Source organism: Hymenobacter metallilatus, assembly GCF_003944705.1.
GTDB classification, from domain to species: Bacteria; Bacteroidota; Bacteroidia; order Cytophagales; family Hymenobacteraceae; genus Hymenobacter; species Hymenobacter metallilatus.
Map to the genome: position 1 here is coordinate 115,343 of NZ_RWIS01000001.1, position 57,671 is coordinate 173,013.

Annotated in this window: 39 protein-coding genes (2 of these 39 running past the window's edge); 26 read left to right on the forward strand and 13 right to left on the reverse strand. The window is 60.1% G+C overall.

Annotated features, from left to right (window positions below):
• From EI290_RS00430 to EI290_RS00445, 4 genes are all read left to right on the forward strand, one after another.
• Positions 1-180, forward strand: the final stretch of a protein-coding gene (locus tag EI290_RS00430) for a ribosome maturation factor RimP (protein WP_185816774.1). It extends 294 nt beyond the left edge of the window; 180 of the gene's 474 nt are visible here — the last part of the coding sequence; its start codon lies off the left edge, out of view; its stop codon occupies positions 178-180.
• A gap of 128 nt (positions 181-308) precedes the next feature.
• Entirely contained in the window at positions 309-1,595 is a 1,287-nt protein-coding gene (gene nusA, locus EI290_RS00435; RefSeq protein ID WP_125425543.1) for a transcription termination factor NusA, read from the forward strand.
• Between the two features lie 124 nt (positions 1,596-1,719).
• Complete coding sequence (infB, locus tag EI290_RS00440) at positions 1,720-4,776, forward strand: translation initiation factor IF-2 (protein WP_125425545.1); 3,057 nt, start codon at positions 1,720-1,722, stop codon at positions 4,774-4,776.
• A 190-nt stretch (positions 4,777-4,966) separates the two neighbouring features.
• Positions 4,967-5,785: a hypothetical protein gene (locus EI290_RS00445; RefSeq protein ID WP_125425547.1), complete on the forward strand. Its 819-nt coding sequence runs from the start codon at positions 4,967-4,969 to the stop codon at positions 5,783-5,785.
• 444 nt (positions 5,786-6,229) lie between these two features.
• Here EI290_RS00445 and EI290_RS00450 read toward each other — a convergent pair whose 3' ends face one another.
• From EI290_RS00450 to mscL, 3 genes are all read right to left on the reverse strand, one after another.
• Positions 6,230-6,688: a hypothetical protein gene (locus EI290_RS00450; protein WP_125425549.1), complete on the reverse strand. Its 459-nt coding sequence runs from the start codon at positions 6,686-6,688 to the stop codon at positions 6,230-6,232.
• Between the two features lie 109 nt (positions 6,689-6,797).
• A complete protein-coding gene (locus EI290_RS00455; protein ID WP_125425551.1) occupies positions 6,798-7,790 on the reverse strand; it encodes a DUF3078 domain-containing protein in 993 nt (330 codons plus the stop codon).
• 80 nt (positions 7,791-7,870) lie between these two features.
• Complete coding sequence (gene mscL / locus EI290_RS00460; protein WP_125425553.1) at positions 7,871-8,296, reverse strand: large conductance mechanosensitive channel protein MscL; 426 nt, start codon at positions 8,294-8,296, stop codon at positions 7,871-7,873.
• Between the two features lie 242 nt (positions 8,297-8,538).
• On the opposite strand from mscL, the gene EI290_RS00465 reads away from it, so the two are divergent.
• The 7 genes from EI290_RS00465 (at position 8,539) to EI290_RS00495 (ending at position 16,664) form a co-directional block, all read left to right on the forward strand.
• Positions 8,539-9,324: an enoyl-CoA hydratase/isomerase family protein gene (locus EI290_RS00465; RefSeq protein ID WP_125425555.1), complete on the forward strand. Its 786-nt coding sequence runs from the start codon at positions 8,539-8,541 to the stop codon at positions 9,322-9,324.
• Between the two features lie 123 nt (positions 9,325-9,447).
• Positions 9,448-10,947, forward strand: a complete 1,500-nt coding sequence (locus EI290_RS00470) for a polysaccharide biosynthesis C-terminal domain-containing protein (RefSeq protein WP_125425556.1) — start codon at positions 9,448-9,450, stop codon at positions 10,945-10,947.
• Positions 10,948-11,074: 127 nt separating this feature from the next.
• Positions 11,075-11,509 carry a dUTP diphosphatase gene (dut, locus tag EI290_RS00475; RefSeq protein WP_125425558.1) on the forward strand — a complete coding sequence of 145 codons (435 nt, stop codon included), beginning with the start codon at positions 11,075-11,077 and terminating at the stop codon, positions 11,507-11,509.
• Between the two features lie 145 nt (positions 11,510-11,654).
• On the forward strand, positions 11,655-12,665 hold the full coding sequence (locus EI290_RS00480) for a sugar phosphate nucleotidyltransferase (protein WP_125425560.1): 1,011 nt from the start codon (positions 11,655-11,657) through the stop codon (positions 12,663-12,665).
• Between the two features lie 103 nt (positions 12,666-12,768).
• Entirely contained in the window at positions 12,769-14,583 is a 1,815-nt protein-coding gene (locus EI290_RS00485) for a tetratricopeptide repeat protein (protein WP_125425562.1), read from the forward strand.
• Positions 14,576-15,334, forward strand: coding sequence for a DUF4292 domain-containing protein (locus EI290_RS00490; protein ID WP_125425564.1), 759 nt, complete (start codon positions 14,576-14,578; stop codon positions 15,332-15,334). The genes EI290_RS00485 and EI290_RS00490 overlap by 8 nt, the downstream gene beginning before the upstream one ends.
• 16 nt (positions 15,335-15,350) lie before the next feature.
• Complete coding sequence (locus tag EI290_RS00495; RefSeq protein WP_394343518.1) at positions 15,351-16,664, forward strand: murein hydrolase activator EnvC family protein; 1,314 nt, start codon at positions 15,351-15,353, stop codon at positions 16,662-16,664.
• Between the two features lie 296 nt (positions 16,665-16,960).
• On the opposite strand, the gene EI290_RS00500 is transcribed toward EI290_RS00495, so the two are convergent.
• Positions 16,961-17,818, reverse strand: coding sequence for a GAF domain-containing DNA-binding protein (locus EI290_RS00500; protein ID WP_221766218.1), 858 nt, complete (start codon positions 17,816-17,818; stop codon positions 16,961-16,963).
• Positions 17,819-18,238: 420 nt separating this feature from the next.
• Between EI290_RS00500 and EI290_RS00505 the strand changes: the two genes are divergently transcribed.
• From EI290_RS00505 to EI290_RS00560, 12 genes are all read left to right on the forward strand, one after another.
• Positions 18,239-18,463 carry a Sec-independent protein translocase subunit TatA/TatB gene (locus EI290_RS00505; RefSeq protein WP_185816775.1) on the forward strand — a complete coding sequence of 75 codons (225 nt, stop codon included), beginning with the start codon at positions 18,239-18,241 and terminating at the stop codon, positions 18,461-18,463.
• Positions 18,464-18,475: 12 nt separating this feature from the next.
• Positions 18,476-18,844: a Sec-independent protein translocase subunit TatA/TatB gene (locus tag EI290_RS22920; protein WP_125425570.1), complete on the forward strand. Its 369-nt coding sequence runs from the start codon at positions 18,476-18,478 to the stop codon at positions 18,842-18,844.
• Positions 18,845-18,857: 13 nt separating this feature from the next.
• Complete coding sequence (gatA, locus tag EI290_RS00515) at positions 18,858-20,297, forward strand: Asp-tRNA(Asn)/Glu-tRNA(Gln) amidotransferase subunit GatA (RefSeq protein WP_125425572.1); 1,440 nt, start codon at positions 18,858-18,860, stop codon at positions 20,295-20,297.
• Between the two features lie 179 nt (positions 20,298-20,476).
• Positions 20,477-22,429 carry a LysM peptidoglycan-binding domain-containing protein gene (locus EI290_RS00520; protein ID WP_125425574.1) on the forward strand — a complete coding sequence of 651 codons (1,953 nt, stop codon included), beginning with the start codon at positions 20,477-20,479 and terminating at the stop codon, positions 22,427-22,429.
• A 263-nt stretch (positions 22,430-22,692) separates the two neighbouring features.
• Positions 22,693-24,969 carry an NADP-dependent malic enzyme gene (locus EI290_RS00525; protein ID WP_185816776.1) on the forward strand — a complete coding sequence of 759 codons (2,277 nt, stop codon included), beginning with the start codon at positions 22,693-22,695 and terminating at the stop codon, positions 24,967-24,969.
• Between the two features lie 422 nt (positions 24,970-25,391).
• Positions 25,392-25,952: a hypothetical protein gene (locus EI290_RS00530; RefSeq protein ID WP_125425576.1), complete on the forward strand. Its 561-nt coding sequence runs from the start codon at positions 25,392-25,394 to the stop codon at positions 25,950-25,952.
• Between the two features lie 88 nt (positions 25,953-26,040).
• The gene (locus tag EI290_RS00535) at positions 26,041-29,205 is read left to right on the forward strand and encodes a T9SS type A sorting domain-containing protein (RefSeq protein ID WP_125425578.1); all 3,165 of its coding nucleotides are present in this window, start codon (positions 26,041-26,043) and stop codon (positions 29,203-29,205) included.
• Positions 29,206-29,414: 209 nt separating this feature from the next.
• Positions 29,415-30,020, forward strand: a complete 606-nt coding sequence (gene ruvA, locus EI290_RS00540; RefSeq protein WP_125425580.1) for a Holliday junction branch migration protein RuvA — start codon at positions 29,415-29,417, stop codon at positions 30,018-30,020.
• 158 nt (positions 30,021-30,178) lie between these two features.
• Positions 30,179-37,738, forward strand: coding sequence for a T9SS outer membrane translocon Sov/SprA (gene sov, locus EI290_RS00545; protein WP_246008806.1), 7,560 nt, complete (start codon positions 30,179-30,181; stop codon positions 37,736-37,738).
• Between the two features lie 227 nt (positions 37,739-37,965).
• The gene (gcvH, locus tag EI290_RS00550) at positions 37,966-38,346 is read left to right on the forward strand and encodes a glycine cleavage system protein GcvH (protein ID WP_125425582.1); all 381 of its coding nucleotides are present in this window, start codon (positions 37,966-37,968) and stop codon (positions 38,344-38,346) included.
• Positions 38,347-38,369: 23 nt separating this feature from the next.
• A complete protein-coding gene (locus EI290_RS00555; protein WP_125425584.1) occupies positions 38,370-38,777 on the forward strand; it encodes a VanZ family protein in 408 nt (135 codons plus the stop codon).
• A gap of 23 nt (positions 38,778-38,800) precedes the next feature.
• Positions 38,801-40,135: a M28 family metallopeptidase gene (locus EI290_RS00560; RefSeq protein WP_221766219.1), complete on the forward strand. Its 1,335-nt coding sequence runs from the start codon at positions 38,801-38,803 to the stop codon at positions 40,133-40,135.
• Between the two features lie 356 nt (positions 40,136-40,491).
• On the opposite strand, the gene EI290_RS00565 is transcribed toward EI290_RS00560, so the two are convergent.
• Complete coding sequence (locus tag EI290_RS00565) at positions 40,492-41,037, reverse strand: hypothetical protein (protein ID WP_125417525.1); 546 nt, start codon at positions 41,035-41,037, stop codon at positions 40,492-40,494.
• 335 nt (positions 41,038-41,372) lie between these two features.
• A complete protein-coding gene (locus EI290_RS00570; protein ID WP_125425588.1) occupies positions 41,373-42,269 on the reverse strand; it encodes a YicC/YloC family endoribonuclease in 897 nt (298 codons plus the stop codon).
• A gap of 148 nt (positions 42,270-42,417) precedes the next feature.
• On the opposite strand from EI290_RS00570, the gene EI290_RS00575 reads away from it, so the two are divergent.
• Positions 42,418-45,243, forward strand: coding sequence for a TonB-dependent receptor (locus EI290_RS00575; protein ID WP_125425590.1), 2,826 nt, complete (start codon positions 42,418-42,420; stop codon positions 45,241-45,243).
• A 171-nt stretch (positions 45,244-45,414) separates the two neighbouring features.
• Positions 45,415-47,064, forward strand: coding sequence for a T9SS type A sorting domain-containing protein (locus EI290_RS00580; RefSeq protein WP_125425592.1), 1,650 nt, complete (start codon positions 45,415-45,417; stop codon positions 47,062-47,064).
• A gap of 67 nt (positions 47,065-47,131) precedes the next feature.
• On the opposite strand, the gene EI290_RS00585 is transcribed toward EI290_RS00580, so the two are convergent.
• The 3 genes from EI290_RS00585 to EI290_RS00595 all read right to left on the reverse strand — a co-directional run bounded on the left by EI290_RS00585 (position 47,132) and on the right by EI290_RS00595 (position 50,177).
• The gene (locus tag EI290_RS00585) at positions 47,132-48,541 is read right to left on the reverse strand and encodes a hypothetical protein (protein WP_148103614.1); all 1,410 of its coding nucleotides are present in this window, start codon (positions 48,539-48,541) and stop codon (positions 47,132-47,134) included.
• Positions 48,495-49,028, reverse strand: coding sequence for an acyltransferase (locus EI290_RS00590; protein ID WP_125425596.1), 534 nt, complete (start codon positions 49,026-49,028; stop codon positions 48,495-48,497). Before EI290_RS00590 ends, EI290_RS00585 begins: the two co-directional genes overlap by 47 nt.
• Positions 49,029-49,193: 165 nt before the next feature.
• A complete protein-coding gene (locus EI290_RS00595; protein WP_246008807.1) occupies positions 49,194-50,177 on the reverse strand; it encodes an AAA family ATPase in 984 nt (327 codons plus the stop codon).
• 343 nt (positions 50,178-50,520) lie between these two features.
• Here EI290_RS00595 and EI290_RS00600 point away from each other — a divergent pair, with 343 nt between their 5' ends.
• Entirely contained in the window at positions 50,521-52,179 is a 1,659-nt protein-coding gene (locus EI290_RS00600) for an SBBP repeat-containing protein (RefSeq protein WP_125425598.1), read from the forward strand.
• 11 nt (positions 52,180-52,190) lie between these two features.
• On the opposite strand, the gene EI290_RS00605 is transcribed toward EI290_RS00600, so the two are convergent.
• From EI290_RS00605 to EI290_RS00620, 4 genes are all read right to left on the reverse strand, one after another.
• The gene (locus tag EI290_RS00605; RefSeq protein ID WP_125425600.1) at positions 52,191-55,514 is read right to left on the reverse strand and encodes an efflux RND transporter permease subunit; all 3,324 of its coding nucleotides are present in this window, start codon (positions 55,512-55,514) and stop codon (positions 52,191-52,193) included.
• A gap of 101 nt (positions 55,515-55,615) precedes the next feature.
• On the reverse strand, positions 55,616-56,140 hold the full coding sequence (locus EI290_RS00610; RefSeq protein ID WP_125425602.1) for a YybH family protein: 525 nt from the start codon (positions 56,138-56,140) through the stop codon (positions 55,616-55,618).
• A gap of 15 nt (positions 56,141-56,155) precedes the next feature.
• A complete protein-coding gene (locus tag EI290_RS00615) occupies positions 56,156-57,301 on the reverse strand; it encodes an efflux RND transporter periplasmic adaptor subunit (protein ID WP_125425604.1) in 1,146 nt (381 codons plus the stop codon).
• Positions 57,285-57,671: the 3' portion of a hypothetical protein gene (locus tag EI290_RS00620; protein WP_125425606.1), read on the reverse strand. Its footprint extends 225 nt past the window's final position; the window shows 387 of its 612 coding nt (coding positions 226-612); the start codon falls outside the window, past its right edge; its stop codon occupies positions 57,285-57,287. The genes EI290_RS00615 and EI290_RS00620 overlap by 17 nt, the downstream gene beginning before the upstream one ends.

A 57,671-nucleotide genomic window follows, 5' to 3' on the forward strand; every position in this document is an offset into this window, starting at 1 on the left:
ACCCTCAGCCTGAAAATGGCCGACGGCACCGAGAAAACCGGCACCCTGGAAGCTGCTGAGCCCACCGGCATTCAGCTGGCCGAAGTGGTGAAGGAAAAAAGCAAGAAAAAGACTTTACCCGCCGTGCTGATTCCCTTTACTGATATCAGCGAGGCCAAAGTGGTTATTTCGTTTAAGTAAGTACAGTACGCTGGTAGCTGATGGCTGTTGGCCGTTAGCTTGATTTCGAATCCTCACCTTTTAGCTGTTGTCGTCTGTTGGAAACCATGCCACCAGCTAACAGCTAGTAGCTAAAAGCTTTAAAAACAATGAACAGCAACGTCCTGATTGAATCGTTTGCCGAATTCGCCCGGTCGAAGAACATCGACCGGCCTACCATGATGAGCATCCTGGAGGAAGTATTTCGCACGATGATCCGCAAGAAGTACGACGACGACTCGAACTTCGACGTGATTCTGAACGTGGACAAGGGCGACCTGGAAATCTGGCGCAACCGCGAAATCGTGGACGACAACTCCGAGGATATCTGGGACTTCGACAAGATTCCGCTGACCGAGGCCCAGAAGATTGAGCCCGACTTCGAAATCGGCGAGCAGGTAGCCGAAGAAGTGAAGCTGGAAGATTTCGGCCGCCGCGCCGTGCTCATGGCCCGCCAGACGCTGATTCAGCGGGTGAAGGACCTGGAGCGCGACAACCTGTACCAGCAGTACAAGGACCAGGTGGGCGAAATTGTAGTGGGCGAGGTGTACCAGGTGTGGGGCCGCGAAGCGCTCATTCTCGACAAAGACGAGAACGAGCTGGTATTGCCGAAAGGCGAGCAGATTCCGAAGGACCGTTACCGTAAAGGGGACAGCATCCGGGCTGTGGTCCACCGCGTAGATGTACTTAACGGTACGCCCAAAATCATTCTCTCGCGGGCTGCACCGGCTTTCCTGGAGCGCCTGATGGAACAGGAAGTACCCGAAATCTTCGATGGCCTTATCACCATCAAGAACATCGTGCGGGAGCCGGGCGAGCGGGCCAAAGTGGCCGTGGAAAGCTTCGACGACCGGATTGACCCCGTGGGGGCCTGCGTGGGCATGAAAGGCTCCCGTATCCACGCCGTGGTGCGCGAGCTGGAGAATGAGAACATCGACATTATCAACTACACCGACAACCTGGAGCTGTACATTGCCCGGGCCCTGTCGCCGGCCAAGCTCACGTCGATGAAAATCAACGAACAAACTGGGCGGGTTTCGGTGTTCTTGAAGCCCGACCAGGTGTCGTTGGCCATTGGCCGCGGCGGTGCCAACATCAAGCTGGCCTCGCGCCTGGTAGGCATGGAAATCGACGTGTTCCGGGATGCCGGCGACTTCGAGGAAGACATTGCCCTGGACGAGTTCCAGGACGAAATTGAAGGCTGGATCCTCGATGAGCTGAAGAAAATCGGCCTCGATACCGGCCGCGCCGTACTGGCTGTGAGCAAGGAGGACATCGTGCGCCGCACGGAACTGGAGGAAGAAACCGTGGAAGAATTGTTCCGCGTGATTCGCCAGGAGTTCGAAGACAGCGACGACCAGGACGACGAAACCCCAAATTCCGGCGACGCGCAATGAGTGCGCGGCGGCCGGTACGGCAAGGGCGCTAACATCAGACCGGGTGGTTTGATTTTAGCGCCGCCCGGCAAGATTTAAGTTAGTACCTTTGCACCAAGATAAGAGTATCGTCCCCGAGCATAGAATGGCGGAAGCAGCAACCAAACGGCTGAATCAGGCGGCCAAAGACCTGAACGTTGGGCTTTCCACGATTGTGGATTTCCTGGCGGGAAAAGGGCATTCCATCGAAAACAAACCCACGACCAAGCTATCCTCGGAGCAAGTGGCTCTGCTGGAGAAGGCCTTCGCGTCGTCGGCCCAGGACAAGATGGACGCCGCCAAAGTAAGCCAGGCCAAGCGCCAGAGTGAGTTGGAAGCTGCGGCTGTCCAGGCAGCCCAGGCGCGGGCTGCTGCGCCCGTTGCGAAACCAGCCGCCCCGGCTCCGCAACCCACTCCCCAGCCGGCTCCGGCCGCTGAAACCCCTCCGCCAGCACCGGCTCCCACCGAAGAGCCCGCCCGCGTGCCGGGCCTGAAAGTGCTGGGCAAAATTGAGCTGGATGCTAAAGGCCGCCCCGTGCCGCCCAAGCCGGCGCCTCAACCTTCCGCTGAAGCCCCCAAAGCACCAGAAGCACCTAAAGCGGTAGAGGCCCCTAAGGCTCCTGCCGCTCCTCCAAAGGTGGAGGCTCCCGCTGCTCCAGCACCTGCTCCCAAGCCGGAGGTTGCTCCAGTAGCGGAAACGCCGCGCCCGGCACCGGTAGTAGAAGCTCCCGTAGTTGCTCCCGCCGCACCAGCGCCGGTAGTAGCTCCAGAAGCACCTGTTGCGGTTTCGGCCGAGGCTTCGGCCTCAACCGATGCCTCGGCTGCAGCCGAAGCCGGCACGGCGGAAGAAGGCACTATCGTTGCCAAGGCCGATCAACTGAAAGGCCTCACCGTACTGGGCAAAATCGAGCTACCCCTTGACTCTTCACGCCGCGGAGGCGGGGGAGGCCGGGGTGCCCGTCCTGTTGCCTCCTCCGATGTGCGCAAGAGCGGCCTTAACGCCAACGATAAGAAAAAGCGGCAGCGGATTCCCATGACTGGTCCTGGCCAGCCGGGAGGCCAAACCGGCCCTGGCCAACAGGGCGGCGGTAATCGTGACAACCGTGGCCCCGGCCAGCAGGGCGGTGGCAACCGTCCCGGCGGGCCCGGCCAGCAGGGCGGCGGCCGTCCCGGTGGCCCCGGCCAGCAGGGTGGCAACCGTGACAACCGGAGCGGTGGCAACCGCCAGCCGGCACCGGCCCTCACGCCCGAACAGAACGACAAGCAGATTCAGGAACAGATCAAGGCCACACTGGCTAAGCTCAGCGGTGGCCGTGGTGGTCAGCAGCAAAACCGGGCCAAATACCGCCGCGACAAGCGCAACATGGCCGCCGAAGACCGGGAGGCGCTGCGTGCTCAAAACGAGCTGGACGCCAAAACCCTGAAGGTAACCGAGTTCATTTCAGCCAACGACCTAGCCTCGCTCATCGACGTGTCGGTGAATGAAATCATCAAGGTTTGCCTGAACATGGGCATGTTCGTATCCATCAACCAGCGCCTCGACGCCGAAGCCATTACGGTTATTGCCGATGAGTTTGGCTACGATGTTGAGTTCCTGAGCGCCGAGGAGGAGGATACGACCATCGAAATTGAAGATAACGAGGAGGACCTGCAGCCCCGTGCTCCTATTGTGACCATCATGGGTCACGTTGACCACGGCAAAACCTCCCTGCTCGATTACATCCGGAATGCCAGCGTAGCCAAAGGCGAAGCCGGTGGTATCACCCAGCACATCGGGGCGTACGACGTGATGACCAAATCGGGCAAGCGGGTTACCTTCCTTGATACGCCGGGTCACGAAGCATTTACCGCTATGCGTGCCCGGGGTGCCAAGATTACGGACATTGCCATTATTGTGGTAGCCGCCGACGACTCGGTAATGCCGCAGACGAAAGAGGCCATCAACCACGCGCAAGCTGCGGGTGTGCCCATTGTAATTGCCCTCAACAAGATTGACAAGCCCGGTGCCAACCCCGACAAAGTGCGGGAAGAACTGTCGGTAATCAATGTGCTGGTGGAGGAATGGGGTGGCAAATACCAAAGCCAGGAGGTTTCGGCCAAAACGGGTATTGGTATCGACGACCTGCTCGAAAAAGTACTGTTGGAAGCTGAAATCCTGGAGCTGAAAGCCAACCCCGACCGCAACGCGGTGGGTACGGTTATCGAAGCCTCGCTGGACAAAGGCCGGGGCTACGTAACTACCATTCTGGTACAAACCGGCACGATGCAGGTGGGCGACATTGTACTGGCGGGCCCACACTTCGGGCGCGTAAAGGCCATGACTGACCACCGGGGCAAAAAGATGAAGCAGGCCGGACCTGCTACCCCAGTGCAGGTACTCGGCCTTACGGGTGCTCCCCAGGCCGGCGACAAAATTCAGGTAATGGAAACGGAGCGTGAAGCTCGTGAACTGGCTACGCAGCGGCAGCAGCTGGCCCGGGAGCAGAGCATGCGCACCAAGAAGCACATTACCTTGGACGAAATTGGTCGCCGTCTGGCCATTGGTTCGTTCAAAGAGCTCAACGTAATTGTGAAGGGCGACGTGGACGGCTCGGTGGAGGCCCTGGCCGACTCCCTGCTCAAGCTGAGTACTCCGGAAGTAGCCGTAAACATCCTCTCGAAAGGCGTGGGTGCCATTTCGGAAACCGACGTATTGCTGGCCTCGGCCTCCGATGCTATTATTATCGGCTTCCAGGTGCGGCCTTCGCAGAGTGCCCGCAAACTGGCCGAGCAGGAGCAGATCGACATCCGCCTGTACTCGATTATCTACAACGCCATCAACGAGGTGAAGGATGCCATGGAAGGTATGCTGGCCCCGACGGTGAAGGAGGTAGTGGTGGCCAACGCCGAAATCCGTCAGGTGTTCAACATTACCAAAGTGGGCACCATTGCCGGCTGTATGGTAACGGATGGCACGTTTACCCGCAAAACCAAAGTGCGCCTCGTGCGCGACGGTATTGTGGTGCATTCCGGCGACATTCAGGACCTCAAGCGCTACAAAGACGATGTGTCGGAAGTACGCCAGGGTTACGAGTGCGGCATTTCGCTCAAAGGGTTCAACGACCTGCGGGAAGGCGACAACATTGAAGGCTTCGAAGAACAGGAAGTGAAACGGACGCTGTAGGCAACCGATAGTATTCTCCCCTATTAACCGGGCCCCGACTTGCACAAGTCGGGGCCCGGTTGCGTTTAGCCCATTCACATCATTATGCTATTGACGAAAAGACAGCGCCAGATTAGTTTTGTATCAGATCAGGAAAATATTGCACTGTGCGAGTCCAAGCTCCGCAGTTACGCCCCCAAACTTCCACCCTATGAAAACGACACCTATTCTTCTGTCGCTGGCAGTACTGGCCGCTAGCCCGGTGCTTGCCCAATCCAAAACCGGAGCCAAGCCGGCCCCTAAACCCGTAGCGGCTGCTACCCACACACCCTCTGCACCCCGGGCAGCAACTTCGGGAACAGCAAAACCAGTGGTAAAAGCAACTCCTGCGGGCAAAGCCCCGGCAAAACCGGCACCTGCAGCGGCTAAACCAGCACCGGCACCCGCCGCTGCTCCTTCTCCGGCTACCACTGCTTCTACCCCGGTCAATAAGCCAAGCAGTCCGGCTGCCTCCGGGGCTTTGTTTCAGAAAGGCACCACAATGGTAAACCTGGGCGTCGGGCTGGGGTTGGGGTACGGCTACGGGTTCGGTAGCGGCCTGAAAGCTACCCCTGCCGTGAGCCTGTCCCTGGAAAAGGGCATCATTGAAGGTATTGGGCCAGGGGTAATCGGCATAGGTGGACTTATCGGCTACAAGGGCTACCACTATGATTACCCTGGTACTGATTACAAAGCCCGCTGGAATAACATTATTGTGCTGGTGCGAGGCACCTACCACTACGACCTGCTGCAGAACAGCAAGCTGGATACATACGCCGGAGTAAGTCTCGGCGCGCGCATCGAAAGCTATAAGGATACGTACTACTCAGAGTACCTGGGTGGGCGCTACGACAACTCCTACGGCGGCGCCAGAGTGGAGGGAGGCATTTTTATTGGCGGGCGGTATTTCCTGACGGACAATATTGGGGCATTTGCGGAAGCTGGCTATGATATGAGCTACTTGAAGCTGGGGGTCACTGCCCGCTTCTGAGTAGTTCGCCCCAGCTTATCAGGACGGATTTCTTCGCGTTTTTTGCTGCTGCACATGAAAGTCAACCGCTACGCATCGGGAGCATTGCTGCTGGGAACGGTTGCCTGCACCCACTTGCCCGATACTACCACTGCTCGCCCCGAACCACCGGTACCGTGTGGGCCCCCAACGGCTGCTGCCCTGGTACCCGTTGTCACGCAGCCGGTTGTTACGCTTGCTACTCCCCTCCCCGGCCGCGCCCCCCGAACCCAGTCACCCCTGCACACTGTCTGGCCTTCCCTAACGCGGCCTCGTCATTGAGTCTTTTACCGGCACCCGTTGCCGTAATCCATCTTCTTTGGCTGGACCGGGGGCGAACGGTGGCCCTGGTACCGCTGAAGAGCAAAAAGACCCGGAGCGTTGCGCCGGGTCTTTTTTTTATATCCGATGTAAGTAGTACGCTGCCTAGAAAAACAGAAAATGCTTTTTCTTTTTGTGACTGAGCGGTTTGCCTTTCGGATCAACAAACCCCGCGGGCCGGGTCTGACCACGCTTCTGGCGGGCCGTGCCGATGCGGTTGTCCTTGAACCTGCGAACCGTAAATCCTCCGGCACCTTTTTCGTACTGACGGGCCGGGCCTGAAGCCCGCCCAAAGCTGGTATTGGCCGTGCCCATGCCTGAACGGGCCTCCAGGATTTCCATCTGCTGGTCGCGCTTGGCTTCATCCGGGTTCATGCTCATGCGGCGCTGCACACGGGCAATATCGGTGGCAGAAGCTTTCCGCTTTTTACGGGCTCCTTCCTCGGTTGTCTGCTGCGCCTGGCTGGCGTTAGCGGGGCGAGCTGTGGCAGTACTTTGCGCCTTCAGCGCAGGAGCAGCCAGCACACCAGCGGCAAGGGCCACAACAGAGAGAAACTTCTTCATAGGAGACAGGAAAAAAGCAGAAACCGCGGAGGTGGCCGACTGAAAGCACGAAAAGCAGCCCCTGATTTCTGCGGCCAACGGGCGGGTAGTAAAGTTAGTTCAATTTCGGTTAAAACTTGTAAGTCAGGCCGATTCCCAATGTTTCTTTGAACTGAATCCGCCGGCCCCGGTCGTCGGGCACTCCATCCTCGTTGCGGTCCAGGGGCACCCGAATGTCGTCGTCGTATACCAGCAGCGTGGTAACGCTGGCGCTGACAAACTTGTTAACTTTGAAGTCCAGCAGGTTCTCCCAGTTTACATCCAGGTTCTGGGGATTATGAAAGTAGTTGCTGAATAACTCCAGTTTGGTGTTGTAGGTGATGTTGGTGAACAGTACGTGCCGGTAGCGGGCGTTCAGATATGCGCCCAACTCCTGACGCAGGCGTTGCCCGGAACCGCGCACCAGCTCCCCATTGGCTCCCAGCCGAGCAGGACGTACGCCAAAGGAGCCAGCATCAGCCAGGCCCTGATCGGCTACTACGGTAAACTTACCGGTGGCAGGTGACACAAACAGGGAAAAATCGGTATTGGGCTTGTATTCAACGCCCAGAGAGGCCAGCACGTAGGCGGGCGCAAACAGCCGGGACAACAAAGAGTCGGGCTTACCCAGCGCGTTTGTGGGAGTAAGCTGGGTTTTCACGTTCACTTGCGCCGCATACGACAGGGTTTGGGTAAACTGCCGGGCGTAGCGGCCGTTCAGCTCCAGCCGGTCGTCGTTTTTGCGCACCCGGCCTTTTCCTGCTTTCAGCAGACCATACACCAGGTTTCCTGCCAGGTCGAACGTGTGCTCCGGGCCCCGGTAATGCAGATACACGTTGCCCATGGCCAGCAAGGATAAGGAGCTTTGCCCGCCGGGGGCCCAGTTGCGCAGGCTTACCTGGCTGAAGTTAAGCGTGCCGGCACCCCCGCGCTGCCACCCACGCGCGGTGTCTACTTCCGCTGATATTTTGTAGGCTGGTAACGGGGTGGGTGGGCGCCGGGGGTCGTCGGTTTGAGCCAGGGCCGCCGTAGCGGACAAGGCTAGCAGGCAGGCTGCCAGAATAGAATGGGTACCAGGTTTCATGCGCCGATGATAAGGATAAAAAAAGCCGGCTTTTGCTCAGCGTACTGAACAAAAGCCGGCGGTAGGTGCCATAAGTCCGCTTACGAGCGGCTACGGAGAGCGTCGCGGATTTCGATGAGCAACTGCTGGTCCTTGGTGGGACCGGCTTCCACTACTACAACTGGCTCGGCGGGCTTCTTAAAGCGGTTGGCCAGTTTCACAATCCAGAAAATGGCAAACGCCATCAGCAGGAAGGTAATAACTGCATTCAGGAAAACCCCATAGTTAATGGTGGCTGCCTGGGCGTCCTTGGCCGCCTGCAACGTAGCGTAGCTTTTGCCATCCAGCGGCAGATACCACTCTTTGAAATCAACACCGCCCGTGAGCAGGCTCAGAATGGGCATCAGGATGTCATCGGTGAGCGAGGAGACGATTTTGCCAAAGGCCCCGCCGATGATAACCCCGACGGCCAGGTCGAGCACATTGCCTTTTGAAATAAACTCCTTGAATTCGGAAACAAAGCCCATGTTGTAGAAGTGTTTGGTTGTGAGACAGTAAAAGACAGACTAGCAAATATATATTTTTCTGCATCTGTTGCCAGTTGTCAGCCAGCGGAAGCAAAATTGCGGGAGCCGGCGCCCCTATCCCGAAGTATTCGCTGAATTTGATATTTTCTCACCTGAACACCCTGATTTCTGCGCTGAATGAGACTGGGCCCGGATTCATTCTATCTTTGCCGCCAGCATTGCCCCCTATCCCACCTCCAGCCATGATCTTCACCAACCTTCTCTATCATCCCGAACCCGAAACCGGCATCCTGACCATCACCGTCAACCGGCCCGATAAGCTTAACGCCCTGAATGCAGCCACTATCGACGAAATTGGGGCGGCCGTACAGCAGGGCCTCGCCGATGCTGCGGTGCGCGGGATGATTCTGACCGGCAGCGGAGAAAAGTCGTTTGTGGCCGGGGCCGATATTGCCGAGCTGACCAAGCTGGACGACGTGGGAGGCCGCCGGGCGGCGGTGCAGGGCCAGGAGGTGTTTCGCCTAATTGAGCGCAGCCCCAAGCCCGTAATTGCCGCCGTAAATGGCTTTGCACTGGGCGGCGGCTGCGAGCTGGCCATGGCCTGCCACCTGCGCATTGCCGCCGAAAACGCCCGTTTTGGTCAGCCCGAGGTGAACCTGGGCCTGGTGCCCGGCTACGGTGGTACCCAGCGTCTCACCCAGCTCATCGGCAAGGGTAAGGCCCTGGAGCTGTTGCTGACGGCCGATATGATAAAAGCCGACGAGGCGCTGCGCCTGGGCCTGGTGAACCACGTAGTGCCCCAGGCTGAGCTGCTGGGCTTCACGCGCCAGTTGCTGCTGCGCATCCTCACCAAAGCCCCCATTGCCCTGGGCCTGTGCATTGACGCCGTGGATGCCTATTTCGACAAAGGCCGGGACGGCTACCAGGCCGAGGCTGACGCCTTCGCCCGCTGTTTCGCCTCCGAAGATTTTAAAGAAGGCACTACGGCATTTCTGGAAAAGCGTCCGGCAGCATTTACGGGGAATTAAAAATTGAGAATTAAGAATTAAAAATTGCAACTAGGTTTTCTCGCTTTTAGCCACAACCAGCTGCACGATAATTTCTTAACATCCGGTTTTTAATTTTTAATTCTCAATTTTTAATTAAAGTAGATGAGTATTGCCAAACGGCTGGCTTCGCAAACGGCTATTTATGGCGTAAGCAGCATTCTGGGCCGGGTACTAACGTTTCTGCTGGTGCGGGTGTACACGGGGCGGTTTGCGGCGGCCGAGTATGGCATCGTGACGGGCATGTACGCCTACGTGTCGTTTCTGAACGTGGTGTTCACCTACGGCATGGAAACCACCTTCTTCCGCTTTGCCAACCGCCCCGGCACCGACAGGCGCGAGTTGTACGACCGGGTAATGACGCTGCTGCTGCTTTCCAGCGCCGTGCTGACCGCCGGCCTGATGCTGCTGGCCCGGCCCCTGATGAGTTTGCTGAGCTTGCCGCCGGGCCACGAGCGGTACGCCGTCTGGATTGCGGCCATTCTGGGGCTTGATGCGGTGGCGGCCATTCCGTTTGCCCGGCTGCGGCTGGAAAACAAAGCCCGCAAGTTCGCCGGTATCCGGCTGGCCAACATTGGGCTGAACATTGCGCTGAATCTGTTTTTCATCGTGCTCTGCCCCGATGTGCTGGCGGGCAAGTACTTGGCTGGCCTTCGCCCGCTGGTAGCGGCGGTATACGACCCCACCGTGGGCGTGGGCTACGTGTTTCTCTCGAACCTGGCGGCCTCAGCCTTCACGCTGCTGCTGCTGGGCCAGGAGCTGCTCGATTTCCGCTTCCGCCTGAGCCTGGAGCCGATACGGCCCCTGCTGCGCTACGCCTACCCCATTATGCTCATGGGCCTGGCCGGCATGGTAAACGAAACGCTGGACCGGATTCTGCTGCCCCGCTGGCTGCCCGAGGGCTTCTATCCTGGCCAGAGCAATCTGGCGGCGGTAGGCGTTTACGGGGCCTGCTACAAGCTCAGCATTCTGATGAGCCTTGTCATTCAGGCCTTCAAATACGCGGCCGAGCCATTCTTCTTCGCCCAGAGCACCGAACAGAACTCGCCGCGCACATTTGCGCTGGTGCTCAAATGGTTTACGCTCTGCTGCGCCATGCTGTTCGTGGGCGTGAGCGTGAACGTGGATGTGGTGGCGCAGGTATTTCTGGGACGGCCCGAGTACCGGCAGGGGCTGGGCGTAGTACCAGTGCTGCTGTTGGCCAACCTGTTTCTGGGCGTGTACTGGAACCTCTCGGTGTGGTTTAAGCTCACTGACAAAACTTACTACGGTACCTACCTGGGCTTTGCCGGCGCGGTGCTCACCATTGCCCTCAACTTCCTGCTGATTCCGGTGCTGGGCTACATGGGCTCGGCCCTGGCCACGCTGGCCTGCTACTTTATGATGGCAGCACTGTGCTGGTGGCTGGGCGAGCGGCACTACCCCATTCCTTATCCTGTGGTGCGCCTGCTGCTGTGGCTGGGCCTGGCCGTGGGCATAGTGGCCCTGAGCTGGTGGGTGCCGGTAGCCGAAGGCTGGCCCCGCTACGGCTTCCATGCCCTACTCACGCTGGGCTTTGTAGGCGTGGTGGCTGCCGTGGAAGGCCGGCGCCTGCGGGTTATCTAGCTAGCAGCTGATGGCTACTAGCTATTCGCTTTGTTCCTCCTATCTTTCGTTGCGGTAAGCAGCCAGCAGCTGGCCGTCCTGAAAAGCCAACAGCTAACCCTCACTAGCTAACAGCTTTAAAAAAACCATGCGTATTCCCATCATCAATCAGTCGCGGCATGCGTTGCCCGAGTACCAAACGGCCCATGCCGCTGGTATGGATGTGCGCGCCAACCTCCCCGAGCCGATTACGTTGAAGCCCCTGCAACGCGCCCTCATTCCCACAGGCCTGTTTCTGGAAATTCCGGTTGGCTACGAAGTGCAGGTCCGCCCCCGTAGCGGATTGGCCTACAAACACGGCATTGGCATCGTTAATAGTCCCGGAACCATTGATGCCGACTACCGCGGCGAGCTAAAAGTACTATTAGTAAATCTGTCGGACCAGGAGTTTGTGGTACAGGATGGGGAGCGGGTTGCACAGCTGGTAGTAGCCCGCCACGAAACCGTGGTATGGCAGCCGGCCCAGGAGCTCAGCGAAACCCAGCGGGGCAGTGGCGGCTATGGCAGCACAGGCACCGTTTGAATTAAAAATTGAGAATCAGGAAGTAAAAACCGGCCATTGTAATAGCTGAAAATCTGCTCAGATATGATGTTAAACGGTTTTTTTATTTCCTGACTCGTGACTTTTAATTCTTCATTTTTAATTTTTAATTCCTAACTGACCCCACATGAAGATTATCGTCCCGATGGCTGGCATGGGCAAGCGGATGCGGCCCCACACGCTTACCGTTCCCAAGCCGCTCATTCCTATTGCCGGCAAACCCATTGTACACCGCTTGGTGGAAGATATTGCCAAAGTGTGCGGGGAGCCGGTAGAGGAAGTTGCGTTCATCATCGGGCGCTTCGGTAGTGAGGTTGAGAAAAGCCTGGTGCAGATTGCCGAATCGGTGGGCGCCACGGGCACCATTCACTACCAGGATGAGCCCCTGGGTACGGCCCATGCCATCCTATGCGCTCAGTCGGCCCTGGATGGCCCCGTGGTTGTAGCCTTTGCCGACACGCTGTTCAAAGCCGATTTTATCCTGGATGCCTCGGCCGAGGGCACCATCTGGGTGCAGCGCGTAGACGACCCCAAGCCGTTTGGAGTGGTAAAGCTTGACGAGCAGGGCCAGATTACCGACTTCGTAGAGAAACCCCAGGAATTCGTTTCCGACCTGGCCATTATCGGCATCTATTACTTCAAGGATGGCGAGTACCTGAAGCGGGAGCTGCAATACCTGCTCGACCATGACATCAAGGACAAAGGCGAGTACCAACTCACCAACGCCCTCGAAAACATGAAGAATAAGGGTACCAAGTTTGTACCCGGCCGCGTAACCGAGTGGCTCGACTGCGGCAATAAGGATGCTACCGTTTTCACCAACCAACGCTACCTGGCTTACCTGGAGGAGCGCGGTGAGCAACTGGTGGCCGAATCTGCCAAAATCACCAACTCCGTGCTTATCCCGCCCGTGTACGTGGGCGAAGGAGTGGTCATTACCGACTCGGTAGTGGGCCCGCACGTTTCGCTGGGTGCTCATACCAATGTGCGGCATTCCGTCGTTTCCAACTCCATTGTGCAACAGTCGGCCTCCATCCTGCACGCCAATATTACCAACTCAATGGTAGGCAGCCATGCCAGCGTGGCCAGCCAGCCCAACGATTTGAGCGTGGGCGACTATAACACGCTGCGCGTGTGATATTTTTGCGTCTTCTGACGTTTAGTAGTTGGTCACGGGTAGTTGGTAATTGGATTCCCAATCATTATCCTACTACCAACTACCCAGTGCTACCTACCTTTCCATGAGTCGATTTGGTGCGTTTTCCCTGCTGCTGCTGCTGGGCCTGCTGCTGGCCGGGCCGGGGTATGCCCAACAAACACCAGCACCTGCTGAAAAGGCCGACCCCGTAAAGCCCCGCAAGCTGACCCGTAAGGAGCGCAAGGAGCTGGCGCGGCGGGCGGCCCTGGATGCTGCCTCCCGGCAGCGGGTGAACCTCTCGGAGAAAGACCGGGAGATGAGCGAGGCTTTTTTTGTGGACGGGGTGCGGTTTCTGCTGCTTGAAGACTACAATAAAGCTCTGGAGCGGCTGCTCAAGGCCTACGCCCTCAACCCCACCAACGCGGCCGTTAACTACAAAATAGCCGAAACCAACCTGCTGAGCGGCAACCTCAAGGATGCCACCAACTTTGCGCTGGCGGCCGTGAAGCTCGACCCGCAAAATGCCTACTACTACCTGTTGCTGGCCCAGATTTACGCCTCCCAGAAGCAGTACGACGAAGCCGCCCAGACCTACACCACCCTCATTAAGACGGTTTCCAACTCGGGGCCCTACCTGTTCAACCTGGCCGACCTGTACCTGGCCCAGGGCAAGCTGAACGAAGCGCTGGCCACGTTTGAGGAAGCCGAGAAGAAATTTGGCCCCCTGGATGAGGTATCCTTCAAAAAGCAGCAGATTTACCTCAAGCAGAACAACCTGGATAAGGCCCTGCAGGAGGGGGAAGCGCTGATTACCGCCAACCCCGATGAGGTGCGCTACGTGCTGGCCCAGGCCCAGCTCTACGCCACCAATAACCGCCTGCCCGATGCCATCCGGGTGTCGGAACAGGCCCTGAAGCAGGACCCCGACAACCCCCGGGCCCGTATGATTCTGGCCGACGTATACCGGCAGCAGAAGAACGCGCCGGAATCGGAGCGGCAGCTGAAGCTGGCATTTGAAAGCCCGGCCCTGGATATTGACAATAAGGTGCGCATTCTGATTGACTACATCAAGCAGCTGCCCAATCCCGACCTGAACCAGACCGCCCAGGAGCTGGCGGCCATTACCACCCGGGTACATCCCAAGGAAGCCAAGGCCTTTTCTATTGCCGGCGACATTCAAACGGTAACCGGTAACCGCCGTGAGGCCCGCGCGAACTACTCCAAAGCCATCCGCCTCGATAACTCCCGCTACCAGATCTGGCAGCAGGTGGTGCTCATTGATGCCGAGCTTAACCAAGTGGATTCATTGCTGGCGCACACCAGCCAAGCCCTGGAGCTGTTCCCGAACCAGGCACCGCTCTGGTTTTATAACGGCGTGGGCTACCAGCTGAAAAAACAGCCCGCCAAAGCTGTAAAATCTCTGGAATACGGCCGCAAGCTGGCCACCGACAACCCCGAGCTGCTGGCCCAGTTCGACACCCAACTGGGCGACACCTACCACGAGTTGAAGGACTATGCCAAGTCGGATGCGGCTTATGAGGCGGCCCTGACCTTTGATGCCAATAATGCTCAGGCGCTTAATAATTACAGCTATTACCTTTCTTTGCGGGGCGAAAAGCTGGACCGGGCCAAGGAAATGGCGGGCAAGCTGGTGAAACAGAACCCCGACAACGATACCTACCTGGATACCTACGGCTGGGTGCTCTACCGCCTGAAAGACTACGCCGGGGCCCGGCAACAGCTTGAAAAAGCCCTGAAAACCACCACCGACGCTACCGTGGTGGAACACTACGGTGACGTGCTGTTCCAGCTGGGCGAGACGGATAAGGCCCTGGCCGAATGGCAGCGTGCCCGGAAGCTGGGCGGCGCCTCCCCGCTCATCGACCGTAAGATCAAAGACAAAAAATTATATGAGTAACCGCCTTGTGCTGGTGCTGCTGAGCGCCCTGATGCTGCTGGGCAGCTGTACCCGCAAACTGCTGCCCGGCCGCAAACCAGCTGCCACGGTTCCCATGCCGGAAGCCATCAAAGCGGCCAATGTGGATTTTCGCTTTCTGGCAGCCAAGGGCAAAGCGCAGTTTGGTGACCAGGGCGGCAACATCAACGTGCGCATTCGGAAGGATAGTGTTATCTGGATTTCGGCCTCGCTGGTGGGCATTGAGGGCGGCCGCATCTACATCACCCGCGACTCGGTACAGGTGCTTGATAAGTTGCACAAGGAGTATTACGCCGGCGACTTTGCCTATCTGAGCCAGCGGCTGAATGTGCCCGTGAACTTTGAAACCATTCAGGCCCTGCTGCTGGGCAATTACCTGGCTCCGTTGAGTGCTGGCGTTCAACCTACCGTTGCTACCGAAGGCCCTATGCAGCGCGTGAGCTACGAGCAGGCCGGCCTGCTCGTACAGCAGCTCGTAAACCTGGAGCGGGGCCGCATCCAGCAGCTGCAGGTACAGGCTCCGGCCAACCAGAACAAGCTCACGGTGGACTACTCCGATTTCCGGGCGCTGGAGCGCAACCCATTGCAGTTTGCCTTTAATACGCTGGTGCAGGTGCAACAGGGCCAAACGCCTCCCACCACCGTTACCATTACCTACCGCTCAGTAGATGTGGATAAGGAGCGGCTGCAGTTCCCGTTCTCGGTTCCGAAAGGCTATGCGCGTAAAAAGTAACTACTGGTGGGTGGGCTTGTGTGCACTGCTTGTGCTGCTGACATTTCAGTCAGCCTGGGCGCAGCGCAAATCCAAGGCCCAGCTGGAGCGGGAGCGGCGGGCCACGCTGCGCCGCATCCAGGAAACCAGCCGCATCCTGGCCCAGACGCAGAAGCAGAAACAGGCTTCAGTGGGGCAGTTGAATGCTCTGAAAGAAAAGCTGACGGTACAGCAGGGCGTTATTAAGAATATCAGCAACGAGCTGCACTACATTGAAACCGATGTAGTACAGACCGAAACGCAGGTGCAGAAAACCCAACAGAGCCTGGAGCAGCTCAAGGCCGAGTACGCCCGCCTGATTTATGCCGGCTCCAAAACGGCCAACGGTTACAACCGGCTGATGTTCCTGTTTGCCTCGGAGTCATTCAACCAGTTTCTGCTGCGCCTGCGCTACATCCGGCAGTACACCGAAGTTCGCCAGGCCCAGGCCGCACAGATTACCCACACCCAGCAGCGGCTCAGCACCCAGCTGCTGGGGCTTAAGGAGAAGCGCCAGGAGAAAGGTAGCCTGCTCAACAACCAGATTTCGGAGAAGAAAAACCTGCTAACGCTCAAAACCCAGCAGGCGGAGGTAGTTACCAAGCTCACGCAGCAGGAAGAAGGCTTACGGAAAGAGCTGGCCGCGCGCCAGCAGGCCGTAAGCCGCCTCGATAATCTGATTGCCCAGCGTGTGCGCGAGGAAATTGCCCGCGCTGCCCGGGCGGCGGCCCGTCGGGCGGCCGCTGCCTCTGCGGCCCGCGCGTCGGCGGCTACGGCTCCGGGCCGCAGCCCGGCGGCTACAACCCGCGCCAGCCCCACAGCCGAAGCCGAAGCTGCCGCTGCCAGCGCCGCCGAGCGGGTCGACCGCGTCACGCTTACCCCGGAAACGGCCGAGCTGGCTGCTTCCTTCCACGACAACCGGGGCAACCTGCCCTGGCCGGTAGGTCGGGGCTTTATCAGCCAGCGGTTTGGGCGCCACAACCACCCCGTGCTGAAAAACGTGGTAGTTGAAAACCGGGGCGTAGATATTCAGACCAGCGCGGGTGAGCCGGTGCGGGCCGTGTTCGGAGGTAAAGTGCTAACCGTAGCCAGTGTGCCCGGCATGAACACCATTGTAATGGTGCAGCATGGCGACTACTTCACAGTGTATGCCAAGCTGCGGAGCGTGAGCGTGAGCGAGGGCCAGACCGTACAGGCCCGGCAGGCTATTGGCACGGTATCCACTGATGCGGAGGGCACCTCTGAAGTACAATTTCAGGTGTGGCACAACAGCTCCAACCTTAACCCCGAAAACTGGCTGGGGCGGAAATAGGCTGCAAGCTGCAATTCACTCGTCGGCTGGCAGCTTACCGCGGCTGGTTTGCAGCCAAAAAAAAACACCGTGCAATGCGCGGTGTCTTTCTGAGCTATGAAAACAAACTTAGCTATCAGAATCCCTCCCCTGGTGCAGCGCTACTCGGGCTGAGTCAGCACTGCTCCCAAGGTTAATCCCCGATAACCATTCGAAAGATACGGGGGATGGCCACAGCCGGATGGGCAAATTCGCCGAAACTGTTTTTTCCCTCGATGAATTATCCAAATTAGGACCCTGCTACTCCAGCATCAGAATTAAATCAGATTCAGCCGGCCCAATAGCGCTGATTTAAACGAATTACCGATGGGTACTGGCAGCAGGGTGCTCCCCTGGTCGGCATTGCGCCCGGCCTCCACAATCAGGGCGTCGCTCTCAATGGAGATAATACGGTCCAGGCGCACGATGTACTTCCGGTGGACGCGGGCAAACTCCCGATTGGGCAGCTTGGCCTCCAGCTCCTTCATGGTGCTGTACACGGTGTACCGCTCCCGGCCGGAGTAAATGTTCACGTAGTCGCCCAGAGCCTCCACATACCGAATATCACAGGTTTTAACGCGCACCAGCTTGTGGTCCTGCTTGATGAAGATTTCGTTCTGGCCTCCGTTCAGATACAACGATTCGGCGGCATCATTGGCCATACGCAATAGTCCTTCCAGTTTGATTTTTTCTTCCTCCAGCTGCCGCTGCATCCGGCGCAGCTCCAGATGAGCCACTACTTCCCGCGCCAGAATCCGCAGGGCCTCGCGCTGGGCCGCATTCAGGCGGCGGGGTACCTGGTCGATGGCGCAGATTGTGCCCAGGGCCTGGCCTTCGGGCGTAATTAGCGGATAACCCGCATAGAAGCGGATGTGCGGGTTGCCGGTTACCAGCTCATTCTGCTGAAATAAGGGGTCGGCCAAGGCATCTTCCACTTCATACAACGTATCGGCCTGAATAGTGTACTGGCAAAATGCTATTTCCCGGGCAGTACTTTGCACTCCCGGCAGGCCGGTTTTGGCCTTGAACCACTGCCGCTGCCCATCCAGCAAGGATACCAGGGAAATAGGGGTATCACAGATAAAGGCTGCCAGCCGCACCAAATCGTCGAAGGCCGATTCAGGAGGGGTATCCATAATCTGATACGCTTCCAGCGCCTCCAGCCGTCTTACTTCTTCCGCCTGCGCAGGCTTCGACTTTATTTTTCGGGAAGAAATCTGTTTTGTGGGCATTGGAAAAAGGGGAGCGGAGTAGAGTAGTGCACTAAATCGGGCGGGAAACTTTTTTCAAAATAGCATAGTAGCCAGAGTATTCCGGCTGCTCAACCGCTGAATATGGGCATTTTGCCGCCTAATGCCGGGCTTTTCTGGTTAGGGTTAGGGCAGGCAGATGAATACCACATGAAAGGGCCGCGGCACCCAGCTGATTGCCGGAAGAACCCGGCAAAACGGGAACTGATTTTGAAATTATGCGGTACCTTTATCAATCCTAACGCGCATAAAGCTGCGTATAAGTAGCTTTGCCACCCCAAACTGGCCTAACGGCCTGCCCTTCGTATGAATTTTGCCACTCTTTTACTTGGTATTGGCGGCTTAGGCGGCACCGAGATTCTGCTTATCGTGCTGGCTATTGTCCTGCTGTTTGGTGCCAAGCGTATTCCGGAGCTGTTCCGGGGCATGGGCCAAGGCATCCGGGAGTTCAAGGATGCTTCCCGCGACGATAAGCCTGAGTTCCGGGACCGGCCCACCAACCCCAACGACCCGAACGCCCCCCGCGTGTAACTGCTTGTAGCCATGCACACTCCCATTTTTCTGTTTCTGGAAGGTATTGGCGGCGGTGAGCTGATGGTCATCGTGCTGTTCATTCTGATTTTCTTCGGGGCTAATAAGATTCCGGAGCTGGCACGCGGCCTGGGCAAAGGCATCCGCGAGTTCAAGGATGCCTCCCGCGAAATCCGTAGCGAGATTGAAAATGCCGGCAACCCCCAACAGCCGTACCAGCAGCAGTTTCAGCAGCAACCGTATCAGCAGCCCGTGTACCCGGCTCCGCCAGTAGCCGACGCCCCGGCTGCCGCTCCCCTGGCGCCTCCTATGGATGGCGGCATTACGCCCCCGGTAACGCCCGCGCCCGAAGAGCGCCCCCGCCCCGACCAGTTGAACTAAATTTTCTATCGTCTTGAGACGTTTTAACTCCCTCACGGAAGTTCGCCACGAGCTGACGGCAGGCACCACGACCTGCCGTCAGCTCGTGGAGTATTATCTGGATAATATCCGCCGCAAAGAGCACCTCAATGCCTTTCTGGAAGTGTGGCCCGAGGAAGCCCGGGCTCAGGCCGAGGCCGTAGATGCCAAGCTGGCCGCCGGTACGGCCGGTAAGCTGGCGGGCATGGTGCTGGGCCTGAAGGACGTGCTGGCCTACGAAGGCCACGCCCTGCAGAGCAGCAGCCACATCCTCGACGGATTCAAGTCGTTGTTTACTGGCACGGCCGTACAGCGCCTGCTCGATGAGGATGCCATCCTGATTGGCCGCCAGAACTGCGACGAGTTTGCCATGGGGGCCTCCAACGAAACCTCATACTTCGGGCCGGCCCGCAACGAGCTGGACCCCGAGCGGGTGCCCGGCGGTTCCTCGGGGGGCTCGGCCGTGGCCGTGCAGGCCGATATGTGCCTGGCATCCATCGGCTCTGATACGGGCGGCTCGGTGCGGCAGCCGGCAGCGTTTTGCGGCATTGTGGGCTTCAAGCCAACGTATTCGCGCATTTCCCGCTACGGCCTGATTGCCTACGCCTCTTCCTTCGACCAGATTGGCACCCTCACCCGCTCGGTGGAGGATGCTGCCCTGCTGCTGGAAGTAATGGCCGGCCCCGACCAGTTCGACAGCACCGTGAGCCAGCGCGAGGTGCCGGCCTATAGCCAGCAGCTTACGCCCGCCCCGCACTACCGCATCGGCTATATCCGGGACTGCCTGGAGCGGCCGGGGCTGAACCCGGAAATCAAGGCCGCCACCGAGCAGGCCCTGGAGCAGCTGCGGGGGCAGGGCCACGTAGTAGAAGCCGTGGATTTCCCCTACCTCGACTTCATTGTGCCCACGTATTACATTCTCACCACGGCCGAGGCCAGCTCCAATTTGAGCCGCTACGACGGGGTGAAGTTTGGCTACCGCGCCCCGGATGCCACCGACCTGGAGTCGTTGTACAAAAAGACGCGGGCCCAGGGCTTCGGGCCTGAGGTGCAGCGCCGCATTCTGCTGGGCACCTTCGTGCTGAGCGCCAGCTACTACGACGCCTACTACACCAAGGCCCAGCGGGTGCGCCGCCTCATTAAGGAGAAAACCGACGAGCTGCTGCGCGAGTACGATTTCCTGGTGCTGCCTACCACGCCTACTACGGCCTTCCGCATTGGCGACGTGAACAAGGACACGCTGGCCATGTACCTGGCCGATATTTTCACGGTGCAGGCTTCGTTGGCCGGGGTGCCGGCCATTTCGGTGCCCAACGGCACCGATGCCCAGGGTTTGCCTATTGGCTTACAGATACTGAGCGGAGCGTTCCGGGAAGAGCAGTTGCTGGCGTTTGCCAACTCGCTCACCTCAACGCTGACACCGGAGCTGGCTTAAGGCGCTAGCCCGAAGCCCTGCCTAGGCCGTCGTTGCCCTTGCCCCCGGAGCACAGCTCCGGGGGACACGTTCTGCCACCACTGGAGGGTGTTTTAAAGAATTCGTTTATTTTTGACAAAACGCTGGGCTGATACTCAGCGTTTTGTGTCTTCGGCTGCTTTGCCCCAGCTCCCAGGTAAATGATGAAGAAGTCGTTGTTGCGCGTTGCGGTACCTGCTCTCCTAGCGTCGGCCCTGACTCTGCCACTGGCGGCGCAGGTACGGCCTCAGCTACCACCCGTGCCACCCGCCGCGCCCACCAACGACACGGTGCAGGTGAACCTGGAGCTGCTGCCCGATTCGCTGGCCGCCGCACCCGCACCCATCGACTCGTCCCGGCTGGCCTGGCTCCGTACGCCGCCCGAGCTGCGCGACCTGGTGGGGGACCGGATTGGGTGCATCGAGACGGAAATGCCCCACGCCTTCAACAACCACGTGCTGGCCTTCGTGCGGCTGTTTACGGAGCGGCAGCGGGGCTACACCCAGCGGGTACTGGAGCGGGAAAACCTGTACTTTCCGCTGTTTGAGAAGTACCTGGCCAAGTACAACCTGCCCCTCGACCTGAAGTACCTGGCCGTGGTGGAATCGGCCCTGATTCCGACAGCCAAGTCGCGGGTGGGCGCTACGGGGCTGTGGCAGTTCATGGGCCCCACGGCCAACGACCTGCGCCTGCGCCGCGACGAGTGGGTGGACGAGCGCATGAACCCGGAAAAAGCCACTGAGGCGGCCTGCAAGCACCTGCGCTACCTCTACGGGGTGTTCCATGACTGGGAAATGGTGCTGGCAGCCTACAACTGGGGTGCCGGAAACATGCAGCGGGTAGTGCGCCGCACCGGTAAGAAAACCTACTGGGAGGTACACCCCAACCTCCCGGCCGAAACCCGCAACTACGTGCCCACCTTCACGGCCATCATGTACGCCATGAAGTACGCCAACGAGCATCAGCTGCACTCCCCTACCCTGCACTACCAGCAGGCGGAGGCAATGGACACGCTGCAGCTGGGGGGGCGGGCCTTCGATATGACCCGCCTGGCCCGGGCCTGCGGCTACGCCGACTCCCTGGCCCTGCTGCGCCTGAACCCGGAGCTGCGCAAACCCTGGCTGCCCACCGGCTACCGGCCCTACACCGTGCAGCTGCCCGCGGCGGCCCGCCCGGCCCTGGCTGCGGTGGACCGGGAAACGCTGTTTGACTACTGCCGGCCCCAGGCCGAACTACCCGCTCCGCTGCCCTTGCGTTCCGTGCTGCTGGCCGGAGTTGAGCCTTTCCCGACCCCTAACAGCCCCATAGCCGCTAAACCAGCCGCCGCGCAGCCGCGCTACCGGCGCGTACGCCACACGGTGAAGCGCGGGGAAACGGTAGCCTCGGTGGCCGAGCAGTACGCCGTTACAGCGGCTCAGGTACGGCGCTGGAACGAGCTGGGCCGAAGCAACTCCCTGGCGTCGCGGCGGCAGCTGGTAGTATTTGTACCCTCGGCCGCGCCTGCACCGGCTCCGCAGCCCAGCGCCCCCACTGCTGCCACTATAAAACGGGCAGCACCGGTACGGGCAGTAAAAGCTGCAGCTGTTCCGGAGCCCGAGGACACCACCGAAGCGCCGGCTCTGGTCCGTACGGCTGCGGCCCGCCCTGCTACGCGGCCCGTAGCCCGGAAAGCATTGCCCGCGGAGGCTGCCCCACCCAAAACGGCCGAGGCCGACGACACCGTACCGGCTACCTACCTGGTCCGCTCCGGCGACTTCCTGGAGAAAATAGCCCGCACCCATGGTCTCACCATTGCGCAGCTGAAAGCCTGGAACGCCCTAAAGGGTGAAACTGTGCAGCCCGGCCAGCGGCTGAACCTGCGTGCCACGGCCGAAGCTACTATCGAGCTGGCTGCCGCTACCCGTGAGGTGGCCACGCAGCGCCCGGCAACCCGGCCGGCTTCCGCTGCCAGTGGGGGTACCCCGGTGCCCCAGGTGCATCTGGTGCAGCCCGGCGACACGCTCTACAACATTTCCCGCCGCTACCAGGGTCTCACGGTGGAAAAGCTGCGGGAGCTAAACCACCTGCAGTCGGATGAGGTGAAGCCCGGCCAGAAGCTGATTGTACGCAGCTAAGCCCTGCCTCTGTCCACCCGCCTGACCGGGCGCTGCCTATTTTCATGTAGCGCGCAGCTCCGCTTCGGGCACGAGCCGCAGGCGAGTTCCCCGCGGATGGAGCAATACCGGGATACTCGCTCCGCTCGTGCGCGAAGCGGAGCTGCGCGCTACTGCCTGGCTTTTTTGTATCCGGGCGGCGGGGCGTACCTTTGACGCGGGTTGATTTTGCCCCATCTTGCTTCCTTGCCCATTGGCAGGAAGTCCACCCACCGCCCTCCCGTATGCTGAAAATAAATAAACAGGACGCCCTCAACTACCACTCCCAGAGCCCCGCCGGCAAAATTGAGGTAATTCCCACCAAGCCCGTGAGTACCCAGCTGGACCTGGCCCTGGCTTACTCGCCGGGGGTAGCGGAACCCTGCAAAGCCATTGCCGCCAACCCCGATGATGTGTACAAATATACCGCTAAGGGTAATCTGGTGGGCGTTATCAGCAACGGCACGGCGGTGCTGGGCCTGGGCAACATTGGGCCCGATGCCTCTAAGCCGGTGATGGAAGGCAAAGGCGTACTGTTCAAGAAGTTTGCGGGCATCGACTGCTTCGATATTGAAATTGACGCCACCGACCCCGACGAGTTCATCCGCATTGTAAAGAGCCTGGAGCCTACGTTTGGGGGCATCAACCTGGAGGATATCAAGGCCCCGGAATGTTTCCGCATCGAGACGGCCCTGCGGGAACAGATGAACATTCCGCTGATGCACGACGACCAGCACGGCACGGCTATTATCTCCTCGGCGGCGCTGCTGAACGGCCTGGAGCTGGTGGGCAAGAAAATTGAGGAAATCCGGATGGTGGTGAGCGGGGCGGGAGCCGCGGCCATCAGCTGCCTGCGCCTGTACGTGGCCCTGGGCCTCAAGCGGGAAAACGTGGTGGTGTTTGATAAGGACGGCATCATTACGCCTCAGCGCACCGATTTGGCCGAGCTACAGCTGCAGTTTGCCACTACCCGCGCCATCAGCACCCTGGCTGAAGCCCTGGATGGAGCCGACGTGTTCCTGGGCCTCTCGGCGGCCAACGTGCTGCCGGCCGAGCTGCTGCTGAAAATGGCCCACGACCCCATCGTGTTTGCCCTGGCCAACCCCGACCCGGAAATTGCCTACGAGGTGGCCATGGCTACGCGCCCCGACATCATTATGGCCACCGGCCGCTCCGACCACCCTAACCAGGTGAACAACGTGCTGGGCTTCCCCTATATTTTCCGGGGGGCGCTGGACGTACGGGCCACCGAAATCAACGAGGCCATGAAGCTGGCGGCCGTGAAAGCGCTGTCGGACCTGGCCAAGGACGCTGTGCCGGAAATGGTGAACAAGGCCTACGGCGACAACACCCTGAGCTTCGGGCGCACCTACCTGATTCCGAAGCCCCTGGACCCGCGCCTGATTACGGCCGTGAGCCCCGCCGTGGCCAAAGCCGCCATGGACAGCGGCGTGGCCCGCATCCACATCGACGACTGGTTTGCCTACGAGGACGAGCTGCGCGCCCGCCTGGGCGTGAATCAGAAGCTGATGAACCGCATTACGCAGGCGGCCCGCAGCAACCCCAAGCGCGTGGTATTTGCCGAGGGCGACACCTACAAAATCCTCAAGGCCGCCCAGATTCTGCACGACGAGGGTATTGCCCAGCCCATTCTGCTGGGCAACCGGGAGAAAATTGCCCGCATTGCCCAGGAGAATTCCCTGGACCTGGAAGGCTGCCAGATCATCGATATTCTGCAGGAGGAAGCCAAGCGCGAGGAGTTTGCCAACCTGTTTTATGAGAAGCGGCAGCGCCGGGGCATTACGCTCTACGAGGGGCGCCGCCTGCTGCGGGAGCGGAACTACTTCGGCTCGATGATGCTGGAGACCGGCGAGGCCGACGCCTTCATCACCGGCCTGAGCAAAGACTACGGCAAGAGCATTGTGCCTTCCCTGCAAGTCATTGGGGTGGCCGAGGGCGTGAAGCGGGTGGCTTCCATGTACATCATCCAGCACAAGAAGGGCCCCTTCTTCTTCGCCGATACCACTGTGAACATCGACCCCACGGCCGAGGAAATGGTGGAAATTATCGGCCTCACGGCCCGGGCAGTGAAGTTTTTCGATGCCGAGCCGAAAGTGGCGGTTATCAGCTACTCCAACTTCGGCTCCAACCCCGGTGAGCTGCCCGACAAGGCCCGTCGCGCCACCGAGCTGGCCAAAGCCCGCTTCCCCGAGCTGCTACTGGACGGGGAAATGCAGGCCAACACGGCCCTCAACCCCGATTTGCTGCGCGAGCAGTACCCCTTCTCGGAGCTGGCCGCCCACGGCGGGGCCAACACCCTCATCTTCCCCAACGTCATCAGCGGCAATATCGCCTACAAGGTCATTCAGGAAATCGGGGGTGCCGAGGTAATCGGGCCCATCCTGATGGGGATGCGCAAGCCGGTGCACATTTTGCAACTGGGCGCTTCGGTGCGGGAAATTGTGAACATGGCCGCCATTGCGGTGGTAGATGCCCAGCAGCCCGACGGGAAGGGGCTGTAATAAAACGGGTGTCATTCCGAGCAGCGCGAGGAATCTGGGAGGGCCTTTCCACGAAGGCAACCCGGGTTTCTGGCGCTGCCGGCGTTTGTGGGCAGTAGCACAAAGTCCCGCGCCTGCCGGCTACCACGTGCGTTTTGCCTGATTACCATGACTCCTGCGGCGTTCCGATACTATTTTCAGTTCCTGGGAAAGTCTGATTCACGGCAATTTTTCTGGTGATGCCCTTCCCGGCTTCGTAATTTCCTCCTTATTCCTGCCTCTGTGCTGCACATTTCCTCGCCGGCCACCAGCCGGGCCCGGAATTAGTCCCTTGCCTCCTTCACTCTTCCTATTGCTCTACTTTGTCCCTCGTTGTGTGGCCGGTGGCCGCGGCGGCCACCGGCGGGACAAGCTTTTTTGTTTTACCCTATTCTCTTATTCCAATGAGACTGTACCCCATTCCCTGGCTGCTGCTGCTGACGCTGGCGGCCTGTAAAAAAGATGAAGTAGACGCCCTGCCCAAAGCCACGCAGGACGGGCGCGGTACAATGGGCTGTTTGGTGGAGGGCAAAGCCTGGACGCCCTACATCGCCCCCCAACTGGGCGGCGGCAGCCCCTACGTGGCGTATTACCGGTACCGCACGAGCCCAGGCGTGGCGCTAACGATGCTTTTCACCCGCAACGCGCGCGATAAAACACCTGCCTCCAGCATCTATTTTTTTCTCCCCAATACCGTAGGCCCTGGTTCTGTGGCGCTAGACCAGCCAGCCGACCCCATACGCGCTTCTTTCAATCCAGCTTATGCTAACTACTCTGACTATAAAACCGGCTTACAAGTGGATTATCTAACCGGCCCAACGGCCCCGGGCACGCTCACACTTACACGCTTCGACACGGTGGCCCGGGTGGCCTCCGGCACGTTCAGTTTTACGGCCCGTGCCCTCGATGGTAGCACCGTACAAGTAACCGATGGCCGCTTTGACGTGCGCTTAGAAAAGCGCTGATTGGCGTTTTCCCTTACTTTTTCTCATTTTTTTCTACTCCATCCTATGACCAAACTTTATCACGTGTACCGCATTTTTTTTTTGGCTGGTGCTGTGTCTCGGTATCTCACCCACTTTTGCTCAGCAAATAGCTTCGCGGGCTACATCATCCAATCTAACCACCGAGCCACATTTCACCCACGTCATCGACAGCTTACTGCAAAACGTCAGCAAAACTCCAGTGCCGGGCGGCATTCTCTACGACCGTACCCCACCCTCCGCCATGCTGCACGTATTCAGCCAGGGCCGCATAGATACGTCTTTCTCCGAGCATTTTCAGCAGGCGTATCAGGACTTATATACGGCCGCCTACAACCGCGCCACCTTTTCTCTCACGCCGGAGCAATTGATGCAACAAGCGGAGCACCCGCAACTCTCCACCCCCGTGCGCCTGGGGGTACTTGATTATCGGTTTGGTGTGCTCGATACGGCCGCCGTAGATGCGGGCTTGCTGGAGTTTCGCAACGGCTTATACTATGACCCGGCGCAACGATTCCGCTCCCCTTTCAAAATACGCGACCTAACGCTGACTGCCGCGCTGGCCGACAGCGTTCCGCAAACGACCAGCCTACTGTTGGCTTCCGACTTATGTCTAAGCAACCGGGGACGCACCGTAGCCAGTGTGCAGGTGCAGGTAGGCACCAACGGCCTCACGTTGTCTTGCAGCCCCAATCAGGCAGTGAATGTTGTGTTTGCCAGCACCGGGTTGCAGTTGCTTCGCTACACGGTGCAATTTACGGATGGCAGTAGTGCCCAGGCGGCATCGGCCGTATGGGTAGTCCCTAATCTACCTGCGGCCCGCGAGCCTAACTTAAGGCTTTTTGTTCGCTCACGCGAAACTTTTACCAATTATGAACAAACTGAGCGAACCTTTGGAGAAGGTGAAGCTGGTATCTGGTGGCACAATCCTGCCAGTGATGCTGATGGCAAGTTACGTCATCCTATCATTGTCTTAGATGGCATTGATGATGGGGATAAACGAAAACTTAGAGAAATATACGACGAGCGGCTTACTGGCTTGGTACAGCTTATAGACAACAAAACTGCGCCAGCCAATACAGCCAACCGGGACCTGATTATCCTGAACTTCCCCAAAAATGAGCGGAATGTTATTTCAACAGCAGGAGGGCTCAGTAGCAGAAAGTGGATAGACGGCGGCGACGACTACATTGAGCGCAATGCCCTTGTGTTGATACAGTTGCTTAATGAGTTGAAACCCCGGCTGGCCGACCCCAACGAGAAGTTTACCATCATTGGCCCCAGCATGGGCGGCGTCATTTCGCGGTATGCGCTGGCCTACATGGAGAAGGAGTTTGCCCGCACCGGCGACCCGTACTTCAACCATCAAACCGATTTGTGGATATCGTTCGATGCTCCTCACCAGGGCGCCAACGTACCCATCGGCGTGCAGGCTTACGTGGAGTATCTGAAATTCACGTCCAGCGCCCGTAATCTGTACGATGAGAACCTGTTGTCGCCGGCCTCGCGGCAGCTGCTGCTCAGCCACGTACTGGCCGGCGAGGGCACGGCACAGGGGGCACCCGGCTACCGCGACCGGTTTATGCTGGCTCTGCGCGACAACGGCCTGCCCGGCTCCCTGGGCTACCCTCTGAACGTGCGCCGGGTAGCGCTGGCAAATGGCAGCTTGCAAGGCACCTCGCGCAACGAAAGCGCGTGCAGCCGGACCCTCAAAATGCGGGGGCGCATCCGCTGGCCCTACATGGTGGCCTACTTTGCGGCGGCAGCCGTTATGCCCGCGCTGTTCTTCCTGCCAATTCGGTCGGATGGCGAGTTTTTGGAAACGGATGTCAACTTCGCGCCGGGTCCCAACTCCTCCTGCACCGTGTTTCATGGCCGGCTTAAGCTGGGCATCCGGCAGCTTGGCGGCGTCATTTCATTGCCCGTGCGCAACCGCACGTTCCTGGCCACGTCGGGGGCGCATGGGAGCTTCGACCTGGCCCCCGGTGGCTACTACGACGCGCAGCGGCAGGCTAAGCTAGCGGGCGAGGAAGCGGATAATGGCTGGTGGAAGGGCCGCATTTCCCCTTATGATCTGAAATTCACGGACGTGAAAGAATTTCACAGCTTTATTAGCCCGGTTAGCGCCATAGGCTACAACTATCAAACGTTGAGCAACTATCAGAACACGCAGAGCTTGCCCACGCCCTACCAGAATCTGGCCTTGCAGAACCTGATATGTACCGGCCAGACTCCTTTTGATGCCTATTACGCGCCCCTAAATAGCAATACCGAGCACGTAACGCTCAGCGACGCCGGAATGCAGCAATTTCTCGGATTGGAGCTGTTCCGCGTCACCCCTGCTCCCATCTTCACCCAAGCACCCAATGCCTTGTGCCCCAACGGTGGCACCGGCACCTTTCAGGTGCAGGAAGAATGCTCCCGGCTGAATGCCAGCGGACAGCCCCTGTTCCCGGTTACCTACACCTGGACGCTGAGCGGCCCGGCTGTATTCGTGAGCAACAACGGACAAACCATTCAGGGGGCGGCCGCGCAGCAAACCATTCGCAGCACGGCCGCCGGCGGCGAAGTCACGCTTACCGTTACGGCCCAGCGGCAAGGATTTAGCGGTAGCGCGCCCGCAGCCCGCACCATTGTGGTGGCCCCGGCCAGCGTAGATGTGGCTGCCTACGAGGCGTCGCCGGTGTGTGAGTTTACGCCCGTCAACCTGCGGGCCAATGCGTTCAACCTCGATGCGGCCTCCCTGCGCTGGTACATCAAGCCCACCAGCAGCAGCACGTTCTCGCTCCGCCCGGAGTACAACGGCCTGACGGATATTGTGGTGGATGCCCGCAAGCGCGGCACCCTGCGGGCCTACGTAACCGGCGGCAGCATCTGCACCCCCGGCCAAACGCTTACTTCGCCCACGCTCAGCGTGCAGGTAGCGGTGTGCAACTACGCGGTACAGTTTTACCCCAATCCCGCCGACGGCTACACCGAAGCCCGCCTCACCGACGACGACGGAAACGCTCCGGCCTCTACCACCTCTCCGGCTTCTACCACTGCCCCTGCGGCTCCCGCGTCGGGTAGCTGGCGGATCCAGCTCTACGATGGGCAGGGCCGCCTGCGCCACGATGCCAGCACCACTACCGCCACCCAGCGCCTGGCGACGCACGCGCTGCCCGCCGGCATCTACCATGTCCTCATCGACTATGGCGGCAAAGTGAAGCGCTACAATTTGCAGGTGCGACACTAACTATTCGGTTCCTGCTTTCTGAAAAAGGCGCTTTTCCCGCTGCAACCGGGGAAAGCGCCTTTTTCGTGGGTAAACGTCTTAACTTGCCCAACCAGATGCGGCTGCTCCGGCCGCGGCTACCGTGGTTAGAACTACTAACTGGTTTGGCACAAAACCCGGCCCGGCGGTGTTCTGCTGGTTCTGATAACTCCCCACTTCACCACCCGCGCATGATTGCCTACGTCGACGGTAAACTCGCTTATAAAGACCCTACCCAAGCCATTCTGGATGTGAACGGCATCGGCTACGAAATCCGGATTTCGCTGGCTACCTACTCCAAGCTGGCCCCCGAGGGCGAAAAGGCCAAACTCTACACTTACCAACACGTGAAGGAAGACGGGCAGACGCTCTACGGATTCCTGGACCCCAATGAGAAGGCCCTGTTCCTGCAGCTGATTTCGGTATCGGGTATCGGGCCGGGCACGGGCATTGTGATGGTGTCGTCGATGTCGGTGGGCGAGATTCGGCAGGCTATTGTGAACGAGGACGTGCGCTCTATCCAGAGCATCAAGGGCGTGGGGCCCAAAACTGCCCAGCGCGTGGTGCTGGAGCTGAAAGACAAGCTCCGCAAAGACGAGCTGCTGGCCAAAGCCGGCATTGATACCGTGCCGCTGGCCAAGGCGCACAATACCAACCGCAGCGAAGCGTTAGCAGCCTTGGTAACCCTGGGCTTCGCGCGGGCGGCGGCCGAGAAGACTCTCGACCAAATCCAGCACAAGCACGGCAACGACCTGAGCGTGGAGGAATTGATTAAATTCGCTCTTAAGTCTCACTAGGCCTGTTTCGTTTTTCGTTGCTCGTTATTCGATTTTAGCTGCTTTTCAACGGGAGCAGCCTGGCTTTCCATGTAGCTCGTAGCTTAACAAAATCGAAAAAACCGACAACGAGCAACGAAAAACGCACTCCTCTCCTTTCGCCCTTCGCTTATTGACGTTTGAATACCGGTAAGAAGTCCCTGGCTGCCTCGGCGGTGGCCGTTGTGTCGTTGGTGGCGTGGTGGTCCCAGGCCCGGCCGTTAGGCGGGTCGGCCGCGCCGTTTGTTATGCGTCAGCTGTGGTCCGACTGGCTGCCTGCCGGGCAGCGGCTGCCGCGTCTGTCGTTCGGATTCAGCCCCGATACGCCCCGCACCGACACCACCCGCTACCGTCCCAGTACCCGGCCCCGGGTAGCGCCGGCGGATCGGGTGGGTACGCCGTTTTCGCCCCAGCGCCGCCGTTCCCCGCTGGTACTGCCCCTGCCTTCCAACGTACAGCTGGATGTGCAGGCCGACGACAGCCTGCAGAATTTTGATATCCGCGAAAAAGTAGGGCCTGAATTCGACTTCCGGGACCCAAGCCGGATGACGTTTGAGGAGTACGCGCGCTGGCAGCAGCAGCAGGCTGTGCGCGACTACTTCCGGCAGCGCTCCAATGGGGGCGTGGCCGGGGATGCCAACCAGCCCGAAAACCGCCGCCTTATTCCCAAAATTTACCTGGGGCCCATGGCCGACCGGATTTTTGGGGGCAGCTACGTGGACATCCGGCCCCAGGGCGCCGTGACGCTACGCATGGGCTACCGGGGTAACCGCAACGAAAACCCCACCCTGACGCTGCGGCAGCAGCGGGTGGGCGACTTCCAGTACGACCAGAACCTCAACCTGAACCTGACCGGGCAGATTGGGGAAAAGCTCAAGCTGGCCTTCAACTACGACACCCGCGCGGCCTTCGATTTCGAGAACAACATGAAGCTCGATTACACGGGCTACGAAACCGATATCATCCGGAAGGTGGAGCTGGGCAACGTGAGCCTGCCCCTGAACAACTCCCTGATTACGGGGGGCCAGAACCTGTTTGGGGTGAAAACCCAGCTGCAGTTCGGGCGGCTGGGCGTAACGGCCCTGGCCAGCACCCTGCGCGGGCAGGCCGATGCCGTGCGCATCCAGAACGGGGGCCAGGCCCGGCAGTTCGAAATCAAGGCCAGCCAGTACGAGCGGGACCGGCACTTCTTCCTCAGCCAGGCTTTCCGCGACCGGTACGACGCCGCCCTGCGCAACCTGCCCACTATTCAGAGCGGGGTGGAAATTACCCACCTGGAAGTGTGGGTGACCAATGACAACCGCCAGAGCGACAACCTGCGCAACGTGGTGACGCTCATGGACGTGGCCGAGCCCAAGCGCCTGTACCGCCGGCAGTTCATCAAACCCAGTGGCCCCAATGCGCTGGCCGATAACAAGGCCAACTTTCTGTTCGACCGGATTCAGGGCGCGGCCGGCTTCCGGGGCAACCTGACGGTGGACGGGGCGCTGGCCAGCCTGAGCCTGGCCAAGAACGTGGACTTCGAGCACGTGCGGGCCCGCAAGCTCGACCCGCGGGAGTACACCTACAATGCCCAGCTGGGCTACCTCTCCCTGAACACGCAGCTGCTGCCGGAGCAGGTGCTGGGCGTGTCGTACCAGTACATCTACAACGGTAAAACCTACACCGTTGGCGAAATTCAGAACGACTACACCAACGTGGGCCAGGAGGAAGTCATCTTCCTGAAGATGCTGAAGGCCACCAACCCCGGCGTGGGCCTGGCCAACCTCACCGACCCGACGGTAAACGCGCCTACCCCCGGCGTGCCCAACAGCGGCAACGAGAACCTGCTCACCCGCAACCTGCCGACCTGGGATTTGATGATGAAAAACATCTATCCCCTGAACGCCAACCAGCTCAACCGGGACAACTTCCAGCTCCAGCTCATCTACAAGGACGATGTGACAGGCGTGGATCTGATTTCCTTGAAGGAAGGCCAGCGTATTGCCAACCGGCCTCTGGTTGAAGTGCTCAACCTGGACAACGTAAACCCTAACAACGACCGGAACCCCGACGGCAACTTCGACTTTTTCCCGGGCGTGACGGTGGATACGGAGCTAGGCAAGATCATCTTCCCGGAGGTGCAGCCTTTCGGCAGCTACCTGGCGGCGCAGTTTGATACCACGGCTTCCACGGCCGAGCGGGACCTGGCGCGCAAATATGTGTACCAAGAGCTGTACAACCAGGTGCAGAGCGACGCCCAGCAGCGCCAGGAGAAGGACAAGTTCTATTTGCGCGGCCGGTTCCAGGCCACCTCCACCGACGAAATCAACCTGCCCGGCATTGGTATTGCCGAGGGCTCGGTGCGGGTATTTGCCGGCAGCACCCTGCTCACGGAAGGCACCGACTACCAGGTATTCTACGACCAGGCCAAGGTAAAAATTCTGAACCCGGCCTACCTGAACTCGGCTAATGAGCTGCGGGTGGAGTTTGAGAAAAACGCCTTGGTGCAGGTGCAGCCGCGCAAGCTGCTGGGGGCCCGTTTCGATTACCGCCTCTCCCCCGATATCAACTTCGGGGCCACGGTGCTGCACCTGCGCGAAAACCAGGCCCCCGGCATCAACCGGGTGAACATCGGCGACGAGCCCGGCAACAACACCATTTACGGCTTCGACGTGAACCTGCGGCGGGAGTCCCGGGCCCTGACCAAGTACTTGGACGCTCTGCCCTTCGTGAGTACCAAGGAAATTTCGACGGTGGCCTTCAGCGGGGAGTTTGCGCAGCTGCTGCCCAGCCAGAGCAAGCTGGGCACCAGTGACAGTGGGGGCGAAAACGGCGTGTCCTACCTCGACGACTTCGAAAATGCCCGCACGCCCTACACCCTGGGTGGCGTCAGCTCGGCAACTACCTGGCGGCTGGCCTCCACGCCGGCTCCGTTGGTGGGCACGGCCCAGGGCCTGGCCGTGGCCTACAGCCGCGCTAAGCTGGCCTGGTACACCATCGACCAGACCTACTACACCAACGGCCAGAGCAAGCCCAACAACATTGGCGTGGCCGACCTGAAAAACCACTACGTGCGCGGCATCAAGCGCACGGAGGTATTCCCGAACAAGGACGTGGGCACCACCGGCAACTCCTTCGAGACGACCCTGGACCTGGCCTACTTCCCCGACCAGCGCGGGCAGTACAACTACACGCCCCAGATTAACCCCACCAACCCCAGCTTCTTCGCTACTACCTCGCCGGCGGCCAATGCGGCCCGCCATGGCGGTATTGCCCGCGAAATCACCTTCGATACTGACTTCGACAACGCCAACGTGGAGTTTCTGGAGTTCTGGATGATGGACCCCTTCCTAGCCGGCGACAATGGCCGGGTGGTGGATTCCGATGGACACAACACCAACAACACCACCGGCGGGGAGCTGTACATCAACCTGGGCTCGGTGTCGGAGGATGTGCTCAAGGACGACAACCGATATGAGTTTGAGAACGGCATTCCGGTAGACCCGGCCAACCTGCCGCTGGAGACCCAGCCTACGGACTGGGGCCGCGTGACCAAGCAACAGTTCCTCACCGATGCCTTTAGCGCCGCCCCCGGAGCCCGGGCCCGGCAGGACGTGGGCCTGGATGGGGTGAATGATGGCGAGGAGCAGGCGCTGGGCGGCCTCAGCCCCGTGTACCAGACCGTGCCCGACCCGGCCGCCGACAACTTCCGCCACCACCTGGATGGCAGCTACGACCAGCAGGACGCCAAAATTCTGGCCCGCTACAAGAACTTCAACGGCCTGGAGGGCAACTCGCCCGAGGGCAGCCAGCTCAGCTCCACGGCCTTCCCCGACAAGGAAGACCTGAACCGGGACAACGTGCTGAGCGACACGGAGCGGTACTACGAGTACCGTTTGCAGCTGAACCCCACCAGCATGGAGGTGGGACAGAACTACATCGTCGACAAAATCACGAATACCAACACCGACACCAACAACGAGCCCGTTACCTGGTACCAGTTCCGCATTCCGGTGCGGCAGCCCACGGGTGTGGTGGGCGTACCGGCCGGGCAGGATTTCGGCTTCAAGTCCATCCGCTTCCTGCGCATGTACCTCACGCGCTGGCAGCAGCCGGTGGTACTGCGCATGGTGCAGCCCCAGTTTGTGGCCAACCAGTGGCGGCGCTACCTCAACAAGCTGGCCGAGCCCGGCCAGACCATCGTCAACCCCGATACCGACGCCGACGGCTTCAGCATTTCTACCGTTAGCATTGAGGAAAACGGCGTTTCGAGCACCGCCAACGACGCTATTCCCTACGTGCTGCCGCCCAATATCCGGCGTGACCGGGAATACGGCTCCAGCACCTTGAACCGCCAGCAGAATGAGCAGAGCCTGCGCCTGGTGATTGAGGGCCTGCGCGACGGGTTTGCCAAGGCCGCTTATAAGAACGTAAGCCTGAACATGCTGCGCTACAAGCGCCTGCGCATGTTTATGCACGCCGAAAGCGAAGACCGCACCGTGCGCGACGGGCAGCTGCGCGGCTTTGTGCGCCTCGGCACCGACTACAACCAGAACTACTACGAGTACAGCAAACCCCTCACGCTCACCCCGCAGCCGGGCACCTCGGGCGCGCCGGCCCGCTACACCGCCGACGAGGTGTGGCCCCTGGAAAACCGCATCGACCTGCCCTTCCAGGCCTTTATCGATGCCAAAGCGGCCCGCAACAAGCAGGCGGCCTCCAGCATCGACTACACCAAGCCCTTCACCGTAACCCTGGCCGATGGCTCTACCATTACGGTGGTTGGCAACCCCGACCTCTCGGCGGTGCAGGGTGCCATGGTTGGCGTGCTGAACCCCCGCAACGACGGGGCGAACAAGTCGGTAACCTTTTGGGCCGATGAGCTGCGGGTGCTGAACTTCGACACGGAAAGCGGCTGGGCCGCCACGGCCCGCTTCAACGCCAGGCTGGCCGATGTGGCCAACGTAACGGCCACGGGCAGCTTCATCAGCACGGGTTTTGGGGGCTTGCAGGACAAAGCCCAGCAACGCTCCACCGACAACATCACCCGCGGCGACATCAACGCCACCGTGGCGGCCGAGAAGTTCTTCCCCGAGAAGCTGGGTCTGCGGGTGCCGGTACTGGTGCAGGCCGGCGTTGAAACCCGTGCCCCCAAGTACGACCCGCTGGACCCCGACACCAAGCTGACGCAGTCGTTGGAGAAGTTTAAGTCGGAAGATGAGCGGGCTGCCTACCGCAAGGAGGTGATTGACCAGACCAGCCAGCGCAGCATTTCTCTGCTGAACGTGCGCAAGGAGCGCACCAACCCCGAGAAGAAAGTGCGGCCCTACGACATCGAAAACTTCGCGGTGAGCTACTCCCTTACGGAGCGCCTGCACACCGACATCCGCACCGACCGGGACTACACCCGTACCTACACTGGGGCCCTAGCCTACGTGTACCAGACCACGCCCAAGAACTACACGCCCCTGGCCCGCATCAAGGCCTTCGACTCGCCTTACCTGGCCATGTTCAAGGAGGTGAACTTTACGCCCCTGCCCTCCCGCTTCTCCTTCCGGGCCGACCTGGACCGACGGTATAACGAACGGTTCCTGCAGCGTACCCTGGAGCCCGGTCAGGTACCCGTTACTACTGGTATTCCGGGCGTGTTTCAGAAGTCGTTCTTCTTCAACCGCATCTACGACCTGCGCTGGGACCTGACCAAGGCCCTGGCCCTGGACTATACGGCCAACAACCGCGCCGTGGTGGACGAGGGTGTGGGCCGCAGCATCGGCAGCTCCGACGAGGCCCAACGCAACCGCCAGCAGCTGCGCGACAACCTGCTGCGCAACGGGGGGCGTACCACCAACTTCAACCAGACGGTGGCCCTCACCTACCGCCTCCCACTGGACAAGTTTCCGCTCACCGACTGGCTGTCGGCCGATGCCCGCTACGCGGCCAACTACACCTGGCAGGCCGCCTCCACGGCATTGCGCCGCCCCGTAAATCCCGCCGACCCCAACGATACAACTACTGTACCGCTGAACCTGGGCAACACCATTCAGAACAACGGGGAGCTGAGCGCCAACGGCAAGATTGACTTGGTGAAGCTATACAACAAGGTGCGCTTCCTCAACATCATCAACAACGCGCCCCCGCCCCAGGCCCGGGTGAAAGCCGACGAGGCCGGCAAGCCCGACCCGCGCGCCGCCCTGGGCCGCAAGGCTCCCGGCCAGGCCGCCGCGCTTGCCGACCAGGCCGCCCCGGCCGACTCCAGCAAAGGCCCCGAGCTGCGGGTACTCAAGGGCATTCTTCGCTCCCTGATGACGGCCCGCTCCCTGAACTTTACCTACGCCCGCTCCAACGGCACCCAGCTGCCCGGCTACCTGCCCCGCACCCGCTTCTTTGGGATGAACAGCGACTTTGACGCGCCGGGCGTGCCCTTCCTGCTGGGCAAGCAGTACGATTTGGATGGCCTGTTCCAACGCGCCTACCGCAACGATTGGTACACCACCGAAAGCCAGTACCTCAACACCCCACTTAGCTCCCTGCTCACGGAGGCCCTCACCCTGCGCACCACCCTGGAGCCCTTCCGCGACTTTAATATTCAGCTGGATGCCCGCCGCAACCTGGTGCGCAACCGGGAGGTGTTCTACCGCAACCCGGTAGACACAACCACTTTACAGCCGACACCAAACGCCGTACCCACAGCCAGCAATGCCCTGGGCTCCGGCACCTTCACCACCTCGTTCATCTCCATCCAGACGCTGTTCGGGGATTTGAGCAAGGGCGGAGAAGTCTCGCGGGCATTTGACCGTTTCATTGAGAACCGGGAATTTGTGCAGCAGCGCCTCCAAGAGGCGCGGGGCACCACTGCTACAGGCCGGTACGGCTACAACTCCCAGGATGTGCTGCTGCCGGCCTTCCTGGATGCCTACCGGGGCAAGTCGTCGAGTAGCTACAAGGCCAAGGGCTTCAACCCCTTCTCGGTGCTGCCGGTGCCCAACTGGAACGTGCAGTACAATGGCCTGGCCGAGCTGCCCTTTATGCAGCGGTATTTCCGCTCCTTCACCCTCAACCACGTGTATACCTCCCAGTACAACATTGCGGGCTACACTACTTCGGCCAACTACACCCGGGAGCCGAACAAGGATGAGTTTTCCACCCTCACCAACCAGGCGGGCCAGTACATTCCCTATTTCATTCTGGGGCAGGTGAGCATAGCCGAGCGGCTGGCCCCGCTATTGGGGGTGAATTTCCAGACCACCGGCAAAATAACGGGCGGGATGGAGTACCGCATCGACCGGACTATTGGCCTGAACACCACCAACGCCCAGGTCACGGAGCTGCACCGCTCCGACATTGTCATCCGCTTCGGCTACTCCACCAACCGCCTCAAGCTGCCCTTCCGGGTGGGTGGGGAGCAGCGCATTCTGCGCAACGAGCTAACCGCCCGCCTCGACCTGAGCATCAGCGACAATTACGCCGTGCAGCGCACCATTCTGGACGTAGTGGACCCCACCGGTGCCAACCCTGGCAACAAGGGCCGGGCCTCCAGCCAGGTAACCAGCGGCACCCGCCAGGTGCAGCTGCGCCCCACCATCGACTACGTGCTGAACCAGCGCCTGAACCTGCAATTCTTCTTCACCCAGAACATCACCGAGCCCCGGGTGCAGAACGCCTTCCGCAACACGGCCACCGAGGGCGGTATTCAGCTGCGCTACAGCTTGTCGCAGTAGAGTGGTGAGGTGGTGAGTTCCTGTCATCCTGAGCTTGCGCAGGATCTTACAATGGTGGCACGAATTGTTGTTACGACGGCCGTTCACGCTTGATAAGATCCTTCGCTCCGCTCAGGATGACAGAAACTCACCACCTCACCATTTCACCATCTCACCGCTTCCCTGTACTTTTGACCTGAGGCGCCACCGGGCGCTTTTCCTCACTCACCCTTCAAGTACCGCACCCCATGAATCTGCCTGCCAGCCTGAAGTACACGAAAGAGCACGAATGGATCCGCGTGGAAGGCGACGTTGCCTTCATCGGCATCACCGACCACGCCCAGAAGGAACTCGGCGACATCGTGTACGTGGACATTGATACGCTCGACAAAGAAGTAGCCCAGAACGAAGTATTTGGCACCGTGGAGGCCGTAAAAACGGTTTCCGACCTGTTCAGCCCCATCACCGGCACCGTGCTGGAAATCAACGACAAGCTCGACGGCAGCCCCGAGCTGGTAAACTCCGACCCCTACGGCGACGGGTGGATGATTAAGATGTCCATTGGCAACCCCGCCGAGCTGGATGCCCTGCTCACCGCCACTACCTACGGAGAGCTGGTAGGCGCTTAGCCAGCCCCTGCTTGTTGTTGGCCGTGTTAGCCACTGCGCCGCCCCCGCCCCGCCGCCGAGCCTTCGTGGCTCTGCCGCTGGCGTGGGCGGCGTTTGTGTTGGTAAGTACTCTAACGCCGGCCCGCTCCATGCCTGACACCCCACATTGGGAGCTGCTGTCCTTCGACACGGCCGCTCATGCCTTCGTGTTCTGGGTGCTGGCGGTATTGGCGGTTTTCTCGGCCGGCCGGCAGCGGTGGTCGGCCTGGCTGCGGGCCCGGGCCTTCCAGTGCGTGCTGCTGGGCACGGTAGCTATGGGGGCCGGTATCGAGTTCCTGCAGATGGGCATGGACCTGGGCCGCCACGGCGAGTGGTCGGATATGCTCAGCGACTCCCTGGGCGTCGTGCTGGGGCTACTACTGATGTGGGCCACTAAGCGGTTCTGGCAATGAAGCAGGCTGGTGTTTTTGGTTGCTTGCTGGTACTGGCACTACTGGGGTTTCACCCTGGCTGGGGCCAGGACATGCCCCGGGTACGACGCACCATTGCCACGCTAGCCTCCCCGGCTTTTCAGGGCCGGGGCTACGTGCGTGGCGGGGACAGGAAGGCCGCTGGATACCTCGGCCAACGGTTCCGGCAGCTCGGGTTGCAGCCCCTGGCTCCCGGCTACCACCAGCCGTTCACACTCGACGTCAACACTTTTCCGGGCGCGCTGCGGCTGGAGCTGAGCTTCGGCATCGGGCGTTTTCCCGGGCTGGGCAGCTCGCAACGGCTGCGCCCTGGCCTCGATTTTATTGCGGCTCCGGCTTCGGGCAGCGGCAAGGTGGGCGGCCCGTTCTCGGCCGTTCCGATAGTCCGCTTTGATACGCTCACGTTTACCAGCGCCACCGCCCAGCAGCAGTTACTGCGGCGTCCCTGGCACGGCGGTGGGCTGGTACTACGGGCTGCCGATGAACCGCGGCTGGCTACCCTGCCCCTGGCTCTGCGTCAGCACCTGGACTCGGCGGCCCTCCGCCTGACGCTGGTACCGAAGCTCACGGCCTCCCTCGCCCCCAGCCAAGCCAGCCAGATGCAGCTGGAAGTACTGGAATCGGTCTGGAACAGTATCCCGTCTACCGCAAGCGGCCCCACGGTGGCGTTGGTGGCCGCCCGCGTAGAAGCCAGGCTGCAGCGCCAGTACCCCACCCAGAACATTGTGGGCTATCTGCCCGGCCGCGTGCAGCCCGACTCGTTTCTGGTGGTAACGGCCCACTACGACCACCTAGGCACGATGGGCCGGCGCGCCTACTTCCCGGGCGCCAACGACAACGCCAGCGGTACGGCCATGCTCCTGGAACTGGCCGCTTACTACGCCCGCCCCGAAAACCGGCCTGCTTATTCGCTGGTGTTTATAGCCTTTGGGGCCGAAGAAGCGGGCCTGATTGGCTCCCGCTACTTCGTGGAGCATCCGTTGGTGCCGCTCAGCCGCATCCGCTTCCTGCTGAACCTAGACTTGCTGGGTACCGGCTCGGAGGGTGCTACCGTAGTAAACGGCCGGGTATTCGAGCGGCCGTTTCGGCAGTTGCAGCAACTTAACGCAGCCCAGCATTACCTGCCTTCTCTGGCGGCCCGGGGTCAGGCCGCCAACTCCGACCACTACTATTTCTCTGAGCAGGGCATCCCGGCCTTTTTCCTCTACACCCGCGGCGGCCCAAGCGCCTACCACGACGTGCATGACCGCCCTGAAGGCTTGCCCCTGACGGCTTTTCCGCAGCTGTTTCAGCTGCTGCGGGACTTTTTGAACGCCCAGGGCGCGGCTAGTACGCCATGAGTGCCGCAAGGCAGGCTCACCTTTCAACAACAAACTAACCCCTGCCAAGCACCCGGCAGCCTGCGAAGCTGCAGCGCGCCCAATGTAGCACGGGCTTCAGCCCGTAGCTCCTATCCGTTGCCCAATAGCAGCGAATGGTACGGAGCTACGGGCTTTCATTTCTCGCAGTGTTTCGCAGTGGGCTACGCGGGGTCACGCAGTGAGCAGATAGCCGCACAAGTTCTGGCTTTATACGGTTTTGCGCCCGATGTAGCACGGGCGAAGACAATGCGACGCTTCACGTAAGCCCGAAAAGCAACATTGCCCGGCCTGTTCAGAACAGACCGGGCAATGTGTTATAAGGGGAAGTCGTGCGACTAGCTATTGGCTTTGAACGAGCCCATGATCTGCTTGGCTACGTTTTCCCACTCCGGCTTCTGACGGTCGGCGCAGGTGAAGGTGCACATCAGCAGCTTGCCTTCCACATCGGTGAAGAAAATCAGCTGATACACCTCGTGGCCCAGTTCCGGCTTCATCAACTCCATGTAGCCTACTTTGCGGCCGTTCACTTCTTTCACGCCGTGGTTGAACCACTTGGCTTCTTTGAACTGCTTGGCGTAGATTTTATAGAAGTTGTCCGAGTACATGTCAATCATGTCCTGGTCAGCCGTGTTATCGGTGTACGAGAAGGCAATGCTAGCCTCCTTGTTGTTGGTGTAGATAACGCTGGGGCGGCTCTGGGCTTTAGCGTAGTTAAAGTCCATTTGCTGCTCGCTCATCACCTCAAAACCCTTGGGAATAAGGATTTCTACACGCTCGCTCAGCACGCGCTTCTTTACCAGCTCTACTTCGGCAAAAGGACGGGCAGCCATCAGCAACAGCATCAGGCAAAACAATGGGGCGGAGAGTAAGACTTTTTTCATAATCCTAGACTGAAAAAAGATGAGATTCAAGGCAAGCTGATGGTCCTACGAGAGCAAAGTCACTCTGTTTGGATAACACAATTTACGCACAAAAACGTAAGCTGCAAGTATTTTACAAAAAAATAATCCAGAGCCTCATCTACTCCCTGAACACTTTTTGTCAAAAAACCGCATTTAAAGAACGCAGAGGGAGATTATTCGTTTTTATCCAGTTGCAGCTTCAAAAAACACAACCTCGAAAAATCCCAATGCTGTATCAAGAATAGCCAATACGATATAGTACCCACAAAGTTCAATTTAGGTACTGCGCTGACTGCCTGACCGGGCCTTGGTATTCAGAGAATGTTATTGATTTGTTCCTTTATTTTTTCGAGCTCTTCCTTCATGCTTACCACCAAATGCTGGATGGTAGAGTCGTTGGCCTTGGAACCAATGGTATTGATTTCACGACCAATTTCTTGCGAAATAAACGCTAATTTCTTGCCGGTGGGTTCGGGTAAACCGGCCGTTTCGGTGAAGTAGTGCAAATGGTTGACTAACCGCACCTTTTCCTCGGCAATATCCAGCTTCTCGATGTAGTACAACACCTCCTGCTCGAAGCGGATAGGATTGAAGTTTTCATTCCCGGCAATGTCAGCCAAGTGGCTTTCCAGGCGCTGCCGCACCTGCTCAATGCGGGTGGGGTCGTGCTTCTCCACTTCGGCCAGCAGAATGCGGATCCGGTCCACGTAGCCTAGAATTTCACTGGTAAGCGCCTGGCCTTCGTCGCGGCGGAATTGATTGACGCGGTCCAGGGCCTGCTGGAGTAAGGGCAGAAGCTCTTCCCAGGGCGTTTCTTCCTCTTCCTCGGTGGCGGCAGTGGCATCGGTAGGGATGCGCAGGGCCCCGGGCAAAGCGTGGGCCACGGCCGTTACCTGCTCCAGGCTTAAACCGGTAGCCAAACTAACCTGCAGTAGCTCCTGGCAGGCCGCCGTGACGGCAGCCCGGTTGACAATAAACCCCTGCGCGCCCGTTGCGCGCGGGCGCGTGAAGTCCAGGTTCAGGTTCACCTTGCCCCGCTGCAGGCTCTTGGTAACCAGGTTGCGGATCTCCAGCTCCCGATCCTGAAGGAAGCGAGGCAGGCGCAAACTCAGGTCGAGGGTTTTGGAGTTGAGCGACTTAATCTCGACGGTGGCGGCGTAAGAATCGGTTTCGCGGGAGGCGATACCATAGCCGGTCATGGACTGGAGCATGGGCAGAAACGGGCAAAGTGGGCGCAAAAGTACGGGTTTCCCGCAGACGGTGAACCGCTTAGCAGGGCGGTAACACAAGCATAACGTGGCCGCAATATTAGCATAACAGGGCTGGTCTAGCTTTGTGAAACCTTTTTACGACCCCCGTATGCGGCGTTCTTTCCTCGTAGCTTTTTTTCTGACAATCAGCCACTTACTCTGGGCACAACAGGGTACTCTGGTCGGAAAAGTAACGGATAAAAAAACTGGTGAAGGTGCCATTGGGGCCACCGTGCTGGTAACCGGCACCACCCAGGCGGCCCCGGTAGAGCTGGATGGCAGCTACGCCCTCAAGCTAGCCGCCGGCACCTATAATATCACCATTCAATCTATCGGCTACAAGCCGCTCACCTTTAGCGGCATTAGCATTCAGGCCGATCAGAAAACCACGCTCAACGGGGCGCTGGAAGAAAACGCTCAGGCCCTGAAGGAGGTAGTAGTAACCGGCCAGAAGCAAACCGGCACCGAGGTAGCCATGATTCAGGACCTGAAAAAGGCTGAAGTGGTGGTGAGCGGCATGAGCAACGACCAGATTGTGAAAACCCTGGACCGGGACGCGGCCGAAGTGGTAAAGCGCATTCCGGGCGTGACGGTGCAGAGCAACAACTTCATTGTAATCCGGGGCTTGGCGGAGCGCTACAACACCGTAATGCTCAATGATGCCCTTACGCCCTCGGCGGAAGTTGACACCCGTTCGTTTTCGTTTGACATTCTGCCCAGCTCGGTAATTGACCGGGTATTGATTTTTAAATCCGGCTCGCCGGAGCTGCCCGGGGAAATGGGTGGCGGTGTGGTAAAGGTGTACACGAAAAACTCGGTGCTGGAAGATGCGACCAGCCTGAGTGTTTCGGGCTGGGCCCGCAGCAGCACCACCTTCCAGAACAACTACCAGGTAAGCCCTGGCCGCAGCACGGACTGGCTGGGCTACGATGCCGGCAACCGCCAGCTGCCCGCAGGCACTCCGGAGCAAGTGAGCACCAGCAACCAGCCCACGTTCCGCAACGAATGGCTGCCCCAGCGCATTACGGCCCGCCCCGATTTGCGCGTGTCGCTGGGCCTGAGCCGCAAGTTTGAGCTTGGCAAGGTGTATCTGAGCAACGTAACTTCCATTTCGTACTCGAACACTCACGAGCAGAACAACATCACCCGCAACCGCTACCTGATTGAGCGGGACCCGGCTACCAACCTGCCCGTGCAGCAGTACGCCTACACTGATGAACGCTCCCTGACGGGTACCCGCCTGGGTATCATCCATAACTGGCAGGCCCGCCTTAACGACCGGAACCGACTGGAGTTCCGCAACTTCCTGAACCAGTACGGCACCGATGAGGTAACGCACCGCACCGGCCAGACGCTGGACCAGGGCTTTGACCGGGACGACTACGCGCTGCACTACCAGAGCCGTACCATCTACTCAGGCCAGTTGCAGGGCTCCCACGATTTGGGGGCCGGTGAGCATACCAACGTAACTTGGGCTGCTGGCTACAACTACGTGTACAAGGATGAGCCCGACTACAGCCGCTACCGGAGCCAGCGTATTACGCCCCAACCCGGTGAAACGCCCCGTCCTTTCCTGGTGGTAGTGCCTCCGGATGGTAACCCCTACGATGCCAGCCGCTTCTTCTCCGACCTCAAGGAAAACACTTACATGGCCAGCGGGCAGTGGGAGCGGCGCTTTGCCGGCCGCGACACGACCAAGGAAAACGCCTTCAAGCTGCGGGCCGGCTTCTACACGGAGCAAAAGGAACGGACTTTCCAGAACCGTTATTTCTCCTACGTAATTGGCAACCCCAGCACGTTTTACCGGGACCAGGCCCGGGCCAACCGCCTGCTGACCCTGCCCATCAACCAGATTTTTGCGCCTGAAAACCTTGACCCCAGAACTGGTTTTGTACTGGATGAAGGTACCTCACCCAAAGACCGGTACACCGCCGAAAACACGTTGGTAGCCGGCTATATTGGAGGCGTAGCCCCTTTGTCGGACCGGTTTAGCCTCTCGGGCGGGGTGCGCGTGGAATACAACCGCAAGTACCTGCAGAACGGCGACCCTCAGGATACGGCTTACCTGGAGCGTCGCGTGATTCCAATGCCCTCGCTGAATGCGACGTTCAACTTCAACCAACGCTCCTTGCTGCGCCTGGGCAGCAGCGTAACCGTAAACCGGCCCGAGTTCCGAGAAGTGGCTAACTACCCATACTTCGACTATACCAGCAACGCCATCATCACGGGTAATAAGAACCTGAAGACGGCCACTATCTACAATGCCGATCTGCGCTACGAGTTCTACCCGACCCGCTCCGAAATGCTGTCGGTGGGCGTGTTCTACAAGTATTTCAAGGACGCCATCGAGCAGACTACCCAGTCGGTTTCGACGGAGCAGATGTACCTGACCTACCAGAACGCCGACCACGCCTACGATGTGGGCCTGGAGCTGGAGGCGCGCAAATCGTTGCTGGAGCTAACGGAAAACCCAGTATTGCAGCGCTTCTCGCTGGTGCTGAATGCCTCCCTCATCAAGAGCCGGGTGAAGCTGGCCAACAACAACACGAACAACAACTTTGCCCTCACGGACCGGGCACTGCAGGGACAGTCGCCCTACGTGGTGAATGCCGGCCTGTTTTATCAGGATGATGAAGGCAAGTGGCAGGTATCCGCCCAATACAACGTAGTAGGGCAGCGCATTCAGTTTGTGGGCGACAAGCAGTTCAACTACTCGGTAATTGAAATGCCCCGCAACGTGATTGACTTGGCCGTAACCAAGGGAATTGGCAAGCACCTGCAGGTGAAGGCCGGCATTCAGGACCTGCTGAACCAAAAAGTGCGGCAGTACTACGACTTCGACCGCAACGGCAAGATTGGCCGCAACGAGCGGGGCGCATTTGGCGAATACCGCCGTGGCAACTACTCTACCTTGGGCCTGACCTACAACTTCTAGCTGCCAACAGTCCCGTCTGCCCGCCTAATGCTGCTACCGGCTCTACCGGAGTACACAATACGATAACATAGGCGCAACGAAAGCATAACGCCCATCGATACCGGTGGGCGTTTTGCTTTAGGACCTTTGCCACACCGAATTATCCTTCCTCTCAATACACCCGCACTACCCATGAAAAAGATTCTACTTCCTGCTTTGCTGGCTTGCGCAGTGGCTGCGGCGACTCCCGCTTTGCGGGCCCAGGCCCAAACGGTTTGCCCCGCGGCTCCCACGGCAACGGTAGTTTCCGGCAACATTACCCAGAACACTACCTGGTCCAGCACGAACGTGTACCTGCTGTCGGGCTTTGTGTACGTGAAGGCCGGCGCTACTCTGACCATTCCGGCCGGAACTATCATTAAAGGTGACAAAGCCACCAAGGGCTCCCTGATAGTGGAGCAGGGTGGCCGCCTGATTGCCGAGGGCACGGCCAGCCAGCCCATCGTATTCACCTCCAACGAACCAGCCGGCTCCCGGGCCCGCGGCGACTGGGGGGGCATTATCATCTGTGGCCGGGCACCGGTAAACCTGGCGGGTACGCCGGTAGTAGAAGGCGGTGTAGGCTCCACCTACGGAGGCACCGATGCCAACGACAACTCGGGTATTCTGAAGTATGTGCGTATTGAGTTTCCTGGCATTGCCTTCCAGCCAAACTCCGAAATCAACGGTCTGACACTAGCGGGCGTGGGTGCCGGCACTCAGATTGACTACGTGCAGGTATATGGCTCCGGCGACGACTCGTTTGAGTGGTTTGGGGGCACTGTGAATGCCAAGCACCTGGTAGCCGTAGCGGCCACCGACGACGACTTCGATACCGACAACGGCTTTCAGGGCAAGGTGCAGTACGGTCTCATCATTCGGGAGCAAAACACCGCCGACGTATCAGGCTCTACGGCCTTTGAGTCGGACAACGATGCCGGTGGCTCCGCTAACACGCCCCAGACGGCGCCGGTTTTCTCTAACGTAACGGCTCTGTTGCGTACGCCCATTGGGGCCGCGGCCAACTTTACCCGCGCCATGCACCTGCGCCGCAACACGTCTATTTCCATCTTCAACACAGTACTCAGCGGCTGGCCCACCGGCCTGACGCTGGACGGGGCCGCGGCCCAGGCCAATGCCACCAATGGCGGGCTGGTGCTGAAGAACAACGTAATGGCCAACATGACCACCCGCAACTTCGAGGCGGCTGGCGTTACGACCTACGACGTGGCCGGCTTCTGGAATGCAGCAGCCAACAGCAACACGCTGTATACCAACGCCTCAGACCTGGGTCTTGATGCTGGCAACTTCACCCCGGATGCTGACGTGACGCAGAACTTCACCCCGTTGGCTACCTCGCCGCTGCGCACCGGTGCAGCCTTCACCGATGCCAAGCTGGCCGACAGCTTCTTTGAGAAGACCGGTACGTTCCGGGGTGCTTTTGGTACTACTAACTGGGTGGCCGGCTGGACCAACTTCAACCCCCAGACCACTTGCTACAACCGCCCCGGCCAGACGCTGGCCGTGAAGTCGACCTCCGACCAGCTCCAGCGGCTGACCGTTTCGCCGAACCCCTCGGCCGGCGAGGCTCTGCTGAACTTTGAGCTGAAGCGCGGCGGTACGGCTTCGGTGCGCGTACTGGACGTAACCGGCCGCACCGTGGCCACTCTGCTGACCAATGGCAAACTGGCCGCTGGCACGCAGCAGGTAGCCCTGCCCACCACGCTGAAAGCTGGTGTGTACATGGCCCAGGTAACTACCAACGAAACCAGCCAGTCGGTACGCTTCGTGGTGGCAAAGTAGGTAGCCAGGAAATCCGCTCTAAAAAGAAGAAGCCCGGGCCTCGTCCCGGGCTTCTTCTTTTTGCGTGCTATCCGTCGGCGCGCCGGGCCTGCCAGAGCTGGGCGGCCAGCAGCGCCAGTACCACGCCGGCCCCGGTCCAGAGCACGCCGGGTTCCGGGAGCCAGCGCACCAGCACCTCGTGCAGCAGCAGCAACCCCAGGCCAACGCCCAGCAGCTGCACCGCCCAGGCCCGTAGCGGCAGCAGCGCGGGCCACGGCTGGTTCAGCAGCCGGGCCGTGTGCCGGAGGTAGTAGCCCGCCTGCCACCAGGTGCTGACCACGAAAGCCAACGCCACACCGCCCAGCCCCAGCCAGCGGTAGAGCGGGTACATGAGCAGCAGGGCCAGCAGCAAATCGAGCACGGCCCCGGTAGTGATGATGCGGCCCTGACCCTTGTGCTGCAACAGGGCCGTGAAGTTGTAGGCCCGCAGCGGAATAACCAGGGAGGACAGCAGAAACAGCGGCACGGCCGCATCGTAACGGTGGGCAAACACGACGCCGAACAGCTCCCGCCGGAACAGCACCAGAAAAAAGAACAGCGGAAACACCAGCCGCCCCAGCAGCGTGGCCGTTGCTTTCAGGAGCTGTACCCGCTCCGCATCCGATACGTTGGGCTCGTGGAAGTGCAGCAGCAGGGCGCTACCGGCTGCCCCCAGCAGCAGGGGCAGAAACGGTACGTCGAGGGTGCCATTGAAGTAAAGCGCAAACAGGGCAGCCGGCAGCAGTAAACTTAGGGCCAGCTTATCCACCCACCGGAACAGAATCTGCACCACTTCGTTCAGGGCCGTGTGCAGCCATAGGTGGCGCAGGCCAACGGGTGGTGGTGTGCCCGTTTGATTCCGCCGGAACTGCTGCCGGGCCAGCCGGACCAGCAGCAGTAAGCGCAAGCCGTTGCCCAGCAGCAGCAGACCCATCAGCCACGAGCTACCAATGTGGTGCGTGGCCAGCAACCCATGGCTCAGGGCAAACAGTCCGGCGTACCCGAAACTCACCAGCGCCACCGACCGAAACTGCCGCCCCAGCAGCGCATAGGCTTCCAGCACTGCCACCGGCACGTTCAGCAGCAGAAACAGCGCCACCTGCCATCCGGCAAACGGTGAGCCGGTATACCGCTGCGTCAGGAGTAGTACCAGCGCGTTCAGCCCAGCCCAGGCAGCCAACCCCAGCCACTGCTTCCGGTGCAGTTGCTCCGCCAAGCCGTTCACGGCAGCGGCCGGATACGTGAGCAGCACCGTGGGCAGGCCCAGGCAGGCCACCACGTGCAGCACCTGCCACTGTACCCAAAAACCCTGGTAACGCCCATACCAGGCCGGGGGCATTGTCCTTGACAGCCACACCAGCGCCAACACGCTGGCCAGTGTTGGCAGGAACCGAATGAGGAAGATAGAGGCGCTAGTGCCCAGCAGCGTGCTGCGCGTAGGTGCTGCGGGCTTGGGCATCACAGGCGGCGGGGTCAAGGTGACGGATAAGACGGGCGGGGTTGCCGGCCAGCACGCAATAGCCCGCCGGAAAGCTGCGCGTTACCACGGCCCCGGCCCCTACCACGGTAAAGTCGCCCAGCTCCACGCCCGGCAGCACTACGGCCCCCATACCCAACCAGCAGAAATTCCCAAGGCGCAGCGGGGCGGCCGGCAGCCGTTCGGCATTGGCTACGGCATCATGATTAGCCGAAATCAGCCCCACGTGCGGGCCCAGGTTGGTAAAGTCGCCTACTTCCACGCCGTTGTCGGCGTTGATGTACACCCCGGGCGAATCGCCGGGGAAGGAGCCGCGGCCGGCCCGGAGCCGCTCGGGGCTGCGGATGGTGCTGGTGTGGTGTACCGCCCACCGCACACCTGCGTTCTGGCGCAGAACTTTTCGAAACAGCGCATCCAGCACATAAAAGCTCCACGGCATCTCCGGCCGCAGCCCCAGCACACGCTTCATGAGTTATGGATGATGAGTTATGAGTTATAAGAGTTGAGTTGTTGAATTATGAGAATTGAGTCGGCAGGTGTGAGGCTGTATAAAAAGAAAATCATTCATCATTCATCATTCATCATTCATCATTCATCATTCATCATTCATCATTCATCATTCATCATTTATCATTCAACTAATCGGCACTTTGCGCAGAATGGCCTCAATCATATCCTGGGTGCGGATGCCGTCGGCCTCGGCTTCGTAGTTGAGCAGGATACGGTGATTGAGCACGTCGGCGGCTACCTCCTTGATGTCTTCGGGCAGCACGTAGTCCCGCTCATCCAGGTAGGCCACGGCCTTGGCGGCGCGGTGCAGGGCTATGCTGGCCCGGGGGCTCACCCCAAACTGCACGTACTGCTGAAACTCGGGCAAATCATACTCGGCGGGCTTGCGGGTGGCAAAGACCAGCTCGATGATGTACTTCTCCAGCGTTTCCGAAATCTGCACCTGGTTTATCTGCTGCCGGATACCGAAGATGTCTTCCTTGGTCAGCACCGGGTTTACCTCGCCCACGTAGCTCATGTTGGCCATGCGGCGCATCACTTCCAGCTCATCGGCTTTCTTGAGGTAGTCGACGTGTATCTTCATCATGAAGCGGTCTACCTGTGCCTCGGGCAGCGGGTAGGTACCCTCCTGCTCCACCGGGTTTTGGGTAGCCAGTACCAGAAACGGCAAATCCAGCGGATACGTGGTTTCGCCAATGGTTACCTGCTTTTCCTGCATGGCTTCCAGCAGGGCACTCTGCACCTTCGCCGGGGAGCGGTTCACCTCGTCGGCCAGCACCAGATTGGCGAAGATGGGCCCCTTCTTTACCTCAAATTCTGACTGGTTCTGGTTGTAAATCATGGTGCCCACTAGGTCGGAGGGCAACAGGTCGGGGGTGAACTGTACCCGCTGGAAGTGCAGGTGCAATACCCTGGATAAAGTACTGATGGTAAGAGTTTTGGCCAGGCCCGGCACGCCTTCCAGCAGAATATGACCACCGGTGAACAGCCCAATCAGCAGCCGGTTCAGCATGTAGTGCTGGCCTACTACCACCTTGCCCACCTCGGCAAACACCTGCTTGATTTTCTGCGGATAATCGGGAGCCGAACCAGACTGTGGAGGCATCATATGGAAGCAAAACAGATAGAACGAGCTTAAAGGTAGAAAAACGGGGCCATTAGCCGGTTGCTGCCCCGCCCCCCCTTTGGCATCTGCTGCCGTTGACCGTCCAGCCCTGGCTGGACCATTGATTTATTTTATAATAAAATCTTTATTATTTATGATATAAACTATAAAGATTTTCTATCTTCAACGCCTTGAGCTGCTGATTCCGTGCGTTGCCGCCCAGTGTGGCCCTTCCTCCCCGCTACTTTTCCAGTAGCCCTGCCTGCTGTTCTGCCCTGTTTCGACTCCGGTCTTCGGCTGGTTATGGCTTCCAGCATTTTCTGTACCCTTTATCCCACCTTTTCCTATGAAAGCACTTGTCCTGTTTCTATGCCTTTTGAGCAGTTATGCCGCCCATGCCCAGGCTACCTGGCAATGGGTAAACCAGCTCCACAGTACCACCGGGGCCGTTTCGGCCAAGAGTGTGGCCGCCGATGGTTACGGCGGCAGCTTCGTTACGGGCTCATTCCAGGGCACCATTCGCTTCAACCAGCTTACACTCACCAGCCGGGGCCAGCGCGACCTGTTTGTGGTGCGCTACGATGCGGCCGGCCGGGCGCTGTGGGCCGTGCAGGTGGGTCAGAACCCGGCCGTGCAGTCGTTTTACCAGAGCACGGCCGCCGGCGCCGATATTGCCGTGGATGCGGCCGGCAATGCCTACGTGGTGGGTAATTTTACAGGCACCTTATCCTATGCGGGTGGGGCGCTGCAGAGCTTCAGCGAGGGATTTAACACCGGGCTGGTGCTCAAGCTCAACGGCCGGGGACAGGTGCAATGGGCCCAGCGCTTCGGCATTACGCAGTTCGGCTGCTACGGCTACGCCATTGCCACCGATGCGGCCGGCAACAGTTACATCACGGGGCAGTCGGACTACGGCAATATCCAATTCGGCAACCAGGTGTACGGACCCGGCAGCCGGCGCGTGATGTACGCGGCCTGTTACCGCCCCACCGGCACCGTGGCCTGGGCGCAGCTGTCTTCCAACTTCTCCACCTACGGGGCCAGCGGCGCCGATGTGGCCCTGGATGGCCGTGGCTCCTGCTACGTGGGCGGTTTCTTCAACAACGACATGACGCTGGCCGGCACCTCCGTAACCACCGTGGGGGCCGACTCCTACCTGGCCAGCTTCAATGCCGTATCGGGGGGCTTGCAGTGGCTGCGGCAGGGCGGCGGCACCGGTACCCCAACCGCCAACAACAGCACCCATCTTAGCACACTGGCCACCGACCGGCTGGGCAACGTATACGCGGCCGGTGATTTTTCCGGCACCAGCTCGGTGGGCGGCAAGGTAGTTACCGCCGTGGGTCAGTCGGATATATTTCTGGCGCGCTACACGCCGGCCGGGGCGGTGCAGTGGGTGAAAACCACCGGCACCAGCGCCCCCGAGTACAGCACCGCCCTGGTAACTGATGCCGCCGGCTACACCACCCTGCTCGGCCGCCGGCTCACGCCCAGCTACGACTCCCGCCTGCTGCTACACAGCTTTCAGCCCGATGGCAGCGCGTACTACGCCGATGTACTGGGCACCAGCGGCAGCTGCGCCGGCAACCGCCTGGCCCAGCAGCCCGATGGCCAGCTGTACCTGACCAGCGACGTGAGCGGTAGTGCCTCGTTCGGCTCCACCACGGTGCAGGTTCCCAGCGGTACAGATGGGGTAGTGGGCAAATTTCGTATTCAGGTACCGGCCGTGGGCGGAGGCCGGCCGGGGTTTGAGGTGTTCCCGAATCCGGCCCGCGGCCGGCTGGTGGCCCGCCTCTCCTGGGCCCGGCCCGGTATGCCTTTGGAGGGCCAGGCCCTGCTGAGTACTACCCTGGGCCGGGTTGTAGCCTCCGCGCCCCTGCAGGCCAACAGCGCTGTGCAGTCACAGGCGGTTTTCGATGCCTCAGCCCTACCTGCCGGCTTGTACGTGGTACAGTTTCGTACCGCCGACGGTATGAGTCACACCCAGAGCGTGGAAGTAAAATAACCAGGCCGATCCTAGGTAACGGGCAGCACCGGGTTGGCATCACCGGGCGGGGTAAGCGGCGGCGCGTCCAGCTCCCGGGGGTGGTCGTCGAGGCCGGTTTCCCGGTGGGCCGCGAAATACTGCGCCAGCGCCTTTTCGCCCACCAGCCAGAATACCACCGGCGTCACGATGATATCGAGGAAGGTAGAGGATAGCAGGCCGCCGAGGATGACGGTGGCCACCGGGTAGAGGATTTCCTTGCCGGGCGCGTCCTTGGCCAGCGTGAGCGGCACCAGGGCCAGGGCCGCCACCAGGGCCGTCATCAGCACCGGCACCAAGCGCTCCAGAGAACCCCGGATCAGCATTTTTTTGCCGAACTGCTCCCCTTCGTGCTCTATCAGATGGATGTAGTGCGAAATCATCATGATGCCGTTGCGGGAGGCAATGCCGGTGAGGGTGATGAAGCCCACCAGTGAGGCAATGCTGAACGTGCCGCCCGTGAGCAGCACCGCCACCACCGAGCCAATCAGGGCCAGTGGAATATTGAGCATAATCTGGCCCACCATCCAGGAGGACTTAAAGTGCGAGAACAGCACCAGGAAGATGCCGGCCAGTGAAAACAGGCTCAGCCACAGAATCTTCTGGGAGGCCGACTGCTGGCTCTCGAACTGCCCGCCGTAGGTGAGGTAGTAGCCCGGCGGCAGCTTTACCTGCTGGCTGACTTTCTGCTGAATTTCCTTTACCGTGGAGCCCAAATCCCGCTCGGCCACGTTCAGCGAGATGGTGATGCGGCGCTGGGTGTTTTCGTGGTTGACGGTATTAGGGCCGGGCTCGTACACCACGTCGGCCACCTGGCTCACCGGAATCAGGGCCCCGCTGGGGGTTTCGATGCGGGTCTGGCTGATGGCGGCCATATCGTTGCGCTGGGATTCGGGCAGCTTCACTACTAGGTCGAAGCGCTTCTGCCCGTCGAGCATCTGCGACACCACCGCGCCCTGAAACAGGGTTTCCAGGTCCTGCACTACTTCGCCGCGGGCCATGCCGTAGGCGCGCAGGGCTTCATCGCGGGGCCGGATGAGCAGTTGAGGAATCTGCACCTGCTTTTCTACCTGCAAATCTACCACGCCCGGCACCGTGCCGGCGGCGGCGCGCACTTCATTGGCGTAACGGCGCAGCTCCAGCAAATCATTGCCGAATACCTTGATGGCTACCTGGGCCCGCACACCCGACAAGAGGTGGTCGAGGCGGTGGGAAATGGGCTGACCGATATTCACGTTTACGCCCGTAATCAGGCTGAGCTTCTGGCGCATGTCGGCCAGAATTTCGTCGCGGCTGCGCATGGTTTTGCCTTCCTTCTCCAACTCTTCCTCGGTCTTAAAAGCCACCTCAATTTCCGAGTTGTTCACCGATTCGGCGTGCTCGTCCAGCTCGGCGCGGCCGGTGCGGCGGGCCGTGTAGGCCACTTCCGGAATCCGGAGCATCTGCTGCTCGCCTAGCGTACCCAGGCGGTTGCTCTCGGCGAGTGAGGTGCCGGCGGGGGCCGAGAAATTGACCGTGAGCGAGCCTTCGTTGAAGGGCGGCAGAAACTCGGTGCCGAAAAACGGGATAAGGGCCATGGCCGCCACAAATAGTGCCCCGGTAACTCCCAGTATGGCTTTAGGATGCCGCAGGCCCCAGTCCAGCAGGCGGGTGTCCTTCATTTTCAACCAGCGCACCAGCGGCCCGTCGGTTTCGGGGTGGTCCATCTGTTTCATCTTCGGCAGCAGGTAGTAGCACAGCACCGGCGTTACGGTGAGCGACACGAACAGCGAGGCCACGATGCTGGTGATATAGGCAATGCCCAGGGGCGCGAAAATGCGGCCTTCCATGCCCTCCAGCGCAAACAGGGGCAAAAATACCAGCACCACAATAATGGTGGCGTACACAATGGAGTTGCGCACTTCCGAGGAGGCCGCGTAAATCACCTGGAGCACCGGCTGAGGCTGGGCCTTTCGCCGGTTTTCGCGCAGGCGGCGGTACACGTTTTCCACGTCCACAATGGCGTCGTCGACCAATTCGCCGATGGCAATGGCCAGGCCGCCCAGCGTCATGGTATTGATGCTGATGCCCGCCGCGCGGAACACCAGCGCCGTAACCAACAAGGACAGCGGAATGGCCACCAGCGAAATGAACGTGGTGCGCACGTTCAGCAGGAAGGCAAACAGCACGATGACCACCAGAATGGCGCCGTCGCGCAGCGCCTCCTCCACGTTGCTGATCGAGGACTCAATAAACTCTGACTGCTTGAACAGCCGCGTGTTCACCTGCACGTCTGGGGGCAGGGAAGGCTGCAGCTCCACCAGGGCTTTTTCCACGGCTTCGGTGAGGCCCACGGTGGCGGCGCCGGGCTGCTTCTCGATGCTCAGAATCACGGCCGGGCGGCCGTTTACGCTCCCGTCGCCGCGCTTGAAGCGGGCCCCGAACTCCACCTTCGCCACCTCGGCCACCCGGATGGGCGACTGGTCGCGGTAGCCTACAATGATGTTTTCGATATCCTGCACCGAGCGTAGGCGGCCCAGGTTGCGGATGAGCACCTCCGAGCCGTTGCGGTCGAAGAAGTTGCCGGTGGTGTTCAGGTTGGACTGCCGCAGGGCTTCTTCCACCTGATTCACGGTGAGGCCGGTGGCATTCAGGCGGGGCATATCCAGCAGCACCTGATACTGCAGGTTGTCGCCGCCGATGGGAATGACCTGGGCCACGCCAGGAATGCTGAGCAGGCGCTGGCGCACGGTGTAGTTGGCCAAGGTGCGCAGGTCGGCGGCGTTGGTTGGTTGGTGGTTGGTTGTTGGTTGTTGTCCGTTACCAGCAGCTGACTTCGTTTGGGGAGTAACATCAGCTTCTAACTTCTGACCTCTCGCTTCTGACTTCTCATCAATTGACGTCGAAAGCCCCACCAGCATAATCTGGCCCATAACGGAGGAAATGGGCCCCAGTACTGGCGTAATGCCTTGAGGAAGCTGCTCCCCAGTAGTTTGCAGCTTCTCGCTCACAATCTGGCGGGCCGTGAAGATGTCGGTGCCGTAGTCGAACTCCACGAACACCATGCCCAGGCCAATGGCCGAGTTGGAGCGCACTGCCGACACGCCGGTGGCGCCGTTCAGGGCCGTTTCCACGGGCAACGTCACCAGGGCTTCCACTTCTTCGGGAGCCATGCCGGGCGCTTCCAGAAACACGGTCACGCGGGGCCGGTCCAGGTCGGGCAGCACATCCACGGGCAATTGGCGGGCCGTGTACGTGCCGGCAATCAGGAGGCCCAGGGCAAAAGCCAGCATCAGCAGCCGGTTCTGCAGGGCAAAACGAATTATCTTATCAAGCATCGGTTCTAGAGCGCAAAGAGGAACGAGCGGAGCACCCGGGGTGGTGCCTGGCTGCTGAATCAAGAGTGGCCGGGCGGCTGACCGTTAAGGCCCACACTGCCTTATTTCTTGGTTCGGGGCGTGCGGGCAGAGGTGTGCGTACTCAGTATCTGCCACCGACCGGCGGCGTTTTTGCGCAGCACCGACGTCGCTACCCCCCGGCGTACAATAGGGGCTTTAGCCTGCTTGTCCTGGGGGCCTTTCCTAAGGTCGATGGTGTAGGTATAGGTTTCCGTCGCAAAGGCGTAAGAACCATCTACCTGCACCTGAGACTTATAGTCACTGAAGGTGAAAGCACTGAACTCCTTGAGCTCGGGGGCCAGGTGGTGCGCCGCGTAGTGCCGATACGTACCCTCCACCCCACCCGACTCAAACACCTGCGAGTTGGCCGTAAAGAGGTGGTGTGTGCCCGTAGTATCAAGCTTCTGCACAGCCTGCTGGTACTGAGTCAGCACGGCTTTCACGGCAGCCTCGTCGGCAGTTACCGGAGCCGTCTGGGCCCGGGCCGCTGCGCCGGCCAACAGCAGAGCACCGCCGAGTAGTGCTACAGCCTGTTGGTTTGGGAGGGGAAAGCAGGAAAATATCATGAAAGAAGTCGGTTATTACTGATTGAGGTAGATGGACTTGAGCTGGTAGGTACCGGCCGTTACCACCCGGTCGTTTTCGTTTACCTGGCCCTGCACCAGTACAGTCTGCTGGCCGCTGATGGCCCCAGGCTGCACATAGCGAATCTTGAACCGCTCGGGCTCGGTGTGCACAAATACCACCGGCTTGCCATTAAGGTCGGTGATGGCCGTGGTGGGTACCACCAGCTGGGGAGTACCCCCTCCGGCCTGACCGACTACCTGCACGTTCACGGCCTGGCCGGCACGGTAGGCACTACCCGCCGGGGCATCCAGCTCCAGCACCAGCTGCCGGGCCTGGTTCACGGGGTTTACCACGTTGCTGAACACTACCAGCCGGGCCGGCACACCGGCCTGGCCCTGCAACCCCTCCACCCGAAACTGCGCGCCGGGCGTGACTTTGGCCAGATCCTGGGCAAACACCTGGGCTTCCACGCGCAGCTTGCCGGGGTTGATGACCCGGAACAGCTCGTCGCCCTGATTGACCTGCTGGCCCACGGCCAGACTAAACACATCCACGGTGCCACTTACCGGGGAGGTAATAGTCACGCGCCGCTGCTGGGCCTGCCCGTTGTAGATGGCTGCGTTCTGGCGGGCTTGGCGCAGGCGCAGCTCGGCGGCTACCACATCTTTGCGGGCGGCAATGTCGGCAATGCTCTGCAGGCGGGCATAGTCCTGTTGGGCGGCGCGCAACTCGGCCTGGGCGTTGGCCCGCTCGGTGCTGAGGCCAATTTGCTGGGTAGCATCCAGCGTCTGCTCGATGACGGCCAGCGTCTGCCCGGCCCGCACGGCCTGGCCCACCTGCGCGGCCAGGCTGACGATGCGCCCGGTCTGAGGCACCACAATGCGCCCTTCGCCTCCGGCCGCCGCCGATACCGTGCCGTAGAGCGTAGCCCGGCTGTAGGTGGTGGAGTAGGCGGCCAGCTGGGTGCGCACCTCGAACAGAAACTGGCTTTCCTTGGGCAGCAGCACCTCGTCGGTGAGGGCCACGCCGGTGCTGGCTTTAGCGGTGCCGCCGTGGTCTTCGCCCCCGTGGGCCTGCACCAGGCCGGGTGGGGGCAGCAGCACCGTCAGCACGAGGCCGGCGGCGGCGGTGGCGACCAGAAACTTATGCGTGGTTTTCATGGGCAGCGGCAGTAGTAGAAGTGGAAACAGAAGCAACCGCCCGGCGGCGCATAAGCAGGGCCGTGAGGCCAATACCCAGCCCGAAGGCCCCAAGCAGGGCGGCAATGGTTTTCCAGGAGGAAAAAAGTCCGGCAGTGGCTGCCACCGGCGCTTCGACTACGGGCAGCTTCTCCCCCACCTTAATGCCTTCGAGTAGTACCAGGTCAGCCCGCTCCCCGGCCACGATGTTTGCCGCGAAGCTGTAGGCTTTATCGGCCGGAAACTCTCCTTCCACCAGGTAGATACCGGGCTCCTGCTCCGTTACGGCCCATTTCAGCGCCGCGTCTTCGGGGTTGGTGAGCGTGAGTTTGGCGCCTCTGATGGGGGCGTT

Excerpts from the sequence above, each read along its gene's own strand:
- EI290_RS00530 (WP_125425576.1), top strand. The coding sequence starts at position 25,392 with ATGAGACTGTACCCCATTCCCTGGCTGCTGCTGCTGACGCTGGCGGCC.
- EI290_RS00585 (WP_148103614.1), bottom strand. The coding sequence starts at position 48,541 with ATGCCCAAGCCCGCAGCACCTACGCGCAGCACGCTGCTGGGCACTAGC.
- EI290_RS00590 (WP_125425596.1), bottom strand. The coding sequence starts at position 49,028 with ATGAAGCGTGTGCTGGGGCTGCGGCCGGAGATGCCGTGGAGCTTTTAT.
- dut (WP_125425558.1), top strand. The coding sequence starts at position 11,075 with ATGCGTATTCCCATCATCAATCAGTCGCGGCATGCGTTGCCCGAGTAC.
- EI290_RS22920 (WP_125425570.1), top strand. The coding sequence starts at position 18,476 with ATGCACACTCCCATTTTTCTGTTTCTGGAAGGTATTGGCGGCGGTGAG.
- EI290_RS00485 (WP_125425562.1), top strand. The coding sequence starts at position 12,769 with ATGAGTCGATTTGGTGCGTTTTCCCTGCTGCTGCTGCTGGGCCTGCTG.
- EI290_RS00600 (WP_125425598.1), top strand. The coding sequence starts at position 50,521 with ATGAAAGCACTTGTCCTGTTTCTATGCCTTTTGAGCAGTTATGCCGCC.
- EI290_RS00500 (WP_221766218.1), bottom strand. The coding sequence starts at position 17,818 with ATGGATACCCCTCCTGAATCGGCCTTCGACGATTTGGTGCGGCTGGCA.
- EI290_RS00470 (WP_125425556.1), top strand. The coding sequence starts at position 9,448 with ATGAGTATTGCCAAACGGCTGGCTTCGCAAACGGCTATTTATGGCGTA.
- EI290_RS00610 (WP_125425602.1), bottom strand. The coding sequence starts at position 56,140 with ATGATATTTTCCTGCTTTCCCCTCCCAAACCAACAGGCTGTAGCACTA.
- gcvH (WP_125425582.1), top strand. The coding sequence starts at position 37,966 with ATGAATCTGCCTGCCAGCCTGAAGTACACGAAAGAGCACGAATGGATC.
- EI290_RS00450 (WP_125425549.1), bottom strand. The coding sequence starts at position 6,688 with ATGAAGAAGTTTCTCTCTGTTGTGGCCCTTGCCGCTGGTGTGCTGGCT.
- infB (WP_125425545.1), top strand. The coding sequence starts at position 1,720 with ATGGCGGAAGCAGCAACCAAACGGCTGAATCAGGCGGCCAAAGACCTG.
- EI290_RS00525 (WP_185816776.1), top strand. The coding sequence starts at position 22,693 with ATGCTGAAAATAAATAAACAGGACGCCCTCAACTACCACTCCCAGAGC.
- EI290_RS00520 (WP_125425574.1), top strand. The coding sequence starts at position 20,477 with ATGATGAAGAAGTCGTTGTTGCGCGTTGCGGTACCTGCTCTCCTAGCG.
- EI290_RS00595 (WP_246008807.1), bottom strand. The coding sequence starts at position 50,177 with ATGATGCCTCCACAGTCTGGTTCGGCTCCCGATTATCCGCAGAAAATC.
- EI290_RS00445 (WP_125425547.1), top strand. The coding sequence starts at position 4,967 with ATGAAAACGACACCTATTCTTCTGTCGCTGGCAGTACTGGCCGCTAGC.
- EI290_RS00575 (WP_125425590.1), top strand. The coding sequence starts at position 42,418 with ATGCGGCGTTCTTTCCTCGTAGCTTTTTTTCTGACAATCAGCCACTTA.
- mscL (WP_125425553.1), bottom strand. The coding sequence starts at position 8,296 with ATGGGCTTTGTTTCCGAATTCAAGGAGTTTATTTCAAAAGGCAATGTG.
- EI290_RS00605 (WP_125425600.1), bottom strand. The coding sequence starts at position 55,514 with ATGCTTGATAAGATAATTCGTTTTGCCCTGCAGAACCGGCTGCTGATG.
- EI290_RS00615 (WP_125425604.1), bottom strand. The coding sequence starts at position 57,301 with ATGAAAACCACGCATAAGTTTCTGGTCGCCACCGCCGCCGCCGGCCTC.
- EI290_RS00465 (WP_125425555.1), top strand. The coding sequence starts at position 8,539 with ATGATCTTCACCAACCTTCTCTATCATCCCGAACCCGAAACCGGCATC.
- EI290_RS00505 (WP_185816775.1), top strand. The coding sequence starts at position 18,239 with ATGAATTTTGCCACTCTTTTACTTGGTATTGGCGGCTTAGGCGGCACC.
- EI290_RS00565 (WP_125417525.1), bottom strand. The coding sequence starts at position 41,037 with ATGAAAAAAGTCTTACTCTCCGCCCCATTGTTTTGCCTGATGCTGTTG.
- EI290_RS00570 (WP_125425588.1), bottom strand. The coding sequence starts at position 42,269 with ATGCTCCAGTCCATGACCGGCTATGGTATCGCCTCCCGCGAAACCGAT.
- ruvA (WP_125425580.1), top strand. The coding sequence starts at position 29,415 with ATGATTGCCTACGTCGACGGTAAACTCGCTTATAAAGACCCTACCCAA.
- EI290_RS00580 (WP_125425592.1), top strand. The coding sequence starts at position 45,415 with ATGAAAAAGATTCTACTTCCTGCTTTGCTGGCTTGCGCAGTGGCTGCG.
- EI290_RS00490 (WP_125425564.1), top strand. The coding sequence starts at position 14,576 with ATGAGTAACCGCCTTGTGCTGGTGCTGCTGAGCGCCCTGATGCTGCTG.
- nusA (WP_125425543.1), top strand. The coding sequence starts at position 309 with ATGAACAGCAACGTCCTGATTGAATCGTTTGCCGAATTCGCCCGGTCG.
- EI290_RS00455 (WP_125425551.1), bottom strand. The coding sequence starts at position 7,790 with ATGAAACCTGGTACCCATTCTATTCTGGCAGCCTGCCTGCTAGCCTTG.
- EI290_RS00480 (WP_125425560.1), top strand. The coding sequence starts at position 11,655 with ATGAAGATTATCGTCCCGATGGCTGGCATGGGCAAGCGGATGCGGCCC.